Source organism: Streptomyces sp. H39-S7, assembly GCF_027158205.1.
In the GTDB taxonomy this organism is placed as follows: Bacteria; Actinomycetota; Actinomycetes; order Streptomycetales; family Streptomycetaceae; genus Actinacidiphila.
The window spans coordinates 57672-114072 of the sequence record NZ_JAPVLU010000026.1 but is presented as its reverse complement, the minus strand read 5'-3'; the positions used below and the strand labels follow the sequence as shown (position 1 = coordinate 114072).

The window sequence follows — 56401 nt, the reverse complement described above, 5'->3', positions numbered from 1 at the left end:
GGCACGTACCTGCGGTGCCCAGCCGAGGGTGTTGGACGCGAAGCCGACCGGCTGCAGGAAGGTCCACGCGAGCCCGGACCGTTCGATCTGCCGTTCCACCTCGCTGTGGAACAAGGTGATGGGGTCCACGGGCCCGTCGGTCCGCTCCTGTGCGCCCATCATCGACAGATAGACGATGCGGCGGGCGTGCTTCGCGATCCTGTCGAGGACGGCGGGCGCCGCCTCGGCGGTGAGGAACGGCCAGACCAGGAAGACGGTGTCGGCGCCGTCGAGCGCCGCGTCCAGGCTCTCCGGGTCCGACAGGTCGCCGGCCACGGCCTCGACGCCGTCGGGCAGCCCGGCGGTGCCGGGGTCGCGGCTCAGGGCGCGGAAGGCCGCCCCCCGGTCCAGCAGTTGGGACACGACCTGTCCGCCGACCTTGCCGGTCGCTCCGGTGACCAGAATCATGACGCTCTCCTCGATCGGTGCTCGTGTGCTGCTCGGTGTGTGTGCCGTCAGCCTGCGAGTTGAACCAAGGTTGAGGTCAAGCGCGGAACGCGCGGCTTACGTCGTGGCGGCCACGGGACTCGTCACTGCGGGACTCGTCGCTACGGGACTCGTCACCGCAGGAACCTCCGCCGAGGCGGCACCGTCGTGGTAGGCCTCGACCTCCCACAGCGAGTAGCCGTAGACGGTGCCGCGCTGGGTGAGGTTGACGCGCAGGAACCGTCCGGAGCCGTTGAGCCCGGTCAGGTTCTGGGTGCCGCCGGAGGCGCTGGTGGTGGAGTAGACCGTGTTCCAGGTCGCGCCGTCATCCGACAGCTGGATCTGGAACGCCGTGGCGTAGGCCGCCTCCCAGGTGAGCTTGACGCGGTCGACGGCCTGGCTGCCGCCCAGGTCGATCGTCAGCCACTGCGGATCCGCGAAGGCGCTGGACCAGCGGCTGCCGTAGCTGCCGTCCACGGCGCTCTCCGCCGCCAGGGCGGGCGCCTCGGTGCTGGAGACGGTCACCGGACGGCCGAGCGCCAGATCACCGGCGGCGGTGTCGGTGGGCCAGCCGGGCGGCCGGCCGATGGCGGTGGCGATCGGCTGGAACTCCGCGAGGGTCGGGACGAGCAGAGGGGAGCCCCAGGTCCGCTGGGCGAGGGCGCGCATCGGCGTCATGATCCCTGCCGCCGTCCGCTCCTCGGTCTCGGCGTCCGGGTGGTCGCACCAGACGTGCAGCTTCGAGCCCCGGTTGCGGGACGGGGCGGCGATGGTGGAACCGCCCTGGAAGATGTCCGGGTTCCAGGTCTCGTACATGTACTGGGTGTTGGGCCGGCCGCCGCCGAACACGTAGTAGGTCGGGTTCCAGCTGGCGTTCTGGACGGTGTGGCCTGCCTCGATGAGCTGCTGCGGGGTGAGCCCGTAGACGTTGAAGTAGTCGACGGTGATGTCCGCGTTCGGGGTGATCGTGCCGTCGCCCGGCTTGATGCCGTCGTTCCACATCCGCATCGTCTTGCCGCCCGCCCGGACAAGGGAGTCCGCCCAGTTGATGAAGCCGTAGTACGCGTCCTTGGCGGTCGCGTCGGCGCCGTAGTGGTCGCGGGCGTAGCTGAGGAGCTGCGGGTAGTTGGCGTAGTTGGTGACGTACTCGTCCGCGCCCAGGTGCCAGTACTCGGCGGGGAACAGCGGCAGGTACTCGGTGATCAGGTCCTTGATGAGGCGGTAGGCCGCCGGGTTGGACAGGTCGATGTACTGGTTGCTGGCGGTGCCCGCGCTGTTGGTGAGCCGCAGCTCGGGATGGGCGGCCAGCGTCGTGTTCATATGGCCCGGCATGTCGATCTCGGGCACGACGGTGACGTGGTACCGCGCGCCGAGCGCGATGAGATCGGTGATCTGCTGCTTCGTGTAGTGCTCGGCGGAGGTGATCTCGGGGTGGCTGACGCTCTCCAGCCGGAAGCCGTAGGTGTCGGACACGTGCAGGTGGAAGTAGTTCATCTTCAGATAGGCGAGGTCCCTGATCTGGCCCTGGAGCCAGGGCAGGGTGAAGAACTTCCGCCCCACGTCGACCATCAGCCCGCGCTCGGGCTTGGCCGGCCAATCGCGGGCCGACCCGGCGGCGATGGTGGGGGACTGCTTGAGGAGCTGGAGCACGGTGCGGGTGCCGTAGAAGGCCCCGGCGTCGGTCCGTGCCCGGACGGTGACGGACGGGGCCACGGTCAGGGCGTAGCCCTCGGTACCGAGGGCGGTGTCCGTCGAGCCGAGCGTGAGGAAGAGGTCTCCCGGCCGCACGTCGGAGGCAGGGCCGCTGGTGTGGCTCACGGTCCTTCCGGCGAGCTGCGTCAGGTCGTCGGCGAAGACCTGTCCGGTGGTGCCGAGCGCGGACGAGTGGACGCTGTCGGTGATGACCCGGCTGGCGGGGCCGAAGGTGTAGGAACCGGTGCCCGCGGTCCACTGCTGGAGGGCGGGGATGGTGCGCGGCATGGCGTCGGCGGCGTGCGCCGGCGCCTGCGCGAGCGGCACGGCGAGGGCGAGCAGCAGGCCGAGCAGTGCGCCGAGGACGGCGCCGGGACCAGGGGAAACGCGGGCGTGGGGGGAGAACCGCATGGTCAAGGCTCCTGCCTGGATGCCGATTTTGACCTGATCGTACGATTTACTCCCGAATTGGCGCGAGCGGCCGCGGCATCGGAGTGGGCGTCCTCCTCCGAACCGACAGTCCTCTCCTCAACCGGCCCCGGACATGCCGACGCCCGCGGACCGGCTCCCTGACGGGAGCGGTTCGCGGGCGCTGGGCGAGGCGGACGGGTTCGGGCCGGACTCGACGTGTCACGCCGGGTCGGACGTGGGCGGACGCGCGCGGATGTTGGGCGGGGTCAGACGCGGGCGACCACGTACCGGAAGACGTTCTCCATCCGCACCGTCCCGTCGGCCCGCTGGTACGAGTGCAGCGCCTCCGCCAGCTCCTTCTCCACCTGCGCCTGGTCGGTGGCCTCGGTGGCCGGATCGAACAGGCCGGTGGAGAGCAGTCCGCGGACCGCGCTGTCCATGTCCGGATAGCCGAAGGGGCAGGCCACCCGGCCGGAGCCGTCCGGCCGCAGCCCGGCGTCCCGGGCCAGCTCCTCCAGGTCGTCGCGGCCGCTCAGCCGCCTTCTGGCCGTGTGCCCGCGCGGTTCCGCCAGCCGGGCCGCGACACACAGCACGCGGTAGGTGGCGCACCGCTCGGAGGGTCCCCAGCCGGCCAGCACCACGGGGCTGCCGTGCTCCGTGAGCAGGGCCGCCTCCTGCAGTTCGGGCCGCAACTCGTCGCAGGGCGACGCGGGATCCAGTGCCGTCACCATCGTGAACGGCGCGCCCTTGCGGTCCGCCGAGTGCTCGACGCCGCCCGTGCGTAACTCGGCACGGGTCCGTCGCCGGGCCGGCACGCCCCACTGCGGTTCGGGGAGCAGCCGCTCACGGGCCAGCGCGAGCCGCCGTTCGTCGACGTCGCAGCCGGTGACGGTCGCGCCGCGGGCCGATGCCATCAGCAGCGCGAGGCCCGAGCCGCAGCCCAGCCCGAGCAGGCGGGTGGAGGGGCCGACATCCAGCCGGTCGTACACGGCCTCGTAGAGCGGTACGAGCATCCGCTCCTGTATCTCGGCCCAGTCCCGTGCCCTGCTGTCGCCACGTGTCGTGGATCCGCGAACGAGCGTGGTTGTCATCGGAGCCGCCCCAATCAGCCGAGTCGCCGTCCTCGTGCCCCCCGGTGCTTTGTGCATGTCCCCGAAAGCCAGACAACTCCGGTTTTGCGCTCCCGTCCAGAGGGCGGCCCGATTCACGTCCGACGGTCATCGCCCCGTAACATCGGCGGCATGGCAAAGCCCCCCGTTCTCACGCCTCAGGCGGTCGACTTCCCCCGCTGGTACCAGGACCTGGTCAACAAGGCCGAGCTGGCCGACAACGGCCCGGTGCGCGGCACGATGGTGATCCGGCCGTACGGATACGCCCTCTGGGAGCGGATGCAGCAGGAGATGGACGCGCGCATCAAGGACGCGGGCGCCCAGAACGCGTACTTCCCGCTCTTCATCCCGCAGTCGTACCTGACGCGCGAAGCCGAGCACGTGGAGGGCTTCGCCCCCGAGCTGGCGGTCGTCACGCACGGCGGCGGCAAGGAGCTGGACGAGCCGATCGTCGTCCGGCCGACCTCCGAGACGATCATCAACGAGTACTTCTCCAAGTGGGTGCAGAGCTACCGGGACCTGCCCCTGCTGATCAACCAGTGGGCGAACGTGGTCCGCTGGGAGATGCGTCCGCGCATCTTCCTGCGCACCACCGAGTTCCTCTGGCAGGAGGGCCACACCGCCCACGCCACGTACGAAGACGCGCGCACCTACGCGGCGCGGATTCACCGGGACGTGTACGCCGATTTCATGGTGAACGTCCTCGGCATCGATGTGGTGCTCGGTCGCAAGACCGCCAAGGAGCGCTTCGCGGGCGCCATCAACACCCTCACCCTCGAGGGGATGATGGGCGACGGCAAGGCCCTGCAGATGGGCACCAGCCATGAGCTGGGCCAGAACTTCGCGAAGGCGTTCAACACCTCGTACCTGTCGGGCGAGGGCAAGCAGGAGCACGTCTGGCAGACCTCGTGGGGCGTCTCGACCCGCATGGTCGGCGGGCTGATCATGTCGCACGGCGACGACAACGGTCTGCGCGTCCCGCCGCGGCTCGCCGCGGTCCAGGTGGTCGTGGTGGCCATCAAGGGCGACGACACGGTCATCGACAAGGTGCACGAGATCGGCGCCCGCCTCAAGGCGGCCGGGATCCGCGTCCAGGTGGACGCCCGCACGGACACCCCGTTCGGCCGCCGGGCGGTGGACTGGGAGCTCAAGGGCGTCCCGGTGCGGGTCGAGGTCGGCCCGCGCGACCTGGAGAACGGCACCGCGATGCTGGCCCGCCGGATCGCCGGGGGCAAGGAGCCGGTGGCGCTCGACGCGCTGGAGACCCTGATCCCCAAGATCCTCGAAGAGGATCAGGCGCAGCTGCTGCGCGAGAGCCGCGAGCGCCGCGAGTCGCGCACCGTGGACGTGGCGACCATCGAGGAGGCGGCCGAGGCCGCCGCCACCGGCTGGGCCCGCATCCCGTGGGCGGACCTCGGCCCGGAGGGCGAGGCCAAGCTCGCCCAGCAGAGCGTCTCCGTGCGCTGTCTGATCGCCGAGGACGGCTCCGTGCCGGCCGCGGACGACGCCCCGGGCACCATCGCGGTCGTCGCTCGCGCGTACTGAGTCCGCGTACCTGGTTCACGTACTGAGTTTGCGTACTGAGTTCATGCACTGAGTGGCGTACGGGGCTCGCACGTTCCCGCACCGGGTTCGCGTGCCGAGTCCGCGTAAGGCGTGCCTGTGCCGGCCGTCGCCGCCGGTCGCTGACGGTCCTCCGCCGGTTGCCCACGGTAGCTGGCCGGAAATGAGCGTAGTTTTTCGGTGATACGTCCCGAGTTCGGGGCGGGTGCGGGGATTCTCCACTATCCTCCGCTCCCGCCCCGCGCCGGACGCATCATCCGGAACTGACCGATCAGTGCAAATTATTTGGGGTGTCCCGGAATCGGAACACTGGGCCACCCCGGCTCGTTGATACGGCGTGAGCACGACACCACCAGTTCTCGCCGCCGAGCTGGCAGTCGCGTGGGCCGACATTCAACGGCACCACCCCGAACTGCCGGATCTGGCCGCGCCAGAGTCCCTTATCGGAGAGTCCTCGTCCGCCTGCGGGATCGAGCTCTCCTTCGAAAGGCTGCTCCACGAGGCCGTGCACGGAGTCGCCGCAGCACGCGGCGTCCGTGACACGTCGCGAGCCGGCCGCTACCATAACCGCCGTTTTCTGGCGATCGCCGATGAATTGGGCCTCGACCACTCCGAGGAGCCGCATCCCAGCAGCGGCTTCTCCCTGGTCGGTCTGCGCCCCGATACCAAGAAGCGCTATCGAGCCACCATCGACCGGCTCCACCGGGCCCTGAGGGCGCACACGGTCGCGACCACCGCGGACACCGCCCGCAGTTTCCGCGGCCCGGCCGCGCGGCACGGCTCGTCCGGAGGGGGAGTGCGCGTCAAGGCCGTGTGCGACTGCGGGCGCAACGTCCGCGTCGTGCCGTCGGTCCTCGCCCAGGCCCCGATCATGTGCGGTGCCTGCGGTCAGGCGTTCCGCATCCCGGAGGTCGTCGGCGCCGGCGTCGGGTGAGGTGAGCCGAAGCCGCTGGGCCACTCCGGTTAGCCGGGCGTGTCACCGTGTGGCAGAATAGCCAGCTGAGAACTCGACAGCCGTGCAGGAACCCTCTCTCCTTCGGCTGACGAATCCGCTGGGCGCACGAATCCCACAACCCCACGTGGGTGTTTGCCGTGCCCAACCTCGTCAATTCCAGGAGAACCCACTCCCGTGGCAGTCAAGATCAAGCTGAAGCGTCTGGGCAAGATCCGTTCGCCTCACTACCGCATCGTCATCGCCGACTCCCGTACCCGCCGTGACGGCCGGGCCATCGAGGAGATCGGCCTGTACCACCCGGTGCAGAACCCCTCGCGCATCGAGGTCGACACCGAGCGTGTCCAGTACTGGCTGGGTGTCGGCGCACAGCCGACCGAGCCCGTGATGGCCATCCTCAAGGTCACCGGCGACTGGCAGAAGTTCAAGGGCCTGCCGGCCCCGGCCCCGATGCTCGTCGCCGAGCCGAAGGCCGACAAGCGGATCCTCTTCGAGGCCGCTGCCAAGGACGCCGGCAACGAGCCCAAGGGTGAGGCCATCACCCCGAAGGCCAAGAAGGCGGACAAGGCCGAGAAGAAGGCCGATGACGCCGTCGAGGCCGCTGTTGAGGCCCCGGCCGAGACCACCGAGGCCTGAGCATGCTCGAGGAGGCTCTCGAGCACCTCGTGAAGGGCATCGTCGACAATCCCGATGATGTGCAGGTGTCCGCGAAGACCCTGCGCCGCGGGAGCGTCCTCGAGGTCCGGGTGCACCCGGACGACCTCGGCAAGGTGATCGGCCGCAACGGCCGCACCGCACGCGCTTTGCGTACTGTCGTGGGCGCCCTCGGTGGCCGTGGCATCCGCGTCGACCTCGTCGACGTGGATCAGGTCCGCTGAGACCAATGCAGTACCGGCACGGGCCGGGGGCGGCGATTGCCGGCCCCGGCCCGTTGTCGCGTTCCAGGACATCTTCGAGTGAAGGGCAAGCAGAGTGCAGCTGGTAGTCGGCCGGATCGGGCGCGCCCACGGCATCAAGGGCGAGGTCACCGTCGAGGTGCGCACCGACGAGCCGGAGGTGCGGCTCGGCCCGGGCGCGGTGCTGGACACGGACCCGGCCACCGCCGGCCCGCTGACCATCGAGTCCGGCAAGGTGCACAGCGGACGTCTGCTGCTGCGCTTCGAAGGCGTGCACGATCGCACCGCCGCCGAGGCGCTGCGCAACACCCTGCTGATCGCCGAGGTGGACCCGGCGGAGCTGCCCGAGGACCCCGAGGAGTTCTACGACCACCAGCTGGTCGACCTCGACGTGGTGACCGTGGACGGTACGGAGGTCGGCCGCATCCTGGAGATCTCGCACCTGCCGGGCCAGGACCTGCTGATCGTCGAGCGCCCGGACGGCACCGAGGTGATGATCCCGTTCGTCAGCGAGATCGTCCCGGAGATCGATCTGGAGAACCAGCGCGCCGTGATCAACCCGCCGCCCGGCCTGCTCAACGAGGCCGAGGCCGAGGTCGCGAGCGCCCGTGACAGCGACGGCACCGATGGCACCGACGGTACCGAGGGCGGCGCCGACGGCCGTGACGGCACCGACGGTCGTGACGGCACCGTCTGATGCGTATCGACGTCATCACGATCTTCCCGGAGTACCTGGAACCGCTGAACGTGTCGCTGGTCGGCAAGGCGCGGGCCCGCGGGCAGCTCGACGTGCGGATCCACAACCTGCGTGACTGGACCCACGACCGGCACAACACCGTGGACGACAGCCCGTTCGGCGGCGGTCCGGGCATGGTGATGAAGCCCGAGCCGTGGGGCGAGGCGCTCGACGCGGTGACCGCGGAAGCGGCAGCGGGCGAGGTGCGGCCCGTACTGGTCGTCCCGACGCCCAGCGGTCTGCCGTTCACCCAGGAACTGGCCGTCGAACTGTCCGAGCGGCCCTGGCTGGTCTTCACGCCCGCCCGCTACGAGGGCATCGACCGCCGGGTCATCGAGGAGTACGGCGACCGTTTCGACGTCCGTGAGGTCTCGATCGGCGACTACGTCCTGGCCGGTGGCGAGGCCCCGGTCCTGGTGATCGTCGAGGCGGTGGCGCGGCTGCTGCCGGGCGTGCTCGGCAACGCCGAGTCGCACCGCGACGACTCCTTCGCGCCCGGCGCGATGGCCGACCTCCTGGAGGGGCCGGTCTACACGAAGCCGCCCGTCTGGCGGGAACGCGAGGTGCCCGAGGTGCTGCTGAGCGGCCACCACGGCAAGGTCGCCCGCTTCCGCCGCGACGAGGCGTTCCGCCGTACGACCGCCAACCGGCCGGACCTGATCGAGCGCTGCGACCCCGCCGCCCTCGACAAGGCCGACCGCGCGCTCCTGGCGGAGCTGGGCTGGGAAGAGCTGCCGGACGGCCGATTTGGGCGCTCGGCCTCCGCCGTGGAAGAATAGGCGCCTGCTGTACGTCCGGCGGCGCCCCTGCCACAGGGGGACCGACGCTCGCCCGACGGAGCGGCATTCCGAATCATCATCACGACCGTTCCGCCGATGACCTGTGGCATGGGCGAAGGAAGCAGAAGATCTTCATGCATATTCTCGACTCCGTCGACAACGCGTCGAAGCGCGACGACGTCCCGTCGTTCCGCCCCGGTGACACCATCAACGTCCACGTGCGTGTCATCGAAGGCACCCGCTCGCGTGTGCAGCAGTTCAAGGGCGTAGTCGTCCGCCGCCAGGGCGCCGGCGTCCGCGAGACCTTCACGGTCCGCAAGGTCAGCTTCAGCGTCGGCGTGGAGCGTACCTTCCCGGTGCACAGCCCGATCTTCGAGAAGATCGAGATCGTGACCCGCGGTGACGTCCGTCGCGCCAAGCTGTACTACCTCCGTGAGCTGCGCGGCAAGGCCGCGAAGATCAAGGAGAAGCGCGACAACTGAGTCCTTCGCGGGGCCGTATAGGCTCTCCGCTCGATGGACACGGACGCAGAACCTTCGGAGCGCGATCGCTCTTCCCCTGCTGAACAGCAGGGGGAGCAGCGGTCGCGCTTCGCTGTGTTCCCGTCCTCCGTCCCCCCGTGGTGGTCCGTGGCCCGCTGGTGGCGTACGGCGCTGCCGGCCGTGCTCTGCGTGGCCGCCCTGTTCCTGGCGAACGCCTTCGTGGTGCAGCCGTTCCTCGTTCCGAGCGGATCGATGGAGGGGACGCTGCAGATCGGGGACCGGGTGCTGGTGAACAAGCTGGCGTACCGTTTCGGCCGGGTGCCGGAGCGGGGCGACATCGTCGTCTTCGACGGTGACGGATCGTTCCTCCAGACCGGCGGGACCGATTATGTGAAGCGGGTGATCGGAATCGGCGGGGACCGGGTCACCTGTTGCGATCCGCTGGGCAGGCTCATGGTGAACGGTCATCCCCTGGACGAGGGTTATCTGTATCCGGGCGATACACCGTCCCGGGTACCGTTCGACATCCAAGTGCCGGCAGGGAGGCTGTGGGTGATGGGTGACCACCGGGAGGACTCCCGCGATTCGCGGGATCACCTCGGCGAGCCCGGCGGCGGCACCGTCCCGCTCGACGAGGTGATCGGCCGCGCCGACTGGATCGGCTGGCCGATCGGGCGGATGCGGTCCCTGGACCGTCCGGACGTCTTCGCCGCCATACCCGCACCGGGCCGGGGCCGTGGGTAACCGCGGCCGGCCGCGGTACGGGCACCACCGGCCGAGCGCGGTCCCGCCGGGTCGCGGGGGCGGGGACGGCGGGGCGGGCCGTGGGTCCGGCCGTGGGCGGGGCGCCGGGGGCGGCTCGGCGTACGGCGACGATTCCGGGCGAGAGCATGGCGACGGGTACGGGCGAGGGCGCGGCGACAGGTACGAGGACGGGGAAGGGTACGCGCGAGGGCGCGGCGACGGGTACGGCGGTTCGGGCGGTTCGGACGATGAGCCCGGCGCCGGCCATGGCGGTCCGTCCGGCGGAGGTTCCGCGCCACGGGCCGGTGCCACCCGGGCGGAGCGGCGCAAGCTGGCCCGCAAGGTCAAGCGCAAGCGGCGCCGGTCGGCGGCGCGGGAGGTGCCGCTGCTGCTCGTGGTGGCGCTCCTGATCGCCCTGGTGCTCAAGACGTTCCTGCTGCAGGCGTTCGTCATCCCGTCCGGTTCGATGGAGCAGACGATCAAGATCAGCGACCGGGTGCTGGTCGACAAGTTGACACCGTGGTTCGGCAGCACGCCGCAGCGCGGCGACGTCGTGGTCTTCAAGGATCCGGGCGGCTGGTTGGCGAACGAGCCCAAGCCCAAGCCGGATCCCGTGGTGGTCAAGCAGGTGAAGGAGTTCTTCACCTTCATCGGACTGCTGCCGGCCTCGGGCGAGCAGGACCTGATCAAGCGGGTGGTCGCGGTCGGCGGGGACACCGTCAAGTGCTGCGACAAGGACGGCCGGATCACCGTCAACGGCATGCCGTTGATCGAGCCGTACATCAATCCGGGGGATACGCCCTCGATCTCGGCGTTCAGCGTGAAGGTGCCCGTCGGGCGGGTGTGGGTGATGGGGGACCACCGCTCCAACTCTGCGGACTCCCGATTCCACATGGACCAGCCTGGTCAGGGGACGGTTCCGCTGGACCTGGTGGTGGGCCGGGCGTTCGTCATCGCGTGGCCGCTGGGTCACTGGCGCAAACTGGAGGAGCCGGGGACGTATGCCTCGGTGCCCGACCCGCGCCCGAGCGGCGCGAGTGCGCTGGAACCGCCCACTAGGGTGGGCACGGCCAACAATGGGCAAGGAACGAGCCACTTCCCGACTCCTGCGGAACTCCCGCTCGTTATGGGAGTGGTGGGCCTGCGTCAGTCATGGCGCAGGCGGCAGCGTGGAATGAGGAGTGAACGTGGGGGACCTGGCGGTCGGCGCACGATCCGGATCCGGCGAGCCCGAAGACGGGGACATCCCGGCGGGCTCTGTCGAGAAGACGGCGGGCGGCGGCGCGGCCCCCGATGCGGGGCACGAGAACGAATCCGGACACGAACCCCCGGCGCCGCGGTCCGGTGGCGAGGGTACGGGCGGAGACAGCGGCACGGCGGGCAGGCGCCGTAGGCCGGAGCGCAAGCAGCGGTCGTTCTGGAAGGAACTGCCGCTGCTCATCGGTATCGCGCTGGTACTGGCGCTGCTGATCAAGACATTCCTGGTGCAGGCGTTCTCCATCCCGTCGGACTCGATGCAGAACACTCTGCAGGAGGGCGACCGGGTGCTGGTGGACAAGCTGACCCCGTGGTTCGGCTCCGAGCCCGACCGCGGCGAGGTCGTCGTCTTCCACGACCCGGGCGGCTGGCTGCCCGAGAACCCGCCGCCCAGCGGCAACGCCGTGACGCGGGGTCTGCAGTCGGCCCTCAGCTTCATCGGCCTGATGCCGTCCGCGCAGGAGAAGGACCTGATCAAGCGGGTCATCGGCGTGGGCGGCGACACCGTCGAGTGCAACGGGACCGGTCCGCTGAAGGTGAACGGCAAGGCGCTCGTCGAGCCGTACGTCTACCCGGACAACACCCCGTGCACGGCGGAGAAGCCGTTCAAGGTGAAGGTGCCCGAGGACCACATCTGGGTGATGGGCGACCACCGCCAGAACTCGCTGGACTCCCGGTACCACATGGACCAGCCGGGCAACGGGTACGTCCCGCTCGACGACGTGGTCGGCCGTGCCTTCGTGAAGGCCTGGCCGATCAACCGCTGGGGCACCCTGCCCGTCCCCGACACCTTCGACCAGCCGGGGATCAACGCGGCGGGCCCGCTGCCGGCCGCCGCCGGCCTCGTGGGCGCGGTCCCGCTGGTGCTGATGCGCCGGCGCCGGCTGATCCGCAAGGGCGCCGAGGCCGCCGAAGGCTCCGCGGGCTGACGACGGGCGCGCTGCCTGGAAGGGCTGCCCGTCCGGGCAGGTGGCCGCCGGGACTGGTGGGACGTGTGGGATCCGTGGGTGTTGCGAATGCGTGCCGAGGACTGCTGACCTCGGCGGGTACCGACGGGTAAGGTGCGGGTCCATGAGCAGCAGCACTTCCGCGAGCAGCAGCGCGATACGCAAGGACGACGGCCGGCTCGGACGCATACTGTCCGGGCTGGCCGTAGCCATAGGGTGCGTGCTGTTCCTGGGCGGCTTCGCCTGGGGCGCGGTGACCTACCGGCCCTACACCGTGCCGACCGGGTCCATGCAGCCGACCGTGGAGCCGGGTGACCGGATCCTGGCGCAGCGGGTCGACGGGTCGGAGGTGCGGCGCGGCGACATCGTGGTCTTCCAGGACCAGCTGTGGGGCAGCGCGACGCTCGTCAAGCGCGTCGTCGGGGTGGACGGGGACGTCATCACCTGCTGCGACAAGCAGGGCCGGATGCTCGTCAACGGCAAACCCGTCGAGGAGAGCTACCTCCTCCACGGCGGACCGGCGTCGCTCACGCCGTTCGAGACCACGGTCCCCAAGGGGCAGCTCTTCCTCCTCGGCGACAACCGGGCCGAGTCGCTGGACTCCCGGGAGCACCTGGCCGGCGGCGACACCGGTACGGTGCCGCGCGGCGCCGTCCGGGCCCGGGTGGACGCGGTGGCTTGGCCGCTGGGGCGGCTCGGCATGGTGGACCGGGCCACGAACTTCTCCGCGCTGCCCGGCGGGGTCTCCGAGCCGGGGCCGCTGCGCTGGATCACCGTCGCGGCGCTCGCCGGAGCGGTGCTGATCCTCGGCGGCGCGGCGCACGGACCGATCGCCCGCAGACTGCGCCGCCACCGGTGATCAGGCGCCGCGCGGCCCGCGTCGTCCTGCTCGATCCCGCCGACCGCATCCTGCTGCTGCACGGTCGCGAACCGGCCGACCCCTCGACGACCTGGTGGTTCACCCCGGGTGGCGGGGTCGAGGACGGCGAGAGCCTGGAGGCGGCGGCCCGCCGCGAACTGGTCGAGGAGACCGGGATGGGCTCCGTGGAGCTGGGGCCGGTGCTGTGGGAGCGGACCTGTTCCTTCACGTTCGACGGGCGCCGCTGGGAGCAGGACGAGTGGTACTACCTGGCGCGCACCGGAACCACGGAGTTCGACACCGCCGGGCACACGGAACTGGAGCGGCGCAGCGTCACCGGGCTTCGATGGTGGACCTGCGAGGAACTTCTGTCCTCTCGTGAGACGGTGTACCCGATCAGGCTCGCCGGGCTGCTGCGTACGCTGCTCGACGAAGGACCCCCACAATTCCCGATCCCCCTGGGGACGGAGCGTGACTGACGCACAATGGGGGGACGTACGGCTGAAGGGGAACATGCGATGAGCGCCGAGGACCTCGAGAAGTACGAGACCGAGATGGAGCTGAAGCTCTACCGGGAGTACCGCGATGTCGTCGGGTTGTTCAAATATGTGATTGAGACCGAGCGGCGTTTCTACCTGACCAATGATTACGAGATGCAGGTGCACTCGGTTCAGGGTGAGGTCTTCTTCGAGGTGTCCATGGCTGACGCCTGGGTGTGGGACATGTACCGGCCGGCCCGCTTCGTGAAGCAGGTCAGGGTCCTCACATTCAAGGACGTGAACATCGAAGAGCTGAACAAGGCCGATCTCGATCTCGCGTCCGACGAGGCGGGCTTCAACAGCTGACCGGCGGTAGCTCGTGAACCGGGTTATCCACAGGTAAGTTCAAGATCATCCGCTATGCCCCACCTCCGTCACAGTGAGTGGCGGAGGTGGTGTGCGTGAACGCACGAGCAGCCCGGGGCAGGTACGGCGAGGAGCTGGCCGCCCGCTGGCTCGCCACGGCGGGCCTGAGGGTTCTGGAACGGAACTGGCGGTGCCGCCGGGGCGAGGTGGACATCGTCGCGTCGGAGGGCGACGCGCTGGTGATGTGCGAGGTGAAGACCCGCACCGGTGGTGCCTACGAGCACCCCATGGCGGCCGTCACCCCGCGCAAGGCGCAGCGGCTGCGGCTGCTCGCCGAGTACTGGCTCAGCGAGCACGGCGGCCCGCCCTCCGGTGGGGTGCGGATCGACCTGGTCGGGGTGGTTCTGCCCGGCCGCGGCGCCGCGCGGGTCGAGCATGTGCGGGGGGTGGCCTGATGGGCTTCGCCCGCACCTGCTCGGTGGCCCTGGTCGGGGTGGAAGGGGTGGTCGTCGAGGTCCAGGCCGACCTCGAACCGGGGCTCGCCGCGTTCACCCTCGTCGGCCTGCCCGACAAGAGCCTGAGCGAGAGCCGCGACCGCGTCCGGGCGGCGATCGTGAACAGCGGCGAGACCTGGCCGCAGAAGAAACTCACCGTGGGCCTCAGCCCCGCCTCGGTCCCCAAGAGCGGCAGCGGCTTCGATCTCGGGGTCGCGTGCGCGGTCCTGGCCGCCAACGAGCGGATCGCGCCCCCGGCCATCGCCGACCTGGTGATGATCGGCGAGCTGGGTCTCGACGGCCGGGTGCGGCCGGTCCGCGGAGTGCTGCCCGCCGTCCTCGCCGCGGCCGACGCCGGGTACCGGCAGGTGGTCGTTCCTGAACGCACCGCGGCCGAGGCCTCGCTGGTGCCGGGCGTCTCGGTGCTCGGCATCCGCACCCTGCGCCAGCTCATCGCGATCCTCAACGACGAGACGGTCCCCGAGGAGACGGAGAACCGGGGCGAGGGACGCCCCGATCCCCTGCTCGCCGGGCTCGCGGTGCCCGGAGCCGGCATCGGCACCGGCGTCTGCGACCGGCAGACGCTCCCCGACCTCGCCGACGTCGCGGGCCAGCACACCGCCCGGCGCGCCCTGGAGATCTCCGCGGCCGGCGGCCATCACCTGTACTTGAAAGGCCCGCCGGGCGCCGGCAAAACGATGCTGGCCGAGCGGCTGGCCGGGCTCCTGCCGCGGCTCACCGCCCAGGAGTCCCTGGAGGTCACGGCGGTGCACTCGGTCGCCGGAATCCTCCCTCCCGGCAAACCGCTGGTCGACACCCCGCCCTACTGCGCCCCGCACCACTCGGCGACCATGCCCTCCATCATCGGCGGTGGCAGCGGCCTGCCCCGGCCGGGCGCGGTCTCCCTGGCCCACCGCGGGGTGTTGTTCCTGGACGAGGCGCGGTAGAGGGACTTACTCCGCGATCAAGGTACACCAGTGCTCCCGATCGGCGCGGGCGTTTCGCCATGGCCCCCCAGTGGCCGTCTCGCGCCCTGTCGGCTGCCTGCCCAGGCCATCCCGTCGTCCCGGTCGCAGACGCCCACCACGCGCCCGTATGGGGCGGCGACGGACGCGCTGCATCGAAGGCCACGGGTTCATGCAACAACGTGCATACCCACGAACATGCATGGACGGTCGACTGTGACGCTCGTACGGTCGTGTCCAACGCCCCAACCGGGGCGCGAGCAAGGGGGTTTCGTATGGCACGCGAGGAGCTGACTCGGCTTACCGGTAACGGAAACGGGGAGTGCGGCGAAGACGACTGCCCGAACGTGTACCGGACCGACCGAGGAACGTTCGTTGTGCAAGGTGACGTGTCCGGCGCCTTCACTCCGCCTCAGGGGGAGGGGCTTGTGGAGATTCCGGAGAGCGTTCTTCGGGAGGCGATTCGTGTTCTTGGATGGTGACGAGTGGCGGACAGCGCTGCGGGAATTCCAGTCGGAGGCATGGAGACTGGAGACCTTGCCGCAGTACCTCATGCCGCAGGAGGCCGACGAGCTCGAAGCGTTCCGGGCCGGTAGGCGAGTCGACCTGAATTCCTACTCGTCCCCGTACACGGAAAGCCTGAATCGGATACGAGGGGAGGGGAAGAGTAAGGGGCGAGTGCACATCGTGACTCAACCACTCTCCGAGTATCTGCGGTTCGAGTTCTCCCGATACTACGCTCCGCATGTGCGAGCCGGCGAAGAGATCCGAATTCTGGACGTGACGGATCGAGAGAACCCGTTGCCGGAGGTTCGCGACTTCTGGATGTTCGACCGCTCGAAGGTTGTTCTCATGCACTACGAGGGCAACGGTGCGCAGATCGGCCGAGAACTGTACGAGGGTGATCCGGCCCCGTTCGTCGAATACCAGCGAATCGCCATCGCCGAGTCGGTGCCATTCTTGGAGTACGTGGGGGAGTGACGTTCGAAGCTGAGCGGCTCGGCGAGTCGGGAACGGAACTCGCTTCACTGCTTCGAGAGCTACGCAAGCGGGCCGGTCTCTCCGGGGACCGGCTTGCCGCGCGCTGCAACATGTCTCAGTCCAAGGTGAGTCGGATCGAGAACGGGCGGACACGGCCGTCCCTGGTCGACGTCGAGCAGATCTTGAGGGCCCTCGACGCACCACCCAGCATGATTGCCGAAGTGGCCGCCCTTGCCAGGTTGGCCCATACCGAGTGGCGAAACCTTCGGGGGTTGCGTCGTAAGGGACTTGGGACGAGACAAGCGGAACTGAGGTCTCTTGAAGCGTCCTCGACGCACATGCGCTACTTCCTGCTCTCGATGGTGACGGGCCTTCTTGCAACTCCGGAGTACGTACGGGCGAGCCTCGCCCATTCCCCGGCGGATACGAGTAAGGCAGTGGCGGGAAAGCTGGAACGGCAAGCCATTCTGTATGACGTGTCGAAACAGTTCAGCTTCATTCTGACCGAGCAGGCCATTCGATGGCCGGTCGTTTCACCTTTGGCGTTGGCTGAGCAGATGGACCGGCTCTCCTCGTTGACCTACCTCCCGAACGTGCGTATCGGAGTGATCCCAGTGGGTGCCCCCACCTCGCGAGTCCCGTTGAATACGTTCACCGTTTACGACGCTTCGTTGGTCACCATCGAGACATCGGCCGGAAGTCTCGTACTCCGCGACAGCCGAGACGTACGGAGCTACCTCGACGAGTTCGCCCAGTACGAGGAATACGCGGCATCCGATGGGGAAGCAAGAGCGATGCTCGCAGAGTGGTCGGCTGCCTGCCGCTCATGACCTTTACCCAACAACGTGCATGGACTGCGAAAGAATGCACGTTCCACGGCATCATTCCCTGGCACACACGCAGCCGGGGAGGTCGTACAGAATGAGCACACCGAAGACGACGATGTCAGGTCCGGTGAACTTGACGACTCCACTCCAGGAACCGAACGCGGTATCGAGCTGTCAGGAATGCCTCGGCATTACCCTGATTCGAACCAACGCCCGATCGGTCGGGGACTACTCGAAGGTGTCCGATGCGAACGTGGTGCTCCTTACGCATCTGCGGGAAGACCACGGGGTCCAATGATGGCGCGTTCCGTCATGCGGTACGTGAGGCACAGGATCACGCGACACCCGGACACTGACGTGACCTTCGAAGCGGAGTGCCTTCACTGCAAATGGGCAGCCACGCCCTCGACTGACGGCGTGGCGGTCGATGTGGAGTGCATGAGCCACACCGGCCGGAGCGGTCACAAAGGATTCCGGCGCCTCTGCACATCGTTCGCGATTGTGGTCCGGGACGAGTGACCGACAGACCCCCAGTGTGCTGAGGGGGGTACGCCGGTAGGCGAGGTTCGAACCACGGCGTCATGCGCCCATGCATGACAGCGGCCCCCGACGCGATGTCGGGGGCCTGCCTGTGTCCCTGTGCGCCTGTCTCAGGCGCTCTCTCCCAAATGGCGGTACAGCGTGGCGCGCCCGATTCCCAGGGCCTTGGCGATGGCTGTGACGCTGTCTCCCTTGGCGTGTCGGGCACGGGCTACGGCCAAGGTGTCATCGTCCATGACGGACGGACGCCCACCGACGTTGCCCTTACGGGCCGCAGCCTCCAGCCCTTCCAACGTCTTCTCCCGGATGCCTTCCCGCTCCACCTCGGCACTGACGGCGAGGACGGCGAACACAATGGCACCGGCCCCGTTCGGGTCGTACACACCCTGAAGGGGACCGGACAGGAGTTCCAGTTGGATGCCGTCCGCCTGAAGGGTGGAAGACAGCGTCATCAGCTCTGACGCACTGCGGGCAAGCCGCTTCATCTCGACCACGGTCAAGATGACCGGCTGATTCGGTGCGGCTGCCTTGATCTCCCGTGCCAGCGTGAGCGCCTTCTCCAGTTCCGGCCGCTCCTTCACACGGGTACTGATCTTCTCCGAGAAGACGCGGGTGCAGTCGGCACGGGCAAGCATGTCCAACTGGGACTGAAGTTCCTGCCCAACGGTTGAACAACGGGCGTAGCCCAGTCGGATCGCTGCGCCCGGCATCGCGTCGGGCACCTGTGTGACAGGAGCGCACTGTGTCCACGCCTTGCCGGGGTTGCGGTCAGCCGGAGTCTTCACGGTCAGTTCCGCCTTGAGGGCGGGCACCAAGGCGAAGCGGCCCGTGTGGTAGTTCGCTGCCACCTTGCCCGTCGTCGTACGGCAGGGGCTACCGGCGGGGGCTTCGCACTTCGGGCAAGCGTGGCGTTCGACCTGTGAGGCCGGGGTGGTCGTAGTCATGACGAGACCGTCTCACAAACGTGTCCCGAAAGCCAGTCCTGAGGGGGATGTTTCGAGACGGGTTGCGAGACGGTCGAGCGTGGGCGAAACGGACGCGCTCCGAGCCTGGTCTCGCCGTCCCGAAAACGAAGGATTGTGAGACGCCCGGTACGCTCCTCGGCATGTCTGACGAAGCGGTCCCGCCAAGCGGTCTCGATGGGCTTCCGATCCTCCGATCGGACGAGGAGATGGAGGAGGTGCAACAACGCATGTCTCTGTTGGTGGGCGAGGTGGCAAGGGGGAGTGCTGCGCTGGAGTACTACCTTCGCCGACTCATGACCTGCCTCATCGACAGCAGGTATGCCGAGGTTGTGGCTGCGGGGCTTGGAGCAAATGAGCTGATCGATATGTGTACGGCACTCGTGAAGATCAACCGGGAGATCACGGAAGCGCAGCGCACCGAGTGCCGCTCCAAACTTGCGACCCTCAAGCCTTTGCTTGCCCGACGAAACCACTTGGTGCATGGCATGTGGACGCCTCTGAATGTGCCAGAGACTGAGCCGCTACCCAGCGCGGCGTATGCGCTTGTCAGCAAGAGGCGTACTGCTGCGGCCGTCATCGAGATCTCCTACGAAGAAGCGGAAACCTTGGCCGACGAGTTGTATCAGGCAGGCTCCGGAATCTTCGACTGGATCTGCCGCACTCTTCTTGTGCAACTGAGGAGAGAGCAGGTAACCGAGCCTCCCAAGGAGGCGAACGGGGGTGGGGTATGACCCCCATGGCAGGCAAGTCCAGACCGCCATGTCTTACCGGCCAAGATCGTGCCACGGTTTCAGACCCCGTCAGACACCGGAGGAGTGAGGCAGCGGCGAAGAAGATGCAGGTAGGAGGGCTGTGCCCGGTATGGCGAGCACTCAGGGACGGCACAAGAGTGAGGTCCCTTCGAGGCTTGCCGTTTGTTGCTTCCCGTTGTGGCCGCGTAGCGGCCCCTTGCCCGAGCGCCTTGCCCTGGGGCCTTGGGGTAGCGGGGCGCGGTAGCGCCCCCACTTGGTCAGCTCCCTGGTCTTCCTGATGTCGGCCCCTTCGGGACCGCTCGTGCGAAGTATCTTCCGGTTGTGCGGCCGGAGGCCGCGCCTGTCGCTTGGGTCTCTTCGCCGGTGCCCTTGCGACTGAGGGCGCTACCGCGCCCCACCTTCCTTACCGCTGACGTGTAAGTACGTACTTGGCTTCCTTCTCCCCTTCGGGGCTGCGCTGTGAGGCCAAAAGCTGTGAGGCCAAAAAGACAAGAGAAGACGCGAACGTCTCCGCAGGTGAGATCTCGTCTCGGTACACGTCAGGCGTGTGCTGGCTACACGCGAGAGACGTAGTCAGCGATCGAGGTGCAGGCGGCACGGCACGGGTGCGCCCTTCCTTTTCTGGAAGACGTGAGAGGGGACGACAAGGCAAGCGGCCCCCGATCGGGGCGAGACAAGCTCCAGCTCCCTGGCGCGGGCCAGGGCGTTGTTCGTGCTCTGGTCGGACAGGGACTTGCCCTCCTTGCCGAGCAGTGCGGCGAGCTTGCCGGGACCGAAGCTTGCGTGTCCGTGGCGGTCGGCCCAACCGAGGGCCGCGAAGTGGATGCGGTAGGCGAGCTGGTGTCGAGGGTCTTGGGCCATGCGCTGGTACTCGCGCTGAGATACTCCGCCCCACGGGCGGCCGGGGCCGAAGTTGATGGTGCTGGTCAAGGGGTGGCGACCTCCCGGCGGCGGCCGAGGGCAGCGTGTAGCTGTACCTCGGCGGGTGAGTGGAAGTCGCGCAGTACCGTCCTGCGCTTCGGGGTGCCCTCGGCTTCCCCTGCCAGCCCCTTGGGATGGCGGCCCCTTCACGGAGTGGCCAGCTCTACCGGCGTCACACGACGGGAGCTACGGTGTCCGCTCCTCGAAGGAGCGGGAGGATCTTCTTACACGGCCGGTTGCTCAGTCGTCAACCTGGCCGGCTGAGCCTCAGCCCATCTGATCGGACATGACGAAGCCCCGCCCTCGGGTGAGAGCGGGGCCAGTCGAGCCTTCGAACGAGGACTACACGATGTGCTCGGCAGCGAGGCTGCGGACTCGGTCACGCAGATTCATCGGCATGAGGAGCTGAACCCTGCCGACCGCGTGTTGCCACATGCCCTCATGCCCCTTGGGCTCCATGAGCTGGGCGGCTGTCATGGGCGGGACTTTCCTGGTGTGGACGATCGCCTTTACGCCTGCCTCGCGCAGCTCTTTGTTCTTCTCCGCTGAGGTCGTGAGTTGTGCCCACCTGTCCGCGTACGTCTGGCCGGTAGAGGTCTCCTCCCAATGGTCCGGCACTACTGGCATGGCGGCGAGTGTCTCTCGCTTCGCTTCGAGCCGCAGGTATTCCTCTCGGAACTCCTTCTTGCTGAGCTCGGAGGAGTAGAGCCCTGCCTCGCGGTCCTCGCGGAGTTCGGCCAGAGCGCGTGTCACCTCGGTGACGTCCTGAGTGTGGTCGACTCCGGGGCGAAACACTCGGCGGACGATCTCAGCGTGACCAACGGCCTTGAGGAACGCCTCCTCAATGACCTTCTCCAAGAGCGTCGCCTGTATGGCTTCAGTCGAGTCGCACTCGGCGCCGGTGATGTTGCGAGAGCTGCACCGGTAGTACATCTGGTTGCGGCCGTTGTTCCGATACAGCGCCTTGCCGCAGGTGCAGTAGGCCACTCGAAGCAAGGGGGAACGGTCGAAGCGGTTGCCTGCCCGAGGATTGCTGTTCTCCTTCAGCTTTGCTTGAAGCTGATCCCACTCCTCCTTACTGATGAGCGGCTCCGCCCGCTGAAGCGGCAGCCCCTCGGCGTCCCGCACGAGGCGAGTCCGCTTCTCCTTGGTGCCGTCCGGGAGTATGACCTCCTCGGTCATTTCGACTCGACCGAGAAGTGTGTGAGAGCGAAGCATCTTCAGAAGGTTGCCCACACGCCAGACAGCACCTTTCGACTCCTTCCCGCTCCGGATGCGCTGAGCATCCAGTGGACTCGGGGTCTTGCTCTCATTCAGCCATCGGCACACGGCATTCGTCGCCTCGCCTTCGAGTGTCCGTCGAACGACCTCTCGGACTACCTTCGCTGTCTCCGTCCCGTACTCGTCCGGTACCAGCTTCCAGCCGTCTCCCTCGGCGTCCTTCTCAGCCCGGTACCCGTACGGGACGAAGCCGCCGCGCCAACGACCGGTCTTCATCAGGTATGCGTATGAGGATTTCGCACGGAACTTGATCGCCTCCAGCTCGCCCTCGGCGAATGCGGCGATGAGCTGGAACAGGATCTTGCCCATGGGTGAGGAAAGGTCGAAGCCGTCCTCGGCTGCCGCGATCTCTTTGTTGTGCTTCCCAGCCCACTCGACAAGCTGAGCGATGTGCAGCACTCGCCGGGAGATCCGGTCGAGCTTCATCCCGCAGAGGATGTCCCATTCATCGACTCGGGAGATCTCCCATGCGAGACGCAGCTCTACTGCGCTTACGTCCTTACCGATGGTCGACGGGAGCCACTGGCCGAGACCTGGTCGCTCCCATGGGGCGATGGCGCCGGAGACGTCTACGTCCTCCACCCAACCGACGACCGTATCTCCTCGGCTGTCCGCCCATCGCTGGATGGCTGCCTTCTGTCGAACGACCGAGGTCGACTCATCCGATGCTCTCGACAGGCGCAGCGCGCCCAGGACCCTTGCCATGTTGTGCTCCTCCTGCTCAGGCCTGCACCCTACGTGCTGGCGTTCTGGGTGGAGTAAGTCCAGCTACCTGGATGAGGCCCCGGAGTTCAGCGGCCGGGTGCTCGACGCGATGCGTCAGCCGCTGGAGTCCGGACATGTGGTGGTCGCCCGTTCCGCGGGAGTGATGCGGCTGCCCGCACGCTTCCTGCTCGTCCTCGCCGCGAACCCCTGTCCGTGCGGCCGGCATTCGCTGCCGGCGCTGGCGTGCGACTGCTCGCCGGCCGCGGTCCGCAGGTATCAGGCGAGGCTGTCCGGGCCGCTCCTGGACCGGGTGGATCTCCGCGTCCAGGTCGAGGCGGTGACCCGTACCGAACTGATCGAGGGCGCCGCGGGCGCCGAGCCGACCGCGCGGGTCGCGGAGAGGGTGCGGCTGGCGAGGGAACGGGCGACGGCGCGCTACACGGAGACCCCGTGGCGGACCAACAGCGAGGTGCCGGGGCACGAGCTGCGCACCCGCTGGCAGGTGGGCCCGGCCGGACTGCGGGAGGCCGAAAGGGACATGGAGCGCGGCCTGCTCACCGCCCGGGGCCTGGACCGTGTGCTGAGGGTGGCCTGGACGATCGCGGACCTCGCGGGGGCCGAGCGGCCCGGCCCGCCGGAGATGGCGGAGGCCCTGCAACTGCGCACCGGCGTCGCCCGTGGGGTGCCCGCCGTCGTGGGGGTGATGGCTGATGGCCGTCGATGAGTTGGGTGCTGCCGGTGCTGGTGCCGCCGCTGGCGTGGGTGGCGTGGGGGGCGTCGGGGATGAGGAGCGGCTCGCGCGCGCCGCGCTGACGCGGATCGCCGATCCCGGGGACGAGACCGTCGGCGCGTGGCTGCGGGACCGTGATCCGCGCGACGTGGTGCGGGAGATCCGGGCCGGGGTCGCGCTGCCGGGGGCGAGCGAGCAGCGGATGGCGGGGTACCGGATACGGGCCGGCGCGCTGGACCCGGCCGCGGACCTGGCCGCGATGGAGGGGCTCGGCGGGCGCTTCGTGTGCCCGGGCGACGCCGACTGGCCGGCGCAGCTGGACGATCTCGGCGCCCGGCGGCCATACGGCCTGTGGGTGCGGGGGAGGCCGAAGCTGCGGATGTGGGCCCTGCGGTCGGTCGCGGTGGTGGGCGCCAGGGCCTGTACCGACTACGGCGCCCACATGGCGGCCGGACTGGGCGCGGGGCTGGCCCGAGCGGGCTGGGTGGTGGTCTCCGGCGCCGCGTACGGCGTGGACGGCGCCGCCCACCGGGGTGCGCTGTCGGTGCCCGGAGCGACCATCGCGGTGCTCGCCTGCGGCGCGGACGTCCACTACCCGCCGGGGCACGCCGACTTGATCTCCCGCATCGCGGAACAGGGCCTGATCGTCGGGGAGTTGCCGCCGGGCTCCCACCCGACCCGCAGCAGGTTCGTGCTCCGCAACCGCGTCATCGCCGCCCTCACGCGCGGCACGGTCGTGGTCGAGGCGCAGCACCGCAGCGGCTCGTTGATCACCGCGCGGTGCGCCCGCGAGCTGGGGCGGCTGACGATGGGTGTGCCGGGGCCGTGCACCTCGGGCCTCTCGGCCGGTGTGCACGAACTGCTGCGCAACGAGGCGGCGCTGGTCACCGACGCGTCGGAGGTCGTCGAGATGGTCGGCCGGATCGGCGGGGACCTGGCGCCCGAGCGGCATGGTCCTGTACTGGCCAGGGATCTGCTGGAGGCAGGCGCCACGCGGGTGCTGGAGGCGCTGCCCGCCCAGGGCGGCGCCTGCGTCGAGCAGCTCGCCCGCGCCTCGGGCACCGGAAAGGACGACACGCTCGGACGTCTCTACGAATTGCAGGCGCTGGGCTTTGTGGAACGGGACGGAGAACGATGGAAGTTGACGCGATTCCCCCAGGACCGGCCGGTTCCCTGAGCCGAGTGACCCGGTCAACATGGAGCACTTCGAAGGAAGGTGGTTGACCTGCGTCAATCGGGTGAAGAGGTGTGGAGTGGGCGGAGGGAATGCATGCTTGCTCAACATTCCCTCGCGAGGGACTCGCCGTGGACGCGCACTCCCGAACCCCTCAGCGGAACGTATCTGCGCACGCCCCAGACCGAAGTCGTAGCAATAAGCGACGCCATGGTCACGCTACGCTCCCATTGACTCCCCTTTTCGCCTACGTCTCGGCAGAACGGCACAAGACGACGCATGCCCCAGCACCCCCCCGGGCCGGACCGGGCCACGGCGGCCACCGCCGCGCGCAGTGTCCCCCGTCCCGCCGGTCCCACCGCGCTCGACGTGCTGTGGCGGACCTATAAGTCCACGGCGGACGCGAAGCTCCGGGAGCAGCTGATCCTGCACTACTCGCCCCTGGTGAAGTACGTCGCCGGGCGGGTCAGCGTCGGCCTGCCGGCCAACGTCGAGCAGGCGGACTTCGTGTCCTCGGGCGTCTTCGGGCTCATCGACGCCATTGAGAAGTTCGATCCGGAACGGGCGATCAAGTTCGAGACGTACGCGATCACCCGGATCCGCGGCGCCATGATCGACGAACTGCGGGCGCTGGACTGGATCCCGCGCTCCGTGCGTCAGAAGGCGCGGGCGGTGGAGCGTGCCTACGCCACCCTGGAGGCCTCGCTGCGGCGCACTCCCAGTGAGTCCGAGGTCGCCGCCGAGCTCGGCGTCGGCCTGGAAGAGTTGCACGGAGTGTTCAGCGCCCTGTCGCTGGCGAACGTGGTGGCGCTGGAGGAACTGCTGCACGTCGGCGGCGAAAGCGGCGACCGGCTCAGCCTGGTCGACACGTTGGAGGACACCGGCGCCGACAACCCGGTGGAGGTCGCGGAGGACCGTGAGCTGCGCCGACTGCTGGCGCGCGCGGTCAACACCCTCCCGGAGCGCGAGAAGACCGTCGTGACGCTGTACTACTACGAGGGGCTCACGCTCGCCGAGATCGGCCAGGTGCTCGGGGTCACCGAGAGCCGCGTCAGCCAGATCCACACCAAATCAGTGCTGCAGTTGCGCGCGAAGCTGGCGGACGTCGGCCGCTGACGCCGGTCACCGCCTACAGTGGACGGGTGCCCAGGATTCGAGCGGCCTCGGTGGCCGAGCACCGGACGATGCAGCGCGACGCCCTGCTGGACGCCGCCCGATCCCTCCTGACCGAGGGCGGCACGGAGGCGCTGACCTTCCCCGCGCTGGCGGAGCGCACCGGCCTCGCCCGGTCGTCCGTCTACGAGTACTTCCGGTCCCGGGCGGCCGTCGTCGAGGAACTGTGCTCCGTGGACTTCCCGGTCTGGGCCGCCGAGGTCGAGGCGGCGATGCAGGCCGTCGACGGCGCCGCGGCCAAGATCGAGGCGTATGTACGCAGCCAGCTCACCCTGGTCGGCGACCGGCGGCACCGGGCCGTGGTGGCCATCTCGGCGGGCGAGCTGGACGCCGGGGCCCGCGAGAAGATCCGCGCCGCGCACGGCGGTCTGATCGCCATGGTGGTCGAGGCGCTGGGCGACCTCGGACACGAGGAGCCGCGGCTGACGGCGATGCTGCTGCAGGGTGTCGTGGATGCCGCGGTGCGCCGCATCGAGCTCGGGGCCGCCGAGGTCCCGGACCGGATCGTCGAGGCCGCGGTGGCGATGGCCCTGCACGGAGTGCGGAGCCCCGCCCCGTCCCCGGCACCCGCTCCCGGCGACGAACCCGACGAACGCCCGTAGTTCCGAACCCCGGCCCGGGAACGCCGAACACCGGGAGCAGCCGGGACCGGCCGCCACGCAGCATCCAGTCGGGCAGCAGGCTCAGCGGGTCGAGGTAGACGTCCCCGCGCAGCAGCCCCCAGTGCAGACAGCCCGCCGGGCAGTGCCAAGGGCCGCGCTCCAGCACCCCGACCCCCTGGCCCGCAGCCACCACGTCGCCCACCGCGACCAGCGCCCGTACCGGTTCATACGTGGTGCGCCGCCCGTCCGCGAGCAGGACCGAGACCGCGTCGACGCCCGCCACCCGGCCGGCGAACGACACCCTGCCGGGCGCGGCCGACCGCACCGGCGTGCCCGGTCCGGCGCGGAGATCCACTCCCCGGTGCCCGCCGCCCCACGGAGACGCGGGCGGCTCGAACCCGCGCACCACCACCGGCCGCCCGCCCTCGCGCGCGCCGACCGGCCAGCTCCGGCCGTCGGGCGCGGGCGCTCCGGCCGGGCCGCCCGAGCCGGCGACCGGCAGCGGTACGCCGAGGGCCAGCGCGGCGAGCAGGGAGAGCCACAGCGGCAGAACCAGGGGAAGAGCGGGGGAAGGAAGCATGCTGCGACGGTCCCGCATTCCGGCCGCGAAAGACGATCATGCAGGCGGCCTGTGGATAAACCTGTGGCTCAAGAAGCTGTCGTTGCGCACTCCGCCGGTCACGTACACTTTCTCTGGCGATCCGGGTCACTGGATCGACTTCGCACGCCCCGCCACCGACTTCCTCGTGAAGGGTGGCCGCGCCCCTCGGTCCCTCGTGGCACGGCGCGTCGGGGCGTCAGGCGCGACGGCCGTCCGGCCGCCGCGATAACCGAGTACCTCAAGGAGCGCGGCCATGGCCGTCGTCACGATGCGGGAGCTGCTGGAAAGCGGCGTCCACTTCGGTCACCAGACCCGTCGTTGGAACCCGAAGATGAAGCGTTTCATCTTCACGGAGCGCAACGGCATCTACATCATCGACCTGCTCCAGTCGCTGTCGTACATCGACCGCGCCTACGAGTTCGTCCGCGAGACCGTCGCCCACGGCGGCTCCATCATGTTCATCGGCACCAAGAAGCAGGCGCAGGAAGCCATCGCCGAGCAGGCCTCGCGCGTCGGCATGCCCTACGTCAACCAGCGGTGGCTGGGCGGCATGCTCACGAACTTCTCGACCGTCTACAAGCGCCTGCAGCGCCTGAAGGAGCTCGAGGAGATCGACTTCACGGATGTGGCCGCCTCCGGCCTCACCAAGAAGGAGCTCCTGGTCCTCTCGCGCGAGAAGGACAAGCTGGAGAAGACCCTCGGTGGTATCCGCGAGATGCAGAAGGTGCCCAGCGCCGTCTGGATCGTGGACACCAAGAAGGAGCACATCGCCGTCGGTGAGGCGCGCAAGCTCCGCATCCCGGTCGTCGCGATCCTCGACACCAACTGCGACCCCGACGAGGTCGACTACAAGATCCCGGGCAACGACGACGCGATCCGCTCCGTCACGCTGCTCACCCGTGTGATCGCCGACGCCGTCGCCGAGGGTCTCATCGCCCGCTCCGGTGCCGCCACCGGTGACAAGAAGGCCGAAGGCGCCGCTGAGCCGCTCGCCGAGTGGGAGCGCGAGCTCCTCGAGGGTGAGAAGGCCAAGGACGAGACCGAGGCTCCCGTCGAGTCCGGTGCCGAGACCGAGGCTGTCGCCGACGCCGAGGCCGAGACGGTCACCGAGGCCGTCGCCGACGCCGAGGCGCCCGCCGCTGCCGAGGCCACGGAGGCCCCGGCCGCCGACGCCGCCCCGGCCGCCGAGGCCGACAAGGCCTGAGGCTCCGCCTTCCAGTACGTGTGACGACGGCGGGGGCTTCGGCCCCCGCCGTTCACCCGTAGATCAACCGACTCTCATCGGGAAGAGACTCAACGACCATGGCGAACTACACCGCCGCTGACGTCAAGAAGCTCCGCGAGCTGACCGCCGCCGGCATGTTGGACTGCAAGAACGCTCTCGTAGAGGCCGAAGGCGACCTGGACAAGGCCGTCGAGATCCTCCGCGTCAAGGGTCAGAAGGGCGTCACCAAGCGCGAAGGCCGTTCGGCCTCCAACGGTGCCGTCGTCTCCCTGATCGCCGAGGGCGCTTCCGAGGGCGTGCTCCTCGAGCTCAACTGCGAGACCGACTTCGTCGCGAAGGGTGACAAGTTCGTCACCGTCGCCGACGCGCTGGCCGCGCACGTCGCCGCCACCAAGCCCGCCGACCTCGAGGCGCTGCTCGCCTCCGAGATCAAGGACGGCCAGACCGTCCAGGCGTTCGTCGACGAGGCCAACGCCACCCTCGGCGAGAAGATCGTGCTGAGCCGCTTCGCGCAGTTCACCGACGGCTACGTCGCCTCCTACCTGCACCGCACCAGCCCGGACCTGCCCCCGCAGGTCGGCGTGCTGGTCGAGCTGGACAAGGAGAACGCGGAGGTCGCGAAGGACGTCGCGCAGCACATCGCCGCGTTCTCGCCGCTGTTCCTGTCCCGCGCGGACATCCCCGCCGACGTGCTCGAGAACGAGCGCCGCGTCGCCGAGGCCACCGCGCGCGAGGAGGGCAAGCCGGAAGCCGCGCTCGCCCGCATCGTCGAGGGCCGCGTCACGGGCTACGTCAAGGAGAACTCCGTCCTTGAGCAGTCCTTCGCGAAGGACAGCAAGAAGACCGTCCAGAAGGTTCTGGACGAGGCCGGTGTCACGCTGAAGCGCTTCGCGCGTTTCCGCGTCGGTGTCTGAGCCAGCCAGCGAATGACCGACGACCCCGCTAGGGTCGGACGCGGTCGGCCGCCCGCCGGCCGACCGCAGTAGTGACGAGGAGGCCATTGCCGTAGAGGGACCCCACGTGGACCCACGGCAATGGCCTTCTTCGTACGCGCATGAGGAGACTCCATGGATGAGGGCGCCGACAAGGCCGCCGACAAGGCCAGCGACTCCGGGACCGGCACCGCGCCCGGCACCGGGGCTCCGCGGAGCCGGTACCTGCTGAAGCTGTCCGGCGAGGCCTTCGCCGGAGGCGGCGGACTGGGCGTAGACCCAGATGTCGTCCACGCGATCGCCCGCGAGATCGCGGCCGTCGTCCAAGAGGGCTACGAGATCGCCATCGTCATCGGCGGCGGCAACTTCTTCCGCGGCGCGGAGCTCCAGCAGCGCGGCATGGACCGGGCCCGCTCGGATTACATGGGCATGCTCGGCACAGTCATGAACTGCCTCGCCCTCCAGGACTTCCTGGAGAAGGAAGGCATCGAGACCCGCGTGCAGACCGCCATCACGATGGGCCAGGTCGCCGAGCCGTACATCCCGCTGCGCGCCGTGCGGCACCTGGAGAAGGGCCGCGTCGTCATCTTCGGCGCCGGCATGGGCATGCCGTACTTCTCCACCGACACCACCGCCGCCCAGCGCGCCCTGGAGATCGACGCCCAGGCGCTGCTCATGGGCAAGAACGGGGTCGACGGGGTCTACGACTCCGACCCCAAGCACAACCCGGACGCGGTCAAGTACGACGCCTTGGAGTACAGCGAGGTCATCTCGCGGGACCTCAAGGTCGCCGACGCCACCGCGATCACCCTGTGCCGTGACAACAAGCTGCCGATCCTCGTCTTCGAACTGCTCGCCGAGGGAAACATCTCGCGAGCGGTAAAGGGTGAGAAGATCGGCACGCTCGTCAACGACCAGGGAACGCGGGCCTAACCGCCCGCACCGGGGATGGACAACAGGCTGCCGGTCGGACACCGTGCAGGAAAGACGCGCGCAGGGGCCAGGCTCTGCCTTCTGAAAACCAGGAGCACATGGTGATTGAAGAGACCCTCCTCGAGGCCGAGGAGAAGATGGAGAAGGCCGTCATCGTCGCGAAGGACGACTTCGCCGCGATCCGCACCGGCCGTGCGCACCCCGCGATGTTCAACAAGATCGTGGCCGAGTACTACGGCGCCATCACGCCGATCAACCAGCTGGCCTCCTTCTCGGTGCCGGAGCCCCGGATGGCCGTGGTCTCCCCCTTCGACGTCAGCGCGCTGCGCAACATCGAAGAGGCGATCCGCAACTCGGACCTCGGCGTCAACCCGAGCAACGACGGCCGCATCATCCGGGTGGTGTTCCCGCAGCTGACCGAGGAACGCCGCAAGGACTACATCAAGGTCGCCAGGACCAAGGGCGAGGACGCGAAGATCTCGATCCGCGCCGTCCGCCGCAAGGCCAAGGAGACCCTCGACAAGCTCGTCAAGGACGGCGAGTCCGGTGAGGACGACGTGCGCCGCGCCGAGAAGGAGCTCGACGACACGACCAGCAAGTACGCCGCCCAGATCGACGAGCTGCTCAAGCACAAGGAAGCCGAGCTGCTCGAGGTCTGACGCACCGCTGCGACCCGGCGGTCCGACCCGACGTTCTCTTCCGGGGGGTCACCCCCGCACCCCCCGCCAGAACACCAGGCCGGCCGCCTGGTCCTGATCGACAACGCGAGGCGAAACTCAGTGAACGACTCCTCCTGGGGTGCTACGCCGCGCTCCGGCCACTGGGAAACGCCGGCGGGGGGACCGGGCGACGGCTCGGCGGGTTTCGCGCGGGAAGCGCTCGAAGCAGCGCAGACTCCTCGTATGCCGCCTGAGCCGTCACCGGAACCCGTCCCGCCCGTGAAGAAGTCCGCCGGCCGCAACCTGCGGGCCGCGATAGGGGTCGGTGTCGGCATGGGCGCGGTCATCGCCGCCTCGCTGTTCGTCGTCAAGGCCGCCTTCGTGGGCGTGGTGGCGCTCGCCGTCGTCGTCGGCCTGTGGGAGCTCACCTCCCGGCTCGCCGAGAAGAAGGCGATCCGCATCCCGCTCGTGCCGCTCATGGTCGGCGGCGTCGCCATGGTGGTGGCGGGCTACGTGCGCGGCGCCGAGGGCGCGTGGGTCGCCGCGGCCCTCACCTCGCTCGCCATCCTCGTGTGGCGCATGACGGAGCCACCGGAGAACTACCTGCGGGACGTCACCGCGGGCATCTTCGCCGCGTTCTACGTGCCGTTCCTCGCCACCTTCGTGTCGATGATGCTCGCCGCGGACGACGGCCACTGGCGGGTCCTCGTCTTCCTGCTGCTCACGGTGATCAGCGACACGGGCGCCTACGCCGTCGGCTGGCGCTTCGGCCGCCGCCTCCTCGCCCCCCGCATCAGCCCCGGCAAGACCCGCGCCGGCCTCTTCGGCGCCATCGCCTTCGCGATGACGGCCGGCGCCCTGTCGATGCAGTACCTGATCGACGGCGGCAAGTGGTGGCAGGGCCTGATCCTGGGCCTCGTCACCGCGGTCAGCGCCACCCTCGGCGACCTCGGCGAATCCATGATCAAGCGCGACCTCGGCATCAAGGACATGGGCACCCTCCTCCCGGGCCACGGCGGCATCATGGACCGCCTCGACTCGCTCCTCCCCACAGCCCCCGTGGTCTGGCTCCTCCTGGCCATCTTCGTAGGCACCGGCTGACCCGCGCGCCCGCCGGACCGGCAGGCTCTGCCGGGCCGTCCGTGGGCCGTCCGAAAGGACCGAGGTGGCCTGGCAGGGCGGCCGGGGGCGACGGATGGTCGTTGCCGTGACCGCTGTCACGCGGAGCTGCCTGTCGGGTCTGCGACACTGGTAGGACCATGCCTGTACCCGGAGAACTTACTTTTGCCGTGCCGCGTGGGGCCAAGAAGCCCCCGCGGCATCTCGCCGACATGACGCCTGCCGAGCGACGGGAGGCGGTTGTCGCGTTGGGCGAGAAGCCGTTCCGTGCGAAGCAGCTGTCGCAGCACTACTTCGCGCGGTACGACGACGACCGTGCCGCTTGGACGGATATTCCGGCGGCTTCGCGCGACAAGCTCGCGGACGGGCTGCTGCCCGAGATGATGTCGGTCGTGCGGCACATCAGCTGTGACGACGACACGACGCGCAAGACGCTGTGGCGGCTGTTCGACGGGACGCTCGTCGAGTCGGTGCTGATGCGGTACCCGGACCGGGTCACCATGTGCATCAGTTCGCAGGCCGGGTGCGGGATGAACTGCCCGTTCTGCGCGACCGGGCAGGCGGGGCTGGACCGGAACCTTTCGACGGCCGAGATCGTGCACCAGATCGTGGCGGGGATGAAGTCGCTGCGCGACGGCGAGATCCCCGGTGGCCCGGCCCGGCTGAGCAACATCGTGTTCATGGGCATGGGCGAGCCGCTGGCGAACTACAACCGCGTCATCAGCTCGATCCGCCGGCTGACGGACCCGGAGCCGGACGGGCTGGGGCTGTCGCAGCGGGGGATCACCGTGTCGACGGTCGGGCTGGTGCCGGCGATGCTGCGCTTCGCCGACGAGGGCTTCAAGTGCCGGCTCGCGGTGTCGCTGCACGCGCCGGACGACGAGCTGCGCGACACCCTGGTGCCGGTCAACACCCGGTGGAAGGTGCGCGAGGTGCTGGACGCCGCGTGGCACTACGCCGAGGTGTCCGGCCGGCGGATCTCCATCGAGTACGCGCTGATCAAGGACATCAACGACCAGGCGTGGCGGGCGGACCTGCTCGGGCGGCTGCTCAAGGGCAAGCGGGTGCACGTGAATCTGATTCCGCTGAACCCGACGCCCGGGTCGAAGTGGACCGCTTCGCGGCCCGAGGACGAGCGGGCGTTCGTGCGGATGCTGGAGTCGCACGGGGTACCGGTGACCGTGCGTGACACGCGCGGCAGCGAGATCGACGGAGCGTGCGGTCAGCTGGCGGCCTCCGAAGGCTGAGACGCCCGGCGGGCGTCGGCGGGCGCGCTGCTATCGTGGCGCTCGTAGATTCGTACAACTGAACATTTCCGACAGGGGAGCGCACCAGCGCTGAGAGTGCGGCCACCGGCGAAGCCGGTGCGGCCGCAGACCCTCGGACCTGATCCGGGTAATGCCGGCGTAGGGAGTCAACCGCTCATGAACACCAACCTTCGGCGCGCCGCGACGGCCATAACGGCCGCCGCCCTCGGCGCGACGGCACTGACCGCCTGTGGCGGCTCCGACGACAAGGCCGATGGCACGAAGGCGACGTCGAAGACCGTCACCCTCGTCAGCCATGACTCCTTCACGGCCTCGCCGGCCGTGCTGAAGGAGTTCACCAAGGAGACCGGCTACACCGTCAAGGTGCTGGCCGGCGGTGACGCGGGCGCGGCCGTCAACCAGGCGATCCTGTCCAAGGGCCACCCGCAGGGCGACGTCTTCTTCGGCGTCGACAACACGCTGCTGTCGAGGGCCCTCGACAACGACCTGTTCACGCCGTACGAGGCGAAGGGCCTGGACCAGGTCCCGGCCGCGCTGCAGCTGGACAGGGCGAAGCACCGGGTCACCCCGATCGACTCCGGCGACGTCTGCGTCAACTACGACCGCAAGTACTTCGACGAGCACAAGCTGGCCGTGCCCGCGACCTTCGACGACCTGGTCAAGCCGGAGTACAAGAACCTGCTGGTCACCGAGAACGCCGCGACGTCCTCCCCGGGCCTCGCCTTCCAGCTCGGCACGATCGCGAAGTACGGCGACGCCGGCTGGAAGGAGTACTGGACGAAGCTCAAGGCCAACGGTGTCGAGGTCGTCGACGGCTGGGAGCAGGCGTACAACGACCGCTTCTCCGGCTCGGCCGGCGGCAAGGGCAAGGGCGACAAGCCGCTCGTCGTGTCGTACGCCTCCAGCCCGCCCGCCGAGGTGCTGGGCGTCAAGCCGCAGCCGGCGCAGGGGCCGACCGGCGTCGCGACCGGTACGTGCTTCCGGCAGATCGAGTTCGCCGGGCTGCTCAAGGGCGGCGGGAACGACGCGGGCGGCAAGGCGCTGCTGGACTTCCTGCTGAGCAAGACGTTCCAGCAGGACATGCCGCTGCAGATGTTCGTCAACCCGGCCCGCCAGGACGCGGCGCTGCCCGCCGAGTTCACCAAGTACGGCGTGAAGATCGACACCCCGCCCACCGTGGCGCCCGACGAGATCGCCAAGAACCGTGACCAGTGGGTCAAGGCATGGTCCTCGCTCGTTCTGAAGTAGGGACCCCGTCGAAAGCCCCGGGCTTTCCGCGCGCCGCCCTGGTGCGGCTCGGTCTGATGGCCGTGCCCACCGCGTTCTTCGCGGTCTTCTTCGCCTATCCGGTGGCCGCCATCGTCACCCGCGGTCTGCGCGACGGCGGGCGGTGGCGGTTCGGCCGGATCGGTGAGGTGCTGACCGACCCGGAGATCCTGCGGGTGCTCTGGTTCACCGCGTGGCAGGCGGTCGTCTCGACCGGGCTGACGCTGCTGATCGCGCTGCCGGCGGCGTATGTCTTCGCCCGCTTCGAGTTCCCGGGCAAGCGGCTGCTGCGAGCGGTGGTGGCGGTGCCGTTCGTGCTGCCGACGGTCGTGGTCGGCTCGGCGTTCCTGGCGCTGCTGGGCCGCGGCGGGGTGCTCGACGACCTGTGGGGCGTCCGGCTGGACACCACGGTGTGGGCGATCCTGCTCGCGCACGTCTTCTTCAACTTCGGCGTGGTCGTCCGGTCCGTCGGCGGTCTGTGGTCCCAGCTCGACCCGCGCCAGGAGGAGGCCGCCCGCGTCCTGGGCGCCGGCCGTTTCGAGGCGTGGCGGCGGGTGACGCTGCCGGCGCTGGGGCCGGCTGTGGCCGCCGCCGCGCTGATGGTGTTCCTCTTCACGTTCACGTCCTTCGGCGTGATCCAGATCCTCGGCGGGCCGAAGTACTCGACGCTGGAAGTGGAGATCTACCAGCAGACCGCGCAGTTCCTCGATCTGCCGACGGCCGCCGTGCTCACGCTGGTGCAGTTCGCGGCGGTCGCGGCGATCCTCGCGCTGCACGCGTGGACGGTGCGCCGCCGGGAGAGCACGCTGCGGCTCGTCGACCCCGCGCACACCGCGCGGCGCCCGCGCGGCGCGGCCCAGTGGGGACTGCTGTGGGCGGTGCTGGCCGTCATCGTGGTGTTGATCCTGGTGCCGCTCGGCGTCCTGGTGGCGCGTTCGCTGGACGGCCCGGACGGCTACGGCCTCACCTTCTACCGGGCGCTGCTCTCCGTTCCGCAGACCGGCGGGACCTTCGTCGTCGCGCCCATCGAAGCGGTCTGGAACTCCCTGCGGTACGCGGCGGTGGCCACCCTCGTCGCCCTGCTGGTGGGCGGCCTCGCCGCCGCCGCGCTGACACGGCGTGCCGGGCGGCTGGTGCGGGGGTTCGACGCGCTGCTGATGCTGCCGCTGGGCACGTCGGCGGTGACCGTCGGTTTCGGCTTCCTCATCACCCTCGACGAGCCACCGCTGGATCTGCGGTCGACGTGGCTGCTGGTGCCGCTGGCGCAGGCCCTGGTGGGGGTGCCGTTCGTGGTCCGCACGATGCTGCCGGTGCTGCGCGCCGTCGACGAGCGGCTGCGGGAGGCGGCGGCGGTGCTGGGCGCTTCGCCGTGGCGGGCCTGGCGCGAGGTGGACCTTCCGTTGGTGCGCCGGGCGCTGCTGATCGCGGCGGGTTTCGCGTTCGCCGTCTCGCTCGGCGAGTTCGGCGCGACCGTCTTCATCGCGCGGCCCGACAACCCGACCCTGCCGGTGGCGGTGGCCCGCCTCCTCGGGCGCGCCGGGGAGCTGAACTACGGGCAGGCGATGGCCCTGAGCACCGTCCTGATGCTGGTCTGCGCGGGCGCGCTGCTGGCACTGGAGCGGCTGCGCACCGACCGTTCAGAATCAGGAGACTTCTAGATGGCATCCCCGACCGCGCTCCTGCGGCTCGACGGCGTGACGGTCCGCTTCGGGCAGCGCGCGGCGCTGGACGCCGTGGACCTGGAGGTCGCCGCGCACGAGACGGTGTGCGTCCTGGGCCCCAGCGGCAGCGGCAAGTCCACCCTGCTGCGCGCGGTGGCCGGGCTGCAGGCGGTCGACGCCGGCCGGGTGCTGCTGGACGGCCGCGACCAGGCGGGCGTCCCCACCCACCGGCGCGGCCTGGGCCTGATGTTCCAGGACCACCAGCTCTTCCCGCAGCGGGACGTCGGCGGCAACGTCGCCTTCGGTCTGCGGATGCGCGGGACCCGGCGGGACGAGGCGGAGCGCACGGTCTCCCGGCTGCTCGACATGGTGGGCCTGCCCGGCGCGCAGCGGCGCGCGATCACCGCGCTCTCCGGAGGTGAGCAGCAGCGCGTGGCGCTGGCCCGCGCGCTGGCGCCCGAGCCGAAACTGCTGATGCTGGACGAGCCGCTCGGCCAGCTCGACCGGGGCCTGCGCGAGCGGCTCGTCGTCGAACTGCGCCAGCTGTTCGAACGGCTCGGCACGACCGTGCTGGCCGTCACCCACGACCAGGGCGAGGCGTTCGCGCTCGCCGACCGGGTCGTGGTCATGCGCGACGGCCTGATCGCGCAGAGCGGGACCCCGCTGGACGTGTGGCAGCGGCCCGCCTCCGAGTTCGTCGCCCGCTTCCTCGGCTTCGACAACGTCGTCGGGGCGGCGGTGCTCGGGGAGGCGGCCGACACCCCGTGGGGCAAGGTGCCGGTGCAGCCCGGCGCGCCCCAGGGGCCGTGCCGGCTGCTGGTCCGCCCCGCCGGGGTACGGCTGACGGCCGTGCGCGACGGGCTGCCCTGCACGGTGACGGCCAGGACGTTCCGCGGCGACCTCGTCACCCTGCTGCTGCGCCCCGCGGACGGCCCCCCGCTGGAGGCGGCCTGCTCGCTGCGCGACGCGCCGGAGTCCGGCACCGAGGTGGGCGTCGCGTTCAGCGCTCAGGACGTCGTGGTCCTCAGCCGGTAGCGGCGGCCGTGAGCCGGGCCAGCGCCTCCGGGGCCTCGTCGACGGAGTCGACCAGGGCGATGCGGGCCGCCATCGGGCGGTCTTTCGCCAGCGCCTGGAGCAGGGGCCAGGTGGGCAGGTCGCGGGTCCAGTGCTCGCGGTTCACCAGCACCATCGGGGTCGGGACGCCGCGGGACTCGTAGTAGTTCGGCGTCGTGTTGTCGAAGATCTCCTGGACGGTGCCGGCCGCGCCCGGCAGGAAGATCACGCCTGCGGTGCAGCGGGCCAGCAGGCCGTCCTCGCGGACGGCGTTGGCGAAGTACTTGGCGATGTGCGACGCGAAGGCGTTCGGCGGCTCGTGGCCGTAGAACCAGGTCGGGATGCCGACGGACGTGCCGCCGTCCGGCCAGCGCTCGCGGACGGCGAACGCGGCCGACGCCCAGTCGCCGATCGACGGCGTGAACAGGGGCGCCTTCGCCACCGTCCGTAGCGCCTCACCGAGCACCTCGTCCGCGAACGGAGCCAGGTACGCGCCGAGGTTCGCCGCCTCCATGGCGCCGGGGCCGCCCCCGGTGGCGACGGTCAGCCCCGAGCGGGCGAGCGTCCGGCCGAGGACGGCGGCGCCCGCGTACGCGTCGTTGCCGCGCTCCATGGCGTGGCCGCCCATGACACCGACCACCCGCTCGCCGGCGAGCAGTTCGTCGAGCGCGTCCGAGACGGCGTCGTCGTGGATGCTCCGCAGCATCGACGCGAGTATGTCGCCGTCCGCCCTGGTCCGCTGGAACCACTCGTAGGCGCGGGCGTCGGGGGTCGTTCCGTACCCCGCTGCCAGCCCGTCGTAGAGCGCCTCGGGGGTGTACAGCGTGCCGCGGTACGGATCGAACGGCAGGTACGGGACCGGCGGGAAGACCATCGCCCCGCGCGCCCGTACGTGGGTGAGGGCCTCGGGCTCCATGGGGCAGCCGAGGAACACCGCCTCCGCCGGGTCCAGGGCCAGCAGCGCGGCCGTACGGCCCGTCAGGTCGACCGCCTGCAGGCGGTATCCGGCGAGCGAGCCGGTGGCGGCCACCCGGTCGAACTCGGCGGGTGATTCGATCTCGTGGTCGTGGGCGCCGCCGTGCGGCGTGGGTTCGGTCAGCACGAAGGAACCCTAGCGCCGGCTACGGCAGTGCTCAGACCCCCAGGGGGGACGCCGCGAGTTGGGCGATGAGGGCGGTCAGGGGGAGGACCACGACCAGCACCGTTCCGCAGCGCAGGCCGACGGCCCTGCGCAGCAGGCTCGCGGGGGCGCCGAGTTGGACGAGGGCGGCGGTGGAGTGCTCGCGGGTGCGCCGGGCTTCGAGCGCGGCGGCGAGCACGGTCGCGAGCGCGCAGAGCGTGATGAGGGCGGCGGCGAAGCCGGTGAGCGGGCCGAGTCTCCGGTCGCCGGTGCCGTAGAGCTGCAGGGCGGCCAGCCCCCCGGCGGTGACGGCGCACAGCACGCCGATCGGACGGCCGATCCGGCCCGCCTCCTCCTGGAGGGCACGGCCGGCGAGCAGTCGCAGGGCGCCGGGGCGCACGGCGGCCAGCAGGCGTCCGCAGGCGTGGACGAGGGCCGGGCCCGCCAGGATCATGCCGGCCGCGATCAGCGCCCAGCCGGCCAGGACGGTGGGGGCGGCGCTGCCGAGGCCGCCGGGCAGCGGCAGCAGGTCGGTCGCGGTCTAGCTGCTCAGGTCGTCGGCGAGTCCGATGGCCGTGAGCGCGACGCCCCACGGCAGGCCCGCCGGGGCGGCGACCGCCGAGAGTGCGCCCGGGTCGTCGGCGTCGGCCGACGCGGGGCCCGAAGGGTCGGCCCCGCGCGGCCACAGGCTGGCGGCGCTGGCAGCCGCGGCGAGCAGCGGTACGGCGGCGAGCAGCACGAGGGCGCCCGCGAAGGGCAGCGGGTTTTCCGGGCCGAGCGCTTCGACGGCCGTGCCGCGCAGCCGCAGGTAGACCACCAGGGCGACGGCGCTGCCCAGCGCGCAGGACAGCCCGGTGGTCGCGGCGGCCAGCAGCGGCACCACGTTGCGGCCGAGCCCGACCGCGGCGAGCCCGGCGTGCAGCCGCCCGCTGGGCTCGGCCCTGGAGACGGCCACCGCGAGCTGCAGGGCGACGGCGAACGGGAGCAGGCACCAGACGAGCCGGGCACTGGACGCCGACGGGTCACCGGGGTGTCCCAGGGCGTAGCCGAGCGCGGCCAGCAGGAGGAGGCCGGTGCCGGCGGCCGCGGCGGCCACCAGCAGCCGGCGGAGCAGGACCGTGGGGACGGATCCGCGGGCTACACGGAGGCTGAGCACGATGCGGCACCCTCCCGGTCCTGGGTGGGCATGGCGGCGGCCGGCCGGCCGTCGACGATGGTGATGATCCGGTCGGCCGCTGCGGCGACCTCGGGATCGATGGTGGCGAGCACCACGGTGATGTTGTGCGAGCGGGCGGCGCTGGTGAGCGTCCGCAGGATCTGGGCGCGGTCCGCGCGGTGCAGCGGCGCGGTGGGTTCGTCGGCGAAGATCACCGCGGGGAGGGTGACCAGCGCGCGGGCGATGGCCACCCGCTGACGCTGCGCCTGGAGCAGTTCCGCGGGCCGTTTGCGGGCCACCGAGCCGACGTCCAGGCGGTCGAGCCACTCCTGCGCGGTGTTCTTGGCCGTGCGGTGCGACATGCCGCAGAGCAGCAGCGGCAGAGCGGCGTTCTCCCGGGCGGTGAGTTCGGGCAGCAGTTGCGGGGTGCCGCCGACCCAGCCGAAGCGTTCGCGGCGCAGCCGCTCGCGTGCGGCCGGTGGGAGCGTGTGCACCGGGGCGCTGTTGAACCACACCTCGCCCTGGTCGGGCAGCAGCTGCCCGGCCAGGCAGCGCAGCAGGGTGGTCTTGCCGGCGCCGCGCGGTCCCAGCAAACCGAGGATCTCGCCCTCGCGCACGCCCAGCGAGACGCCGAGCAGCGCGGGGGAGCCCTGGAAGGAGTGGCGCAGGGCGCGGGCCCAGAGCACGTCGTTGTCGGGCGGGGCCACCATTGCCGCTTACCTCCGCGAGTCGTTCCCCCTGGGTCGGTCAACGAATGCGGGGGAGACCGGTCACTGCGTTGGCAGGCTAAGGATTCTCCGGGACCGGTCGGGTGCGCCACGGCGCCCGGGTCGCCCGGACGGCCGCACCGCACCCGCCGGCACGCAGCGACGCGCCGGGCGGGCCCCCGGAAGGGCCGCCCGGCGCGCCGGCGCCGGATCACCGCGAAGCGGTCAGAGCTTGGTCCACGCCTCGGTGAGGACCGCGCGCAGGATGCCCTCGATCTCGTCGAAGGTCTCCTGGGTGGAGATCAGCGGCGGGGCGAGCTGGATGACCGGGTCGCCGCGGTCGTCGGCCCGGCAGTACAGGCCGTTCTCGAAGAGCGCCTTCGACAGGAAGCCGTACAGGACGCGCTCGGTCTCCTCGTCCGTGAAGGATTCCTTGGTGACCTTGTCCTTGACGAGCTCGATGCCGTAGAAGAAGCCGTTGCCGCGGACGTCACCGACGATCGGCAGGTCGTGGAGCTTCTTCAGTGTGCTGAAGAACGCGTCCTCGTTGTCGAGCACGTGCTGGTTGAGGCCCTCGCGCTCGAAGATGTCGAGGTTCGCGATGCCGACCGCCGCGGAGACCGGGTGGCCGCCGAAGGTGTAGCCGTGCAGGAAGGTGTTCTCGCCCTTGTAGAACGGCTCGGCGAGCTTGTCGGAGATGATGCAGGCGCCGATCGGGGAGTAGCCCGACGTCATGCCCTTGGCGCAGGTGATCATGTCCGGCACGTAGTCGAACTTGTCGCACGCGAACATGGTGCCGAGGCGGCCGAAGGCGCAGATGACCTCGTCGGAGACGAGCAGCACGTTGTACTTGTCGCAGATCTCGCGGACCCGCTGGAAGTACCCGGGCGGCGGCGGGAAGCAGCCGCCGGCGTTCTGCACCGGCTCCAGGAAGACGCAGGCGACCGTCTCCGGGCCCTCGAACAGGATCTCCTGCTCGATCTGGTCGGCGCAGTACCGGCCGAAGGCCTCCGGGTCGTCACCGAAGAGCGGGGTGCGGTAGATGTTGGTGTTGACCACCTTGTGCGCACCGGGGACCAGCGGCTCGAACGGGGCCTTGAGGGCCGGCAGGCCGGTGATCGACAGGGCGCCCTGCGGGGTGCCGTGGTACGCGACCGCGCGGGAGATGACCTTGTACTTGGTCGGTTCACCCGTGAGCTTGAAGTACTGCTTGGCGAGCTTCCAGGCGGTCTCGACCGCCTCGCCGCCACCCGTGGTGAAGAAGACCTTGTTCAGGTCGCCGGGAGCGTAGTTCGCCAGCCGCTCGGCCAGTTCCACGGCCTTGGGGTGGGCGTACGACCAGATGGGGAAGAAGGCCAGTTCCTGCGCCTGCTTGTACGCGGTCTCGGCGAGCTCGTGGCGGCCGTGACCGGCGTTGACCACGAACAGCCCCGAGAGGCCGTCGAGGTACTTCTTGCCCTTGTCGTCGTAGATGTACGTGCCCTCGCCGCGCACGATGGTCGGCACAGGGGCGTTCTCGTACGACGACATGCGGGTGAAGTGCATCCACAGGTGGTCGTACGCGGTCTTCGAGAGGTCCGCGTTCATGGCTATCTGGTTCCCCAGGTGTAGGTCTGCTTCCGGAGCTTCAGGTAAACGAAACTCTCGGTGGTCCGCACGCCGGGCAGCGCGCGGATCCGCTTGTTGATCATTTCCAGCAGGTGGTCGTCGTCCTCGCAGACGATCTCGATCAGCAGATCGAAGGAGCCCGCGGTGATGACGACGTACTCGACCTCGCCCATCTCGGCGAGGGCGTCGGCGACGGGCTCTATGTCACCTTCGACGTTGATGCCGACCATCGCCTGCCGGCGGAAGCCGACGGTGAGCGGGTCGGTCACGGCGACGATCTGCATGACGCCCTGGTCCTGCAACTTCTGGACGCGCTGCCGCACGGCCGCCTCGGAGAGGCCCACGGCCTTGCCGATCGCGGCGTAGGGCCTGCGCCCGTCCTCCTGGAGCTGCTCGATGATCGCCTTGGAGACGGAGTCGAGCACTCCGGAGCCGCTGGTGTTCTTCGGATCCGTACTACGAGTGGCCACGAGTCACACTGTGCAGGAGAGGTCGACGGTCCCGCAACCCCTGAACGATGAAATTCGTGGTTCTGGTACTCGAATATCACTGATTCCATCGTTCTGGCGAGGCGGGTATGTCGAACACGGCAGTGCTGGGGATAGGCTCGATTACTCTGGAAGCGTCTCACCCATCGGACACAGGACAGGAGAGGTGCAGTGAGCGAGCTCAAGCGTCTGCGCAACTACATCAATGGAGAGTTCCGCGACGCCGCCGACGGGCGGACCACGGACGTGGTCAATCCGGCCACCGGTGAGGTCTACGCCACCGCGCCGCTCTCCGCCGCCGCCGACGTCGACGCCGCGATGGCCGCCGCCGAGGCTGCTTTCCCGGCCTGGCGCGACGCCACGCCGGCGGCCCGCCAGCGCGCCCTGCTGAAGGTCGCCGACGCGATCGAGGCACGGGCCGACGAACTGGTCGCCGTGGAGAGCGAGAACACCGGCAAGCCGCTCGGCCTCACCGCCAGCGAGGAACTGCCGCCGATGGTCGACCAGATCCGCTTCTTCGCGGGTGCGGCCCGGATGCTCGAAGGCCGCTCCGCCGGCGAGTACATGGAGGGCATGACCTCCATCGTCCGCCGCGAGCCGGTCGGCGTCTGCGCGCAGGTCGCGCCGTGGAACTACCCGATGATGATGGCCGTCTGGAAGTTCGCCCCGGCGATCGCCGCGGGCAACACCGTCGTCCTCAAGCCGTCGGACACCACCCCGGCCTCGACGGTGCTGCTCGCCGAGATCCTCGGCGAGGTGCTGCCCAAGGGCGTCTTCAACGTCATCTGCGGCGACCGCGACACCGGCCGCGCCATGGTCGAGCACGAGGTCCCGGCGATGGCCTCCATCACCGGCTCCGTCCGCGCCGGCATCCAGGTGGCCGAGAGCGCCGCCAAGGACGTCAAGCGCGTCCACCTGGAGCTCGGCGGCAAGGCGCCGGTCGTGGTCTTCGGCGACGCCGACATCGCCAAGGCCGTCGAGGACATCGCGGTCGCGGGCTACTTCAACGCCGGCCAGGACTGTACGGCGGCCACCCGCGTGCTCGTCCACGAGTCGATCCACGACGAGTTCACCACCGCGCTCGCCAAGGCCGCCGCCGACACCAGGACCGGCGCCGCGGACGACGAGGACGTGCTCTACGGCCCGCTGAACAATGCCAACCAGCTCGCCCAGGTCAGCGGCTTCATCGAGCGGCTGCCCGCGCACGCCAAGGTCGAGGCGGGCGGACACCGCGTCGGCGAGAAGGGCTACTTCTACGCCCCGACCGTCGTCTCCGGCCTCCGGCAGGACGACGAGATCATCCAGAACGAGGTCTTCGGGCCGGTCATCACCATCCAGCCCTTCACCGACGAGGACCAGGCCGTCGAGTACGCCAACGGCGTCGACTTCGCCCTCGCCTCCTCGGTGTGGACCAAGGACCACGGCCGCGCGATGCGGATGTCCAAGCGCCTCGACTTCGGCTGCGTGTGGATCAACACCCACATCCCGCTCGTCGCCGAGATGCCGCACGGCGGCTTCAAGAAGTCCGGCTACGGCAAGGACCTCTCCGCCTACGGCTTCGAGGACTACACCCGCGTCAAGCACGTCATGACGTCGCTGGACGGCTGACCCGGACGGTCTGTACCGGCCCCGGACGCGCAGGCCGCGTCCGGGGCCGTCGCACGTCCCGGCCGCGAGACACAGTGTCAGGCAGTTGGGGGTTACGGCTGACGGATCGCTCGTTGCCCCGGGCCGCCGGCGGGAGGGAGGGTGTGCCGCATGAGTGATCTCTCCCGTCGTTCGGTGCTGCGTGGATTCGGGCTGGCAGGGCTGCTGGCAGCCGCCTCGGCGTGCGGCGTACCGCCGGCGCACATAGACGCGGCGGACCGGGCGGCACGCGACCGCTCGGCGCAGGACAAGCGGCTGAACTTCGCGAACTGGCCGCTCTACATCGACGTCGACGAGAAGAACGCGCAGCGGCGGCCGACGCTCGACGCGTTCACCGCGCACAGCGGGATCAAGGTCCAGTACACCGAGGAGATCAACGACAACGACGAGTTCTTCGGGAAGATCAGCCCCGCCCTGATGAACCACCAGGACATCGGCCGCGACCTGATCGTCGTCAGCGACTGGATGTCCGCGCGGTACGTACGGCTGGGCTGGGTGCAGGAGATGGAGCGCTCCCGGCAGCCCAACGTCACGAAGTACCTGGACCCGCTGCTGCGCGACCCCGCCTTCGACCGGGGCCGCCGGTTCGCCGTGCCGTGGCAGTCCGGGATCACCGGCATCGCCTACAACAAGAAGGCGCTGGGCCGCGAGATCCAGCACATGTCGGACCTGTGGGCCCCCGACCTCAAGGGGAAGGTGACCCTGCTGTCCGGGATGGACGAGGCGTTCGCGCTGCTCATGCAGGGGCAGGGCGTCGACGTCGCCCGGTGGACGGCGGACGACTTCCACCGGATGACCGACCAGGTCGCCTCCCTGGTGCGCAGCAAGCAGATCCGGCGCTTCACCGGGAACGACTACATCAAGGACCTCTCCTCCGGCGATGTACTGGCCTGCCAGGCGTACTCCGGCGACGTCGTGCAGCTGCAGGCCGACAACCCGGACATCGAGTTCGTCGTGCCCCAGGAGGGCGCGGAACTGTGGGCCGAGAGCCTGATGATCCCGAACCTGGCCGCGCACAAGGGCAACGCCGAGGCGCTCGTCGACTTCTACTACGACCCCGAGGTCGCGGCCGAGCTCGCCGCCTACGTCAACTACGTCTGCCCGGTGCCGGCCGCGCGCGACGTGCTCGCCTCGTCGAAGGACGAGGAGACCGCCGCCCTGGCCGAGGACCCGCTGATCTTTCCGGACGACGGGATGCGCAAGCGCCTCAAGGTGGCCCGCGACATCACGCCGGAGGAGCGCCCGGAGTTCGAGGACCGGTGGAATCTGATCGTGGGCCTGTGACTCCGGGCCGGGGCGTGCCGTCCAGGAGGTCGCGCAGCACGTCCAGGCGGTTGGTGGTCACCGAGTCCACGCCGAGGTCGAGCAGCCGCGACATGGTGCGCCGCAGGTCGGCGGTCCAGGCCGCGACGAGCAGGTCCCGCTCGTGCGCCCAGCGGACCAGCGGCCGGTCGATCAGGCCGAAGCGCAGATTGATCCAGCGCGGCCGGACGGCGTCGAGCAGCGCCCGCGCCGGCAGCGCCGAGGTCGTCCAGGTCAGGGCGATCTCGGCGGCCGGGTCGTGCTCCCGGACGGCGAACATGGCGGCGGCCCCGCCGCAGTAGTACGTGCGGGACTCCGCCTCCGCGTCCCGCACGGCGGCCACCGAGGCGGCGGCCTGGTCCGGGGCGGTGAGGTCGAGCAGCGCGCGGGCGGTGCCGTGCTTGGCGACGGCCGTCAGCGCTTCGTGCAGCGTGGGCACGCCGTCGGCCGTGAGCCGCCGCAGCCGCTCGGCGGTGAGTTCGGCCACGGGGACCCGGTGCCCCCACAGGCGCTTCAGCGTCGGATCGTGCAGGAGCACCGGGACGCCGTCGCGGGTGAGGCGTACGTCGATCTCCACCGCGTCGGCGCCCGCCCGCAGGGCGGATCGCAGCGACGGCAGCGTGTTCTCGCGATGCCGGTACGGGTCGCCGCGGTGGGCGACCGCTAGCGCCACGCCGCCGTGTACGTGTCGATCTCGGCGGCGAGCCGCGCCTTGCCCGGAGCGTCGAGGAACGACGCCTCGACGGCGTTCTTCGCCAGCCCGGCGACGCCTGCCGCGTCCAGGTCGAGCAGCCGGGCGGCGATCGCGTACTCGTTGTTGAGGTCGGTGCTGAACATCGGCGGGTCGTCGCTGTTGATGGTGACGAGCACGCCCGCCTCGACCATCTGCCGCAGCGGGTGCTCCTCCAGCGTGCGGACCGCGCGGGTGGCGATGTTGGAGGTCGGGCAGACCTCCAGCGCGATGCGGTGCTCGGCCAGGTGCTCCAGCAGCCGCGGGTCGCGGACCGAGCTGGTGCCGTGGCCGATCCGCTCGGCGCCGAGCAGGTTGATCGCGTCCCAGACGGTCTCGGGGCCGGTGGTCTCGCCGGCGTGCGGGACGCTGTGCAGGCCGATCGCGCGGGCCCGGTCGAAGTACGGCTTGAACTGCGGGCGCGGCACACCGATCTCGGGGCCGCCGAGCCCGAAGCTGACCAGCCCGTCCGGCCGCAGCTCGGTCGCGATCCGCGCGGTCTCCTCCGCGGAGGCCAGACCGGCCTCGCCGGGAATGTCGAAGCACCAGCGCAGCACGACGCCGAGTTCGGACTCGGCGGCCTTGCGGGCGTCCTCGATCGCCTCGACGAAGGCGTGGTCCGGGATGCCGCGGTTGGTCGAGGAGAACGGGGTGACGGTCAGCTCGGCGTAGCGGATGTTCTGCCGGGCCATGTCGCGGGCGATCTCGAAGGTCAGCAGCCGTACGTCCTCGGCGTCGCGGATCAGGTCGACGACGGAGAGGTACACCTGGATGAAGTGGGCGAAGTCGCGGAAGGTGAAGTACTCGGCGAGCGCGACGGGGTCGCTGGGCACCCGGGAGTCCCGGTGCCGGGCGGCGAGTTCGGCGACGATCCTCGGCGACGCGGATCCGACATGGTGGACATGCAGCTCGGCTTTGGGCAGCCCGGCGATGAAGGTGTCGAGGCCGGGTACACGTCCGGTTGCGGTGTCGGTCATGCGGATCCTCCAGCAAGTCAGCGGTGGTGCCATCGTAGACGGCACCCATGCTGTCCGAGGGCCTTCCCCTGTCGTACGCAGGCCATAGCATTGCCGGACGTAGTCAGAGGAAGGCCGCAATGTCCGACCAGCCCGACAGCCCCCCGCCCCACAACCCGTGGGCGCCGCCCGCGGACGTCCCGCCGCAGGCCGGACCGGGGCCGGGCCCGGCGGACACGGGCCCGCCGCTGCCGCCGCTGGCACCGGGAACGGATCGGTACGGGAGCGGTCCGCTGTTCGACCAGCAGGGCCCGCCGCCGGGCGGCCAGTACCCGCCCCCGCCGTACGAGCCGTACACGGGCGCGGGCGGCGGGTACCCGGACTACCCCGGCTACCCGGACTACCCCGGCTACCCGGACTACCCCGGCTACCCGGACTACCCCGGCTACCCGGGGTACCCGGGGTACCCGATGGGCCCGTACGGCGGCTGGACTCCCGCACCGCGCAACGGCTACGGCCTCACCGCGCTCGTGCTGGGCATCGTCGGGTCGGTGCTGTCGGTCATGTGCTTCTTCGCGGTCCTCGGCGCCCCGCTGGGCATCGCCGCGATCATCTTCGGGATCGTCGGACGGCGGATCGCCAAGCGCGGGGAGTCGACCAATCCCGGGCAGGCGCTGGCCGGGCTGATCCTCGGCGTCACCGCGACCGTGCTGTCCGCCGGAATGCTGGTCGTCATAGGCGTGTCGGTGGGGAACGGCTGGCTGGACGAGAGCGACGGGATGCGCAGACCCGACCAGGGCAGCTACGGCTCGCCGCTGTCCGTCGGCGAGACCGCCGAGTACGACGGCGGGCTGCAGGTCACGGTCGACGATGTGCGGGACCCGGGACTCGCGCCGACCGCCAAGAGCGCCGAGGGCGGCGACAGCGCGATGAGGTTCACCGTCACGCTGAAGAACACCGGCAGCAAGACCGAGAACCTGGACTACGCGGACGTGTCCGCCTACGCGGACCAGGCGGGGGACAACCCGCTGAAGGACATCTCGGGCCAGGACGGCTTCAGCGGCCAGCTCGCCCCCGGCGCCGAGCGGTCGCTGGACTTCACCGTGGTCGTCCCCGACCCCTCCACGGACTCCGTCGAGGTCGACGTGTCCCCGGGCGACTCCTACGACTACGCGTACTGGGACCTGCCGGTCCCCGTGCCCGCCTCGTAGTCCCGCGCGGCGGCTGCGGCCGGCTCAGCGGCGTACCGCCTCCAGGGCCAGCAGCGCGACGTGCAGGGACAGGCACGACTCCACCTGGTCGAGGTCGATGCCCAGGATCCGCTCCACGCGGTGCAGCCGGTCGTAGAACGAGGGGCGGGACAGGTGCGCGGCATCGGCCGCCGCCGACTTGTTGCGGCCGTTGTCCAGGTAGACGGTGAGGATGCGGACCAGGTCGGAGCCGTGTTCCGCGTCGTGGGCGAGCAGCGGCCCCAGCTCGCGCTCGACGTAGGTCTGCAGCCGGGCGTCGTCGCGCAGCAGGTGCAGCAGCCCGCGCAGCCGCACGTCCGGCAGCCGGTAGTACGTCCCGGCCCTGCGCCGCTCGCCGCCGCCCGGTGAGCCGTGCAGCGCGGCGTCGGCGACCTGCGCCGCCTCCAGCAGGGTGCGCCGAGCGTCGCGCAGCGAGCCGACCGACGAGCCGGCCGCCATCACGAACGCGGGCGCCTCGGAGGCCGGGTCGACGATCCGGTCGAGGGCGACGGCGAACCCTTCCAGCGCCCGGTGCTCCTCGTCGTGCGGGCCCAGGGAGACCAGGACGCCGACCGCGCCGTCGTCGAGCGCTCCGGTCAGCGCGGTCAGCCCGCGCTCGCGCACCGCGAGCGCCACGTTCTCGGTGAAGTCCCGCAGCCGGGACTGCGCCTCCAGCGCGGCCGACGCGGGTCCGCCGCGCAGCCGCAGCATGACGCCGACCAGCCTGCGCCCTTCGAGCGGTACGCCCAGCGCCCGTGCGCGCAGCGCGACGTCGGAGACGGTCAGCGCGTGGGTGAGGATCCCGGAGAGCAGGGTGCGGTGGGTCTGGCGTTCGAGCGATTCGCGGTCGCGCTCCAGCAGTCGGTTGAGGGCCAGGGTGGCGGCGCCGCGTTCGAGCAGGACCGCGTGCCGGTGCGGGCCGGTCGTGGTGACCGGGCGTCCCTCGCCCGAGGTGCGCGGCGGCGGTCCCGGCTCGCCGACCAGGACGAGCCGGCCCCAGTCGCGGCCGCGGGCGCCGACCGAGGTGACGAGCCAGCCGGCCCGCCGGTCGTAGCCGGTCCTGCCGGCCGGGGCCACGCCGCGCGAGCGCCGCTCCCAGCCGTCCAGCAGCGCCTCCGGGTCGGAACCGGCCGGGTCGAAGGCCAGCACCTGGTGCGAGAGGTTCTCCAGCACGACCGGCGCGCCCGCCATCCGGGCCACCTCCCGGACGACCTCGTCGGCCTCGGCGCCCTCGACGGACAGCTCGTTGAAGGTCTGGTGCACGGCCTCCGAGGCGCGCAGCTCGGTCAGTTGCGCGTCCACCACATGGGCGTGCACGGCCTGGGTGACGCTCACGAACCGCACCTCGGTGCGCAGTATCACCAGCGGCAGACCGCGCCGTTCGGCGGCCCTGACCAGGGGGCGCGGCAGCGCGTCGGCGTACCGCCGGCCCAGCTCCACCACCAGCCCGGCGGCCCCGACGTCCGCGAGGGCGTCGATGTACTGGGCCAGCGACTCCTTGTCCTCGGGCAGCATGACGCCGGTCGTCAGCACCAGTTCGCCGCCCTGCAGCATCCCCGCGATGTCGGCCAGCTCGCTGATGTGCACCCAGCGCACCGGCCGGTGCAGCCCGGCGGCGCCCGCGACGACCTGTGGCGCGCCGCGGCGCAGCGCCTCGAGCTCCAGCACCTGGGCGACGGTGGGAAACACGGTGTGACCTCCGGTCGGGTCGGCGTCCGGCGTGGCCTGGCGCCACTGCCGGGGGCAGAGTGTAAAGCTCTCCGCGCCACCGGTTGCGGTGTGACGGTTCCGTCGCGGGCGGCGCTCCGGCATCGTGCCTCGGGACGCCGGGAGAAGCCGCTGTGTGGCAGATCACGGAAGACAGATTTCGTCGCGTAACCAAAAGGCAACAACGGAATCCCTTGTTGGCCCAAGGCTACTCTGCCAGGATCAGCCATCAATCCAGTCTTCGGCCACGGTGCCAAGCGGATGCGAGGAGACACCATGGACCACCGTTTCGACGTGGAGGACCGGTTCGCGGACGGGGCCCAGTACATCGCCGGCGCCTCCCGTCCCGGCACGTCCGGCCGGCAGCACTCCGTGGTCGACCCGGCGACCGGTGACACGGTGTACACCTACGAGCTCGCCGGAGCCGCGGACGTCGACGCCGCCGTCGCGGCCGCCAAGGCGGCCCTCCCCGGCTGGTCCGGCGCGACCCCGGGTGAGCGGTCCGCCGCGATGCACCGCTTCTCCGAGGTGCTGGCCGGGCAGGCGGACGACCTGGCCTTCGCGGAATCGCTGCAGTGCGGCAAGCCGCTGCGGCTGAGCGCCGGGTTCGACGTGCCGGGCACCGTCGACAACACCGCGTTCTTCGCCGGGGCCGCCCGCCACCTGGAGGGCAAGGCCGCCGGCGAGTACTCCGCCGACCACACCTCCTACGTACGCCGTGAGCCGGTCGGCGTCGTCGGCTCGATCGCCCCCTGGAACTACCCGCTGCAGATGGCGGCCTGGAAGGTGCTGCCGGCCATCGCCGCGGGCAACACCATCGTGCTCAAGCCCGCCGAGCTGACCCCGCTGACCTCGCTGATGTTCGCCCGCGCCGCCACCGAGGCCGGGATCCCGGACGGCGTGGTCAACATCGTCAGCGGCGCGGGCCAGGAGGCCGGCGAGCACCTCGTCGGCCACCCCGACGTCGCCATGACCTCCTTCACCGGCTCGACCGGTGTCGGCAAGCGCGTCGCCGAGATCGCCATCCGCACCGTCAAGCGGCTGCACCTGGAGCTCGGCGGCAAGGCGCCCTTCGTGGTCTTCGACGACGCGGACCTGGAGGCCGCCGTGCACGGCGCCGTCGCCGGCTCCCTGATCAACACCGGCCAGGACTGCACCGCAGCCACCCGCGCCTACGTGCAGCGGCCGTTGTACGACGCGTTCGTCGCCGGGGTCGCCGACCTCTTCGCGGGCATCCGGCTCGGCGACCCGTTCGATGCGTCGACCGACCTCGGCCCGCTCATCTCGCACCTCCAGCGGGACCGTGTCGCGGCGATCGTCGACCGCTCCCGTGCGTACGCCACCGTCGTCACCGGCGGCGAGGCGCCCGGCGACAAGCTGGCGGCGGGCGCGTACTACCGCCCCACCCTCATCACGGGCGCGGCGCAGGACAGCGAGATCGTGCAGTCCGAGATCTTCGGCCCGGTGCTGGTCGTGCTGCCCTTCGACAGCGACGACGAAGGCCTGGCCCTCGCCAACGACACCCCGTACGGCCTGGCCGCGTCCGCCTGGACCCGGGACGTCTTCCGTGCGGGGCGGGCCACCCGCGAGATGCGGGCGGGCTGCGTCTGGATCAACGACCACATCCCGATCCTCAGCGAGATGCCGCACGGCGGGTACAAAGCGTCCGGCTTCGGCAAGGACATGTCCGCGTACTCCTTCGAGGAGTACACGCAGGTCAAGCACGTCATGTACGACAACACCGCGATCGTCCGCAAGGACTGGCACCGCACGATCTTCGGAGACCGGTAACCAGCTCCGACCCCCGGTCGGACCTCAAGCGGTCCCCGGCCGGCCACCCGTGAAAGGGCACAGCGCATGGAGCAGTACGAGACACTCTCGCCGCCCCAGCTCGCGGCGATACGGCGCAGCATGACCAACGGGCGTGGTGCCCTCGCCCGCCGGTCGCTGCTGCGCGCCGCCGGACTGGGCGCCGTGGCGACCGCCGGTCTGACCGGCCTCACCGGTTGCGGCATCCCGGCCGCGGGCGGTCAGAAGGACTCCGCCGCCACGACGACGGACCGCTCCGGCTCCGAGAAGACGGTCAACTTCTCCAACTGGACCGAGTACATCGACGTCACCGACGACGGCAAGCACCGTCCGACGATCGACGCGTTCACCAAGCGCACCGGCATAGCCGTCAAGTACACCGAGGACATCAACGACAACGTCGAGTTCTTCGGCAAGGTCAAGCCGCAGCTCGCCGCGGGCCAGGACACCGGCCGCGACCTGATGGTGCTCACCGACTGGCTGGCCGGCCGGCTGATCCGGCTCGGCTGGGTGCAGAAGCTCGACCCGTCGAACCTGCCGCACGCGTACGCCAACCTGGAGCAGCGGTTCCGCAGCCCCGACTGGGACCCGGGCCGCGCGTACTCCTACCCCTGGCAGGGCATCGCCACGGTCATCGCGTACAACAAGAAGGCGACCGGCGGCCGGAAGATCACCTCCGTCTCGCAGCTGCTCGACGACCCGTCGCTCAAGGGCCGGGTCGGCATGCTCTCCGAGATGCGCGACACGATCGGCATGACGCTGCTGGACCTCGGCAAGAAGCCCGAGACGTTCACGGCGGACGACTTCGACGCGGCGATCGCCCGCGTCCAGAAGGCCGTCGACTCCCAGCAGATCCGCCGCTTCACCGGGAACGACTACACCGCCGACCTCAGCAAGGGCGACATGGCGGCCTGTCTGGCCTGGGCGGGCGACCTCGTCCAGCTGAAGGCCGACAACGCCGACATCGAGTTCGTGTTCCCCGACGCCGGCTACATCTCGTCGACCGACAACCTGCTGGTCCCGAACAAGGCGCGGCACAAGAAGAACGCTGAACGCCTCATCGACTACTACTACGAGCCGCCGGTCGCCGCCCAGCTCTCCGCCTACATCAACTACGTCTGCCCCGTCGCGGGAGTCCGCGAGGAACTGGCGAAGCTCGACCCGGAGCTGGCGAACAACACGCTGATCATCCCGGACGCGGCGATGGCCGCGAAGACCCACTCCTTCCGCTCCCTGTCCTCCGCCGAGGAGACCGCGTACGAGCAGAAGTTCTCCAAACTCATCGGCGCCTGAGCGCGACCGTCGACCGACGACTTACGGGAAGCGACCCCATGACACACGACTCCTCCGGCGGCGAGGTCATCCTCTCCGGGATCAGCAAGCGGTACGGCGCCTTCACCGCCGTCCACCCGCTCGACCTCACCATCCCGCAGGGCTCCTTCTTCGCCCTGCTCGGCGCCTCGGGCTGCGGCAAGACCACCACCCTGCGCATGATCGCGGGCCTGGAGGACCCCTCCTCCGGCACCGTCTCCCTGGCGGGCGAGGACGTCACGGCCCTCCCGCCGTACAAGCGTCCCGTCAACACCGTCTTCCAGAACTACGCGCTCTTCCCGCACCTGGACATCTACGAGAACGTCGCCTTCGGCCTGCGCCGGCGGGGCGTCAAGTCGGTGAAGAAGCAGGTCGAGGAGATGCTGGAGCTCGTCGAGCTGGGTTCGATGGCCCGCCGCAAGCCGCACCAGCTCTCCGGCGGCCAGCAGCAGCGCGTCGCGGTCGCCCGTGCGCTCATCAACCACCCCAAGGTGCTGCTGCTCGACGAGCCGCTCGGCGCCCTGGACCTCAAGCTGCGCCGCCAGATGCAGCTGGAGCTCAAGCGCATCCAGACCGAGGTCGGCATCACCTTCGTGCACGTCACCCACGACCAGGAGGAGGCCATGACCATGGCCGACACCGTCGCGGTGATGAACGGCGGGCGGGTGGAGCAGCTCGGCGCCCCCGCCGACCTGTACGAGAACCCGGGATCGACGTTCGTCGCGAACTTCCTCGGCACCTCCAACCTCATCGAGGCCGAGATCACCGGCACCTCGGGTGACGACCTGCTGCTCGTCGCGGGCGGCCAGAAGCTCGCGCTGCCCGCCGCGCGATGTTCGGCGAAGACGGCCGTGGGCGGCCGGGTGCTGGCCGGGGTGCGCCCCGAGAAGATCTCCGTCGCGCACCGCGACGACGAGGACGCGATAGCCGACGGGCGCAACCGCATACCGGGACGCATCGTCGACTCCAGCTTCATCGGCGTCTCCACCCAGTTCGTGGTCGACAGCCCGGTCTGCCCGGAGCTGGAGGTCTTCGTGCAGAACGTCGACCGCGACCCGCGGCTGGTGCCCGGCGCGTCCGTCGTCCTGCACTGGAACCCGGCCCACACCTTCGGCCTCGACGCGGCCCAGGACATCGACGCCGGTGTGCAGGAGGTGGAAGCCGCATGAGCACCGTCACCGACCGGCCGCCCGCCGCGCCGGAGAGCCCGGCGCCGGTCCCGGCCGCGATGCGCAGGGCCGCCGGGCGCAAGCGCCGGGTGCCCTACCTGCTGCTGCTGCCGGGCATCGCCTGGCTGCTGGTGTTCTTCGTGGCGCCGATGATCTACCAGGCGTCCACGTCCGTGCAGACCGGCTCGCTGGAGGCGGGCTTCAAGGTCACCTGGCACTTCGCGACGTACTGGGACGCGCTGACCGAGTACTACCCGCAGTTCCTGCGCTCGTTCGAGTACTCCGCCATCGCGACCGTGCTCTGCCTGGCGATCGGTTACCCGCTCGCCTACACCATCGCCTTCCGGGCAGGCCGCTGGCGCAACCTCATCCTCATCCTGGTCATCGCGCCGTTCTTCACCAGCTTCCTAATCCGCACCCTGGCCTGGGAGACGATCCTGGCCGACGGCGGCTTCGTGGTGAAGGCCCTGAACAGCCTGCACGTCCTGGACCTGACGTCGTCGCTGGGCATCACCCAGGGCGAGCGCGTACTGGCCACGCCGCTCGCGGTGATCTGCGGTCTGACGTACAACTTCCTGCCCTTCATGATCCTGCCGCTCTACACCTCGCTGGAGCGCATCGACGGCAAGCTGCACGAGGCGGCCGGCGACCTGTACGCCAAGCCCTTCACCGTCTTCCGCAAGGTGACGTTCCCGCTGTCCATGCCGGGCGTGGTCGCGGGCACCCTGCTCACCTTCATCCCGGCGACCGGCGACTACATCAACGCCGAACTGCTGGGCACCACCAACCAGAAGATGATCGGCAACGTCATCCAGTCCCAGTTCCTGCGCGTGCTCGACTACCCGACGGCCGCCGCCCTGTCCTTCATCCTGATGGCGGTGATCCTCGCGATGGTCATGTTCTACATCCGCAAGGCCGGAACGGAGGAGCTGGTCTGATGCGCTGGATACGCAAGAACCTGGTGGTCTTCGCGGGCGTGCTCTGCCTCGCGTACCTGATCCTGCCCAACCTCGTCGTCATGGTGTTCTCGTTCAACAAGCCGAACGGGCGCTACAACTACGAGTGGACGCGCTTCTCCACCGACGCCTGGGAGCACCCCTGCGACGTCGCCGACATGTGCGGCTCGCTCGGCCTCAGCCTGCAGATCGCGCTGTACGCCACGATCGGCGCGACGGTGCTGGGCACGATGATCGCCTTCGCGCTCGCCCGCTACCGCTTCAAGGCGCGCGGCACGACCAACATGCTGATCTTCCTGCCGATGGCGATGCCCGAGGTCGTGATGGCCGCCTCGCTGGGGACGCTCTTCCTCAACATGCGCGTCCCGTTCGGCTTCTGGACCATCCTCATCGCGCACATCATGTTCTGCCTGAGCTTCGTCGTCACCGCGGTCAAGGCCCGTGTGATGAGCATGGACCCGCGCCTGGAACAGGCCGCGCAGGACCTGTACGCCTCCCCGCTCCAGACCTTCCTGCGGGTTACCCTCCCGCTGGCGGCGCCCGGTATCGCCTCCGGCGCGCTGCTCTCCTTCGCCCTGTCCTTCGACGACTTCATCATCACGAACTTCAACGCCGGCTCGACGGTGACGTTCCCGATGTTCGTCTGGGGCTCGGCGCAGCGCGGCACGCCGGTGCAGATCAATGTGATCGGCACCGCGATGTTCGTGATCGCGGTCCTCATCGTCGTCGCCGGGCAGCTGCTCAGCGGCCGGCGCAGGGCCCGCGCGTAACACCGACCGGTACACGCAACCGATCGACACGATCCGACCTGATCACCAAAAGGTGTGAGAACAGATGGACCCAGCCCGTTCGCTCGCAGACGCGCGGCCGACACCCTTCTGGCTGGAGGATCCCGGCCGGCCGCAGCCGCTGGGCGCGCTCACCGGTGACGAGCACTGCGACCTGCTGGTCGTCGGCGGCGGCTACTCCGGGCTGTGGACCGCCCTGCTCGCCAAGGAGCGCGACCCGTCGCGCGACGTGGTGCTGATCGAGGGCAACGAGATCGGCTGGGCCGCCTCCGGGCGCAACGGCGGCTTCTGCGCCGCCAGCCTCACCCACGGCCTGTTCAACGGCCTCACCCGCTGGCCCGACGAGTTCGCGCAACTGGAGGAACTGGGCAACCGCAACCTCGACGCGATCGAGGCGGCGGTCGCCCGCTACTCCCTGGACTGCGAGTTCGAGCGCACCGGTGAGCTCGACGTGGCCACCGAGCCGCACCAGCTCGAGGAGTTGCACGAGGCCGCCGGGCAGGCGCTGGAGCACGGCGTCGCGCTGGAGCTGCTCGACCGCGACCAGGTGCGCGCCGAGGTCGACTCACCGACGTTCCTCGGCGGGCTGTGGGACCGCACCGGCGTCGCGATGGTGCACCCGGCCAAGCTCGCCTGGGGCCTCAAGCGCGCCTGCCTCGGGCTGGGTGTCCGCATCCACGAGCACACCCGTGCCACCGCGCTCACCGCGAACGGCGCCGGCATGGCGGTGCGCACCCCGTACGGCCGGATCTTCGCCCGCCAGGTCGCCCTGGGCACGAACGTGTTCCCGTCGCTGGTCAAGCGGGTCCGCCCGTACATCGTCCCGGTGTACGACTACGCGCTGATGACGGAGCCGCTCACCGATGAGCAGCTCGCGTCCATCGGCTGGAAGAACCGCCAGGGGCTCGGCGACAGCGCCAACCAGTTCCACTACTTCCGGCTCTCGGCCGACAACCGGATCCTGTGGGGCGGCTACGACGCCATCTACCCCTACGGCGGCCGGCTCTCCGCCGAGCGCGACCAGCGCCCGGAGACCAACCTCAAGCTCGCGCGGCACTTCTTCCGGTGCTTCCCGCAGCTGGAGGGCGTGCGCTTCACCCATACGTGGGGTGGCGCGATCGACACCTGCTCCCGCTTCTCGGCGTTCTTCGGAA

General features: G+C 70.0%; 54 protein-coding genes, 4 pseudogenes and 1 riboswitch (2 of these 59 only partly in view). Of the genes and pseudogenes, 42 read left to right on the top strand and 16 right to left on the bottom strand.

What is annotated here, in order from left to right:
- From O3X23_RS24885 to O3X23_RS24875, 3 genes are all read right to left on the bottom strand, one after another.
- A protein-coding gene (locus O3X23_RS24885) for an NAD(P)H-binding protein (RefSeq protein WP_269273737.1) crosses the window boundary here: on the bottom strand, positions 1 to 447 show its 5' portion. Its footprint begins 405 nt before the window's first position; only the first 447 of its 852 coding nucleotides appear in the window; it begins with the start codon at positions 445 to 447; its stop codon lies off the left edge, out of view.
- A gap of 96 nt (positions 448 to 543) precedes the next feature.
- On the bottom strand, positions 544 to 2568 hold the full coding sequence (locus O3X23_RS24880; protein ID WP_269273736.1) for a family 20 glycosylhydrolase: 2025 nt from the start codon (positions 2566 to 2568) through the stop codon (positions 544 to 546).
- Between the two features lie 266 nt (positions 2569 to 2834).
- Positions 2835 to 3659, bottom strand: coding sequence for a class I SAM-dependent methyltransferase (locus O3X23_RS24875; protein WP_269273735.1), 825 nt, complete (start codon positions 3657 to 3659; stop codon positions 2835 to 2837).
- A 150-nt stretch (positions 3660 to 3809) separates the two neighbouring features.
- On the opposite strand from O3X23_RS24875, the gene proS reads away from it, so the two are divergent.
- From proS to O3X23_RS44260, 19 genes and pseudogenes are all read left to right on the top strand, one after another.
- Complete coding sequence (proS, locus tag O3X23_RS24870; protein WP_269273733.1) at positions 3810 to 5222, top strand: proline--tRNA ligase; 1413 nt, start codon at positions 3810 to 3812, stop codon at positions 5220 to 5222.
- 355 nt (positions 5223 to 5577) lie between these two features.
- Entirely contained in the window at positions 5578 to 6174 is a 597-nt protein-coding gene (locus tag O3X23_RS24865; RefSeq protein WP_269273731.1) for a hypothetical protein, read from the top strand.
- Positions 6175 to 6369: 195 nt separating this feature from the next.
- Complete coding sequence (gene rpsP, locus O3X23_RS24860; protein ID WP_269273730.1) at positions 6370 to 6828, top strand: 30S ribosomal protein S16; 459 nt, start codon at positions 6370 to 6372, stop codon at positions 6826 to 6828.
- A gap of 2 nt (positions 6829 to 6830) precedes the next feature.
- Positions 6831 to 7070 (top strand): RNA-binding protein, encoded by a 240-nt coding sequence (locus O3X23_RS24855; RefSeq protein ID WP_269273729.1) that lies wholly within the window; start codon positions 6831 to 6833, stop codon positions 7068 to 7070.
- A gap of 94 nt (positions 7071 to 7164) precedes the next feature.
- Positions 7165 to 7785, top strand: a complete 621-nt coding sequence (gene rimM, locus O3X23_RS24850) for a ribosome maturation factor RimM (protein WP_269273727.1) — start codon at positions 7165 to 7167, stop codon at positions 7783 to 7785.
- Positions 7785 to 8603 (top strand): tRNA (guanosine(37)-N1)-methyltransferase TrmD, encoded by an 819-nt coding sequence (gene trmD, locus O3X23_RS24845; protein WP_269273725.1) that lies wholly within the window; start codon positions 7785 to 7787, stop codon positions 8601 to 8603. The genes rimM and trmD overlap by 1 nt, the downstream gene beginning before the upstream one ends.
- A 134-nt stretch (positions 8604 to 8737) precedes the next feature.
- Positions 8738 to 9085, top strand: a complete 348-nt coding sequence (gene rplS / locus O3X23_RS24840; protein WP_269273723.1) for a 50S ribosomal protein L19 — start codon at positions 8738 to 8740, stop codon at positions 9083 to 9085.
- Positions 9086 to 9118: 33 nt separating this feature from the next.
- Entirely contained in the window at positions 9119 to 9829 is a 711-nt protein-coding gene (gene lepB, locus O3X23_RS24835) for a signal peptidase I (protein ID WP_269273722.1), read from the top strand.
- 331 nt (positions 9830 to 10160) lie between these two features.
- Positions 10161 to 11129, top strand: a pseudogene (gene lepB, locus O3X23_RS24830) (signal peptidase I); the annotation flags it as partial.
- Entirely contained in the window at positions 11017 to 12015 is a 999-nt protein-coding gene (gene lepB / locus O3X23_RS24825; RefSeq protein ID WP_443047960.1) for a signal peptidase I, read from the top strand. The pseudogene lepB (O3X23_RS24830) and the gene lepB (O3X23_RS24825), both read left to right, overlap by 113 nt.
- Before the next feature lie 142 nt (positions 12016 to 12157).
- Complete coding sequence (gene lepB / locus O3X23_RS24820) at positions 12158 to 12892, top strand: signal peptidase I (protein ID WP_269273721.1); 735 nt, start codon at positions 12158 to 12160, stop codon at positions 12890 to 12892.
- Positions 12892 to 13371 carry an NUDIX hydrolase gene (locus O3X23_RS24815; protein WP_269273763.1) on the top strand — a complete coding sequence of 160 codons (480 nt, stop codon included), beginning with the start codon at positions 12892 to 12894 and terminating at the stop codon, positions 13369 to 13371. Before lepB (O3X23_RS24820) ends, O3X23_RS24815 begins: the two co-directional genes overlap by 1 nt.
- A 39-nt stretch (positions 13372 to 13410) precedes the next feature.
- On the top strand, positions 13411 to 13737 hold the full coding sequence (locus tag O3X23_RS24810) for a DUF2469 domain-containing protein (protein ID WP_250977965.1): 327 nt from the start codon (positions 13411 to 13413) through the stop codon (positions 13735 to 13737).
- A gap of 95 nt (positions 13738 to 13832) precedes the next feature.
- Positions 13833 to 14192 carry a YraN family protein gene (locus tag O3X23_RS24805; protein WP_269273719.1) on the top strand — a complete coding sequence of 120 codons (360 nt, stop codon included), beginning with the start codon at positions 13833 to 13835 and terminating at the stop codon, positions 14190 to 14192.
- Positions 14192 to 15172 (top strand): annotated as a pseudogene (locus tag O3X23_RS24800) (YifB family Mg chelatase-like AAA ATPase); the annotation flags it as partial. The gene O3X23_RS24805 and the pseudogene O3X23_RS24800, both read left to right, overlap by 1 nt.
- A gap of 299 nt (positions 15173 to 15471) precedes the next feature.
- Positions 15472 to 15678 carry a hypothetical protein gene (locus O3X23_RS24795; RefSeq protein WP_269273717.1) on the top strand — a complete coding sequence of 69 codons (207 nt, stop codon included), beginning with the start codon at positions 15472 to 15474 and terminating at the stop codon, positions 15676 to 15678.
- Complete coding sequence (locus O3X23_RS24790) at positions 15662 to 16177, top strand: DUF6879 family protein (RefSeq protein WP_269273715.1); 516 nt, start codon at positions 15662 to 15664, stop codon at positions 16175 to 16177. Before O3X23_RS24795 ends, O3X23_RS24790 begins: the two co-directional genes overlap by 17 nt.
- Positions 16174 to 17007 (top strand): helix-turn-helix domain-containing protein, encoded by an 834-nt coding sequence (locus O3X23_RS24785; protein ID WP_269273714.1) that lies wholly within the window; start codon positions 16174 to 16176, stop codon positions 17005 to 17007. Before O3X23_RS24790 ends, O3X23_RS24785 begins: the two co-directional genes overlap by 4 nt.
- A 177-nt stretch (positions 17008 to 17184) precedes the next feature.
- Entirely contained in the window at positions 17185 to 17523 is a 339-nt protein-coding gene (locus tag O3X23_RS44260) for a DUF7848 domain-containing protein (RefSeq protein WP_443047962.1), read from the top strand.
- A 131-nt stretch (positions 17524 to 17654) separates the two neighbouring features.
- Here O3X23_RS44260 and O3X23_RS24780 read toward each other — a convergent pair whose 3' ends face one another.
- A complete protein-coding gene (locus O3X23_RS24780; protein ID WP_443047959.1) occupies positions 17655 to 18488 on the bottom strand; it encodes a recombinase family protein in 834 nt (277 codons plus the stop codon).
- Positions 18489 to 18649: 161 nt separating this feature from the next.
- On the opposite strand from O3X23_RS24780, the gene O3X23_RS24775 reads away from it, so the two are divergent.
- Positions 18650 to 19240, top strand: coding sequence for a hypothetical protein (locus O3X23_RS24775; protein WP_269273712.1), 591 nt, complete (start codon positions 18650 to 18652; stop codon positions 19238 to 19240).
- A gap of 594 nt (positions 19241 to 19834) precedes the next feature.
- On the opposite strand, the gene O3X23_RS24770 is transcribed toward O3X23_RS24775, so the two are convergent.
- Together O3X23_RS24770 and O3X23_RS24765 are read right to left on the bottom strand one after the other, a co-directional pair.
- Positions 19835 to 20191 carry a hypothetical protein gene (locus O3X23_RS24770; protein WP_269273711.1) on the bottom strand — a complete coding sequence of 119 codons (357 nt, stop codon included), beginning with the start codon at positions 20189 to 20191 and terminating at the stop codon, positions 19835 to 19837.
- 333 nt (positions 20192 to 20524) lie between these two features.
- Positions 20525 to 22168: a recombinase family protein gene (locus tag O3X23_RS24765; protein WP_269273710.1), complete on the bottom strand. Its 1644-nt coding sequence runs from the start codon at positions 22166 to 22168 to the stop codon at positions 20525 to 20527.
- A 64-nt stretch (positions 22169 to 22232) separates the two neighbouring features.
- Here O3X23_RS24765 and O3X23_RS24760 point away from each other — a divergent pair.
- The 4 genes and pseudogenes from O3X23_RS24760 to O3X23_RS24745 form a co-directional block, all read left to right on the top strand.
- Positions 22233 to 22892 (top strand): annotated as a pseudogene (locus tag O3X23_RS24760) (ATP-binding protein); the annotation flags it as partial.
- Complete coding sequence (gene dprA / locus O3X23_RS24755) at positions 22879 to 24075, top strand: DNA-processing protein DprA (protein WP_269273708.1); 1197 nt, start codon at positions 22879 to 22881, stop codon at positions 24073 to 24075. The pseudogene O3X23_RS24760 and the gene dprA, both read left to right, overlap by 14 nt.
- A gap of 276 nt (positions 24076 to 24351) precedes the next feature.
- Positions 24352 to 25188: an RNA polymerase sigma factor WhiG gene (gene whiG / locus O3X23_RS24750; protein ID WP_269273707.1), complete on the top strand. Its 837-nt coding sequence runs from the start codon at positions 24352 to 24354 to the stop codon at positions 25186 to 25188.
- Positions 25189 to 25238: 50 nt separating this feature from the next.
- Positions 25239 to 25847 carry a TetR/AcrR family transcriptional regulator gene (locus O3X23_RS24745; protein ID WP_269273761.1) on the top strand — a complete coding sequence of 203 codons (609 nt, stop codon included), beginning with the start codon at positions 25239 to 25241 and terminating at the stop codon, positions 25845 to 25847.
- Positions 25848 to 25944: 97 nt separating this feature from the next.
- Here the strand turns inward: O3X23_RS24745 and O3X23_RS24740 are convergent.
- Positions 25945 to 26427: pseudogene (locus tag O3X23_RS24740) on the bottom strand (peptidoglycan DD-metalloendopeptidase family protein); the annotation flags it as partial.
- 274 nt (positions 26428 to 26701) lie between these two features.
- On the opposite strand from O3X23_RS24740, the gene rpsB reads away from it, so the two are divergent.
- From rpsB to O3X23_RS24695, 9 genes are all read left to right on the top strand, one after another.
- Entirely contained in the window at positions 26702 to 27652 is a 951-nt protein-coding gene (gene rpsB, locus O3X23_RS24735) for a 30S ribosomal protein S2 (RefSeq protein WP_269273706.1), read from the top strand.
- Positions 27653 to 27750: 98 nt separating this feature from the next.
- Complete coding sequence (tsf, locus tag O3X23_RS24730; protein WP_269273705.1) at positions 27751 to 28587, top strand: translation elongation factor Ts; 837 nt, start codon at positions 27751 to 27753, stop codon at positions 28585 to 28587.
- A 153-nt stretch (positions 28588 to 28740) separates the two neighbouring features.
- On the top strand, positions 28741 to 29538 hold the full coding sequence (gene pyrH, locus O3X23_RS24725) for a UMP kinase (protein ID WP_269273704.1): 798 nt from the start codon (positions 28741 to 28743) through the stop codon (positions 29536 to 29538).
- Between the two features lie 101 nt (positions 29539 to 29639).
- A complete protein-coding gene (gene frr / locus O3X23_RS24720) occupies positions 29640 to 30197 on the top strand; it encodes a ribosome recycling factor (protein ID WP_269273760.1) in 558 nt (185 codons plus the stop codon).
- A gap of 120 nt (positions 30198 to 30317) precedes the next feature.
- Positions 30318 to 31298, top strand: coding sequence for a phosphatidate cytidylyltransferase (locus O3X23_RS24715; RefSeq protein WP_269273702.1), 981 nt, complete (start codon positions 30318 to 30320; stop codon positions 31296 to 31298).
- Positions 31299 to 31456: 158 nt separating this feature from the next.
- Positions 31457 to 32563 carry a 23S rRNA (adenine(2503)-C(2))-methyltransferase RlmN gene (gene rlmN, locus O3X23_RS24710; protein ID WP_269273700.1) on the top strand — a complete coding sequence of 369 codons (1107 nt, stop codon included), beginning with the start codon at positions 31457 to 31459 and terminating at the stop codon, positions 32561 to 32563.
- Positions 32564 to 32626: 63 nt separating this feature from the next.
- Positions 32627 to 32746, top strand: a riboswitch (TPP riboswitch).
- Positions 32741 to 33832 carry a thiamine ABC transporter substrate-binding protein gene (locus tag O3X23_RS24705; protein ID WP_269273699.1) on the top strand — a complete coding sequence of 364 codons (1092 nt, stop codon included), beginning with the start codon at positions 32741 to 32743 and terminating at the stop codon, positions 33830 to 33832. It overlaps the preceding riboswitch by 6 nt.
- 56 nt (positions 33833 to 33888) lie before the next feature.
- Positions 33889 to 35508: an ABC transporter permease gene (locus tag O3X23_RS24700; protein WP_269273698.1), complete on the top strand. Its 1620-nt coding sequence runs from the start codon at positions 33889 to 33891 to the stop codon at positions 35506 to 35508.
- Complete coding sequence (locus tag O3X23_RS24695) at positions 35509 to 36546, top strand: ABC transporter ATP-binding protein (protein ID WP_269273697.1); 1038 nt, start codon at positions 35509 to 35511, stop codon at positions 36544 to 36546.
- Here O3X23_RS24695 and O3X23_RS24690 read toward each other — a convergent pair.
- From O3X23_RS24690 to O3X23_RS24670, 6 genes are all read right to left on the bottom strand, one after another.
- A complete protein-coding gene (locus O3X23_RS24690) occupies positions 36536 to 37666 on the bottom strand; it encodes an LOG family protein (protein WP_269273696.1) in 1131 nt (376 codons plus the stop codon). The genes O3X23_RS24695 and O3X23_RS24690 overlap by 11 nt on opposite strands.
- 31 nt (positions 37667 to 37697) lie before the next feature.
- Entirely contained in the window at positions 37698 to 38138 is a 441-nt protein-coding gene (locus tag O3X23_RS44255) for a hypothetical protein (RefSeq protein WP_443047958.1), read from the bottom strand.
- Between the two features lie 87 nt (positions 38139 to 38225).
- Positions 38226 to 38840 (bottom strand): hypothetical protein, encoded by a 615-nt coding sequence (locus O3X23_RS44250; RefSeq protein ID WP_443047957.1) that lies wholly within the window; start codon positions 38838 to 38840, stop codon positions 38226 to 38228.
- Entirely contained in the window at positions 38822 to 39550 is a 729-nt protein-coding gene (locus O3X23_RS24680) for an ABC transporter ATP-binding protein (protein WP_269273695.1), read from the bottom strand. The genes O3X23_RS44250 and O3X23_RS24680 overlap by 19 nt, the downstream gene beginning before the upstream one ends.
- 222 nt (positions 39551 to 39772) lie before the next feature.
- Positions 39773 to 41134, bottom strand: coding sequence for an aspartate aminotransferase family protein (locus O3X23_RS24675; RefSeq protein WP_269273694.1), 1362 nt, complete (start codon positions 41132 to 41134; stop codon positions 39773 to 39775).
- A gap of 2 nt (positions 41135 to 41136) precedes the next feature.
- Positions 41137 to 41625 carry an Lrp/AsnC family transcriptional regulator gene (locus tag O3X23_RS24670; RefSeq protein WP_269273693.1) on the bottom strand — a complete coding sequence of 163 codons (489 nt, stop codon included), beginning with the start codon at positions 41623 to 41625 and terminating at the stop codon, positions 41137 to 41139.
- Positions 41626 to 41814: 189 nt separating this feature from the next.
- On the opposite strand from O3X23_RS24670, the gene O3X23_RS24665 reads away from it, so the two are divergent.
- Together O3X23_RS24665 and O3X23_RS24660 are read left to right on the top strand one after the other, a co-directional pair.
- Positions 41815 to 43251, top strand: coding sequence for a gamma-aminobutyraldehyde dehydrogenase (locus O3X23_RS24665; protein ID WP_269273692.1), 1437 nt, complete (start codon positions 41815 to 41817; stop codon positions 43249 to 43251).
- Positions 43252 to 43401: 150 nt separating this feature from the next.
- Positions 43402 to 44574 (top strand): polyamine ABC transporter substrate-binding protein, encoded by a 1173-nt coding sequence (locus O3X23_RS24660; protein ID WP_269273691.1) that lies wholly within the window; start codon positions 43402 to 43404, stop codon positions 44572 to 44574.
- Here the strand turns inward: O3X23_RS24660 and O3X23_RS24655 are convergent.
- Together O3X23_RS24655 and O3X23_RS24650 are read right to left on the bottom strand one after the other, a co-directional pair.
- Complete coding sequence (locus O3X23_RS24655; protein WP_269273690.1) at positions 44516 to 45265, bottom strand: glycerophosphodiester phosphodiesterase; 750 nt, start codon at positions 45263 to 45265, stop codon at positions 44516 to 44518. The genes O3X23_RS24660 and O3X23_RS24655 overlap by 59 nt on opposite strands.
- Positions 45256 to 46299, bottom strand: a complete 1044-nt coding sequence (locus O3X23_RS24650; protein WP_269273689.1) for an adenosine deaminase — start codon at positions 46297 to 46299, stop codon at positions 45256 to 45258. The genes O3X23_RS24655 and O3X23_RS24650 overlap by 10 nt, the downstream gene beginning before the upstream one ends.
- Before the next feature lie 119 nt (positions 46300 to 46418).
- Here O3X23_RS24650 and O3X23_RS24645 point away from each other — a divergent pair, with 119 nt between their 5' ends.
- The gene (locus O3X23_RS24645; RefSeq protein ID WP_269273688.1) at positions 46419 to 47489 is read left to right on the top strand and encodes a DUF4190 domain-containing protein; all 1071 of its coding nucleotides are present in this window, start codon (positions 46419 to 46421) and stop codon (positions 47487 to 47489) included.
- 24 nt (positions 47490 to 47513) lie between these two features.
- On the opposite strand, the gene O3X23_RS24640 is transcribed toward O3X23_RS24645, so the two are convergent.
- Positions 47514 to 49196 (bottom strand): PucR family transcriptional regulator, encoded by a 1683-nt coding sequence (locus O3X23_RS24640; RefSeq protein ID WP_269273687.1) that lies wholly within the window; start codon positions 49194 to 49196, stop codon positions 47514 to 47516.
- 294 nt (positions 49197 to 49490) lie between these two features.
- Between O3X23_RS24640 and O3X23_RS24635 the strand changes: the two genes are divergently transcribed.
- The 6 genes from O3X23_RS24635 to O3X23_RS24610 all read left to right on the top strand — a co-directional run.
- Positions 49491 to 51005 carry a gamma-aminobutyraldehyde dehydrogenase gene (locus tag O3X23_RS24635; protein WP_269273686.1) on the top strand — a complete coding sequence of 505 codons (1515 nt, stop codon included), beginning with the start codon at positions 49491 to 49493 and terminating at the stop codon, positions 51003 to 51005.
- Positions 51006 to 51071: 66 nt separating this feature from the next.
- Positions 51072 to 52316 (top strand): polyamine ABC transporter substrate-binding protein, encoded by a 1245-nt coding sequence (locus tag O3X23_RS24630; RefSeq protein ID WP_269273685.1) that lies wholly within the window; start codon positions 51072 to 51074, stop codon positions 52314 to 52316.
- A gap of 38 nt (positions 52317 to 52354) precedes the next feature.
- Positions 52355 to 53503: an ABC transporter ATP-binding protein gene (locus tag O3X23_RS24625; protein WP_269273684.1), complete on the top strand. Its 1149-nt coding sequence runs from the start codon at positions 52355 to 52357 to the stop codon at positions 53501 to 53503.
- Entirely contained in the window at positions 53500 to 54441 is a 942-nt protein-coding gene (locus O3X23_RS24620) for an ABC transporter permease (RefSeq protein ID WP_269273683.1), read from the top strand. Before O3X23_RS24625 ends, O3X23_RS24620 begins: the two co-directional genes overlap by 4 nt.
- Entirely contained in the window at positions 54441 to 55229 is a 789-nt protein-coding gene (locus O3X23_RS24615) for an ABC transporter permease (protein ID WP_269273682.1), read from the top strand. The genes O3X23_RS24620 and O3X23_RS24615 overlap by 1 nt, the downstream gene beginning before the upstream one ends.
- A gap of 64 nt (positions 55230 to 55293) precedes the next feature.
- On the top strand, positions 55294 to 56401 hold the 5' portion of the coding sequence (locus O3X23_RS24610) for an NAD(P)/FAD-dependent oxidoreductase (protein ID WP_269273681.1). Its footprint extends 287 nt past the window's final position; only the first 1108 of its 1395 coding nucleotides appear in the window; the start codon lies at positions 55294 to 55296; the stop codon falls past the right edge of the window.

Bases quoted from the DNA above. Each gene is read 5' to 3' on its own strand.
- O3X23_RS24880 (WP_269273736.1), bottom strand. From the start codon at position 2,568: ATGCGGTTCTCCCCCCACGCCCGCGTTTCCCCTGGTCCCGGCGCCGTC.
- O3X23_RS24875 (WP_269273735.1), bottom strand. From the start codon at position 3,659: ATGACAACCACGCTCGTTCGCGGATCCACGACACGTGGCGACAGCAGG.
- proS (WP_269273733.1), top strand. From the start codon at position 3,810: ATGGCAAAGCCCCCCGTTCTCACGCCTCAGGCGGTCGACTTCCCCCGC.
- O3X23_RS24855 (WP_269273729.1), top strand. From the start codon at position 6,831: ATGCTCGAGGAGGCTCTCGAGCACCTCGTGAAGGGCATCGTCGACAAT.
- trmD (WP_269273725.1), top strand. From the start codon at position 7,785: ATGCGTATCGACGTCATCACGATCTTCCCGGAGTACCTGGAACCGCTG.
- rplS (WP_269273723.1), top strand. From the start codon at position 8,738: ATGCATATTCTCGACTCCGTCGACAACGCGTCGAAGCGCGACGACGTC.
- lepB (WP_269273722.1), top strand. From the start codon at position 9,119: ATGGACACGGACGCAGAACCTTCGGAGCGCGATCGCTCTTCCCCTGCT.
- lepB (WP_269273721.1), top strand. From the start codon at position 12,158: ATGAGCAGCAGCACTTCCGCGAGCAGCAGCGCGATACGCAAGGACGAC.
- O3X23_RS24810 (WP_250977965.1), top strand. From the start codon at position 13,411: ATGAGCGCCGAGGACCTCGAGAAGTACGAGACCGAGATGGAGCTGAAG.
- O3X23_RS24795 (WP_269273717.1), top strand. From the start codon at position 15,472: ATGGCACGCGAGGAGCTGACTCGGCTTACCGGTAACGGAAACGGGGAG.
- O3X23_RS44260 (WP_443047962.1), top strand. From the start codon at position 17,185: ATGCCTCGGCATTACCCTGATTCGAACCAACGCCCGATCGGTCGGGGA.
- O3X23_RS24780 (WP_443047959.1), bottom strand. From the start codon at position 18,488: ATGACTACGACCACCCCGGCCTCACAGGTCGAACGCCACGCTTGCCCG.
- O3X23_RS24775 (WP_269273712.1), top strand. From the start codon at position 18,650: ATGTCTGACGAAGCGGTCCCGCCAAGCGGTCTCGATGGGCTTCCGATC.
- O3X23_RS24765 (WP_269273710.1), bottom strand. From the start codon at position 22,168: ATGGCAAGGGTCCTGGGCGCGCTGCGCCTGTCGAGAGCATCGGATGAG.
- dprA (WP_269273708.1), top strand. From the start codon at position 22,879: ATGGCCGTCGATGAGTTGGGTGCTGCCGGTGCTGGTGCCGCCGCTGGC.
- whiG (WP_269273707.1), top strand. From the start codon at position 24,352: ATGCCCCAGCACCCCCCCGGGCCGGACCGGGCCACGGCGGCCACCGCC.
- rpsB (WP_269273706.1), top strand. From the start codon at position 26,702: ATGGCCGTCGTCACGATGCGGGAGCTGCTGGAAAGCGGCGTCCACTTC.
- tsf (WP_269273705.1), top strand. From the start codon at position 27,751: ATGGCGAACTACACCGCCGCTGACGTCAAGAAGCTCCGCGAGCTGACC.
- pyrH (WP_269273704.1), top strand. From the start codon at position 28,741: ATGGATGAGGGCGCCGACAAGGCCGCCGACAAGGCCAGCGACTCCGGG.
- rlmN (WP_269273700.1), top strand. From the start codon at position 31,457: ATGCCTGTACCCGGAGAACTTACTTTTGCCGTGCCGCGTGGGGCCAAG.
- O3X23_RS24705 (WP_269273699.1), top strand. From the start codon at position 32,741: ATGAACACCAACCTTCGGCGCGCCGCGACGGCCATAACGGCCGCCGCC.
- O3X23_RS24700 (WP_269273698.1), top strand. From the start codon at position 33,889: ATGGCCGTGCCCACCGCGTTCTTCGCGGTCTTCTTCGCCTATCCGGTG.
- O3X23_RS24695 (WP_269273697.1), top strand. From the start codon at position 35,509: ATGGCATCCCCGACCGCGCTCCTGCGGCTCGACGGCGTGACGGTCCGC.
- O3X23_RS44255 (WP_443047958.1), bottom strand. From the start codon at position 38,138: ATGATCCTGGCGGGCCCGGCCCTCGTCCACGCCTGCGGACGCCTGCTG.
- O3X23_RS24680 (WP_269273695.1), bottom strand. From the start codon at position 39,550: ATGGTGGCCCCGCCCGACAACGACGTGCTCTGGGCCCGCGCCCTGCGC.
- O3X23_RS24675 (WP_269273694.1), bottom strand. From the start codon at position 41,134: ATGAACGCGGACCTCTCGAAGACCGCGTACGACCACCTGTGGATGCAC.
- O3X23_RS24660 (WP_269273691.1), top strand. From the start codon at position 43,402: ATGAGTGATCTCTCCCGTCGTTCGGTGCTGCGTGGATTCGGGCTGGCA.
- O3X23_RS24650 (WP_269273689.1), bottom strand. From the start codon at position 46,299: ATGACCGACACCGCAACCGGACGTGTACCCGGCCTCGACACCTTCATC.
- O3X23_RS24645 (WP_269273688.1), top strand. From the start codon at position 46,419: ATGTCCGACCAGCCCGACAGCCCCCCGCCCCACAACCCGTGGGCGCCG.
- O3X23_RS24635 (WP_269273686.1), top strand. From the start codon at position 49,491: ATGGACCACCGTTTCGACGTGGAGGACCGGTTCGCGGACGGGGCCCAG.
- O3X23_RS24630 (WP_269273685.1), top strand. From the start codon at position 51,072: ATGGAGCAGTACGAGACACTCTCGCCGCCCCAGCTCGCGGCGATACGG.
- O3X23_RS24625 (WP_269273684.1), top strand. From the start codon at position 52,355: ATGACACACGACTCCTCCGGCGGCGAGGTCATCCTCTCCGGGATCAGC.
- O3X23_RS24620 (WP_269273683.1), top strand. From the start codon at position 53,500: ATGAGCACCGTCACCGACCGGCCGCCCGCCGCGCCGGAGAGCCCGGCG.
- O3X23_RS24615 (WP_269273682.1), top strand. From the start codon at position 54,441: ATGCGCTGGATACGCAAGAACCTGGTGGTCTTCGCGGGCGTGCTCTGC.